Source organism: Actinoplanes sp. DH11, assembly GCF_020873875.1.
Taxonomy (GTDB): Bacteria; Actinomycetota; Actinomycetes; order Mycobacteriales; family Micromonosporaceae; genus Actinoplanes.
Genome location: NZ_JAHWGU010000013.1, coordinates 169,767 through 226,984 on the forward strand (window position 1 = coordinate 169,767; position 57,218 = coordinate 226,984).

The 57,218-nt window shown below is 71.3% G+C and carries 51 protein-coding genes, 1 tRNA gene and 1 other RNA gene (2 of these 53 cut by a window edge); 31 read left to right on the forward strand and 22 right to left on the reverse strand.

The window, feature by feature from the left end; genetic code table 11:
- Together LPA41_RS20610 and LPA41_RS20615 are read left to right on the forward strand one after the other, a co-directional pair.
- A protein-coding gene (locus LPA41_RS20610) for a DUF3145 domain-containing protein (RefSeq protein ID WP_229072281.1) crosses the window boundary here: on the forward strand, positions 1-146 show its final stretch. The gene continues 346 nt to the left of window position 1, outside the view; only the last 146 of its 492 coding nucleotides appear in the window; the start codon falls outside the window, past its left edge; it ends in the stop codon at positions 144-146.
- 193 nt (positions 147-339) lie between these two features.
- On the forward strand, positions 340-2,085 hold the full coding sequence (locus LPA41_RS20615) for a glycoside hydrolase family 3 protein (protein ID WP_229072282.1): 1,746 nt from the start codon (positions 340-342) through the stop codon (positions 2,083-2,085).
- A 93-nt stretch (positions 2,086-2,178) separates the two neighbouring features.
- Here the strand turns inward: LPA41_RS20615 and LPA41_RS20620 are convergent, their stop codons facing one another.
- The 6 genes from LPA41_RS20620 to LPA41_RS20645 all read right to left on the reverse strand — a co-directional run bounded on the left by LPA41_RS20620 (position 2,179) and on the right by LPA41_RS20645 (position 8,377).
- A complete protein-coding gene (locus LPA41_RS20620) occupies positions 2,179-3,582 on the reverse strand; it encodes a carboxyl transferase domain-containing protein (RefSeq protein WP_229072283.1) in 1,404 nt (467 codons plus the stop codon).
- Positions 3,583-3,598: 16 nt separating this feature from the next.
- Positions 3,599-4,825: a beta-ketoacyl-ACP synthase II gene (gene fabF / locus LPA41_RS20625; RefSeq protein ID WP_229072284.1), complete on the reverse strand. Its 1,227-nt coding sequence runs from the start codon at positions 4,823-4,825 to the stop codon at positions 3,599-3,601.
- Between the two features lies 1 nt (position 4,826).
- A complete protein-coding gene (locus tag LPA41_RS20630) occupies positions 4,827-5,069 on the reverse strand; it encodes an acyl carrier protein (protein ID WP_184953034.1) in 243 nt (80 codons plus the stop codon).
- Positions 5,070-5,116: 47 nt separating this feature from the next.
- A complete protein-coding gene (locus tag LPA41_RS20635; RefSeq protein ID WP_229072285.1) occupies positions 5,117-6,067 on the reverse strand; it encodes a beta-ketoacyl-ACP synthase III in 951 nt (316 codons plus the stop codon).
- Positions 6,064-7,002 carry an ACP S-malonyltransferase gene (locus LPA41_RS20640; protein WP_229072286.1) on the reverse strand — a complete coding sequence of 313 codons (939 nt, stop codon included), beginning with the start codon at positions 7,000-7,002 and terminating at the stop codon, positions 6,064-6,066. The genes LPA41_RS20635 and LPA41_RS20640 overlap by 4 nt, the downstream gene beginning before the upstream one ends.
- Before the next feature lie 199 nt (positions 7,003-7,201).
- Positions 7,202-8,377 carry a CdaR family transcriptional regulator gene (locus LPA41_RS20645; protein ID WP_229072287.1) on the reverse strand — a complete coding sequence of 392 codons (1,176 nt, stop codon included), beginning with the start codon at positions 8,375-8,377 and terminating at the stop codon, positions 7,202-7,204.
- Positions 8,378-8,612: 235 nt separating this feature from the next.
- Between LPA41_RS20645 and LPA41_RS20650 the strand changes: the two genes are divergently transcribed.
- Both LPA41_RS20650 and LPA41_RS20655 read left to right on the forward strand, forming a co-directional pair.
- Entirely contained in the window at positions 8,613-8,837 is a 225-nt protein-coding gene (locus LPA41_RS20650) for a hypothetical protein (protein ID WP_229072288.1), read from the forward strand.
- 81 nt (positions 8,838-8,918) lie between these two features.
- Positions 8,919-9,581, forward strand: coding sequence for a TetR/AcrR family transcriptional regulator (locus LPA41_RS20655; protein ID WP_229072289.1), 663 nt, complete (start codon positions 8,919-8,921; stop codon positions 9,579-9,581).
- On the opposite strand, the gene LPA41_RS20660 is transcribed toward LPA41_RS20655, so the two are convergent.
- From LPA41_RS20660 to aceE, 4 genes are all read right to left on the reverse strand, one after another.
- On the reverse strand, positions 9,508-10,155 hold the full coding sequence (locus LPA41_RS20660) for a hypothetical protein (RefSeq protein WP_229072290.1): 648 nt from the start codon (positions 10,153-10,155) through the stop codon (positions 9,508-9,510). The genes LPA41_RS20655 and LPA41_RS20660 overlap by 74 nt on opposite strands.
- A gap of 293 nt (positions 10,156-10,448) precedes the next feature.
- Complete coding sequence (gene gltX, locus LPA41_RS20665) at positions 10,449-11,855, reverse strand: glutamate--tRNA ligase (protein ID WP_229072291.1); 1,407 nt, start codon at positions 11,853-11,855, stop codon at positions 10,449-10,451.
- 102 nt (positions 11,856-11,957) lie between these two features.
- Positions 11,958-14,078: a methyl-accepting chemotaxis protein gene (locus LPA41_RS20670; protein WP_229072292.1), complete on the reverse strand. Its 2,121-nt coding sequence runs from the start codon at positions 14,076-14,078 to the stop codon at positions 11,958-11,960.
- An 86-nt stretch (positions 14,079-14,164) separates the two neighbouring features.
- On the reverse strand, positions 14,165-16,903 hold the full coding sequence (gene aceE, locus LPA41_RS20675; protein ID WP_229072293.1) for a pyruvate dehydrogenase (acetyl-transferring), homodimeric type: 2,739 nt from the start codon (positions 16,901-16,903) through the stop codon (positions 14,165-14,167).
- A gap of 228 nt (positions 16,904-17,131) precedes the next feature.
- Here aceE and LPA41_RS20680 point away from each other — a divergent pair, with 228 nt between their 5' ends.
- On the forward strand, positions 17,132-17,734 hold the full coding sequence (locus LPA41_RS20680; RefSeq protein WP_229072294.1) for a TetR/AcrR family transcriptional regulator: 603 nt from the start codon (positions 17,132-17,134) through the stop codon (positions 17,732-17,734).
- A gap of 60 nt (positions 17,735-17,794) precedes the next feature.
- Here LPA41_RS20680 and LPA41_RS20685 read toward each other — a convergent pair whose 3' ends face one another.
- A complete protein-coding gene (locus LPA41_RS20685; protein WP_229072295.1) occupies positions 17,795-18,199 on the reverse strand; it encodes a YjbQ family protein in 405 nt (134 codons plus the stop codon).
- Positions 18,200-18,391: 192 nt separating this feature from the next.
- On the opposite strand from LPA41_RS20685, the gene LPA41_RS20690 reads away from it, so the two are divergent.
- The 4 genes from LPA41_RS20690 to LPA41_RS20705 all read left to right on the forward strand — a co-directional run bounded on the left by LPA41_RS20690 (position 18,392) and on the right by LPA41_RS20705 (position 21,813).
- Positions 18,392-20,635, forward strand: coding sequence for a transketolase C-terminal domain-containing protein (locus LPA41_RS20690; protein WP_229072296.1), 2,244 nt, complete (start codon positions 18,392-18,394; stop codon positions 20,633-20,635).
- A gap of 99 nt (positions 20,636-20,734) precedes the next feature.
- Positions 20,735-21,166, forward strand: coding sequence for a DUF3052 domain-containing protein (locus tag LPA41_RS20695; protein WP_229072297.1), 432 nt, complete (start codon positions 20,735-20,737; stop codon positions 21,164-21,166).
- 62 nt (positions 21,167-21,228) lie between these two features.
- Positions 21,229-21,714: a peroxiredoxin gene (locus tag LPA41_RS20700; RefSeq protein ID WP_229072298.1), complete on the forward strand. Its 486-nt coding sequence runs from the start codon at positions 21,229-21,231 to the stop codon at positions 21,712-21,714.
- A 27-nt stretch (positions 21,715-21,741) separates the two neighbouring features.
- Positions 21,742-21,813, forward strand: a tRNA-Val gene (locus LPA41_RS20705).
- Between the two features lie 736 nt (positions 21,814-22,549).
- Here LPA41_RS20705 and LPA41_RS20710 read toward each other — a convergent pair.
- Positions 22,550-23,059 carry a DUF402 domain-containing protein gene (locus tag LPA41_RS20710; protein WP_229072299.1) on the reverse strand — a complete coding sequence of 170 codons (510 nt, stop codon included), beginning with the start codon at positions 23,057-23,059 and terminating at the stop codon, positions 22,550-22,552.
- Positions 23,060-23,244: 185 nt separating this feature from the next.
- Between LPA41_RS20710 and LPA41_RS20715 the strand changes: the two genes are divergently transcribed.
- Positions 23,245-24,093: a hypothetical protein gene (locus LPA41_RS20715; RefSeq protein ID WP_229072300.1), complete on the forward strand. Its 849-nt coding sequence runs from the start codon at positions 23,245-23,247 to the stop codon at positions 24,091-24,093.
- A 131-nt stretch (positions 24,094-24,224) separates the two neighbouring features.
- Here the strand turns inward: LPA41_RS20715 and LPA41_RS20720 are convergent, their stop codons facing one another.
- Positions 24,225-24,863: a bifunctional DNA primase/polymerase gene (locus LPA41_RS20720; RefSeq protein ID WP_229072301.1), complete on the reverse strand. Its 639-nt coding sequence runs from the start codon at positions 24,861-24,863 to the stop codon at positions 24,225-24,227.
- A 245-nt stretch (positions 24,864-25,108) separates the two neighbouring features.
- Here LPA41_RS20720 and LPA41_RS20725 point away from each other — a divergent pair, with 245 nt between their 5' ends.
- The 9 genes from LPA41_RS20725 (at position 25,109) to LPA41_RS20765 (ending at position 33,903) form a co-directional block, all read left to right on the forward strand.
- Entirely contained in the window at positions 25,109-26,335 is a 1,227-nt protein-coding gene (locus LPA41_RS20725; protein WP_229072302.1) for a helix-turn-helix domain-containing protein, read from the forward strand.
- Between the two features lie 40 nt (positions 26,336-26,375).
- A complete protein-coding gene (locus tag LPA41_RS20730) occupies positions 26,376-26,960 on the forward strand; it encodes a flavoprotein (protein ID WP_229072303.1) in 585 nt (194 codons plus the stop codon).
- A gap of 19 nt (positions 26,961-26,979) precedes the next feature.
- Positions 26,980-27,864, forward strand: a complete 885-nt coding sequence (locus tag LPA41_RS20735; RefSeq protein ID WP_374238186.1) for a Nif3-like dinuclear metal center hexameric protein — start codon at positions 26,980-26,982, stop codon at positions 27,862-27,864.
- Complete coding sequence (locus tag LPA41_RS20740; protein ID WP_229072305.1) at positions 27,861-28,595, forward strand: zinc ribbon domain-containing protein; 735 nt, start codon at positions 27,861-27,863, stop codon at positions 28,593-28,595. The genes LPA41_RS20735 and LPA41_RS20740 overlap by 4 nt, the downstream gene beginning before the upstream one ends.
- The gene (locus LPA41_RS20745) at positions 28,592-29,719 is read left to right on the forward strand and encodes a bifunctional RNase H/acid phosphatase (protein WP_229072306.1); all 1,128 of its coding nucleotides are present in this window, start codon (positions 28,592-28,594) and stop codon (positions 29,717-29,719) included. The genes LPA41_RS20740 and LPA41_RS20745 overlap by 4 nt, the downstream gene beginning before the upstream one ends.
- 79 nt (positions 29,720-29,798) lie before the next feature.
- Positions 29,799-31,088: a glycoside hydrolase family 18 protein gene (locus tag LPA41_RS20750; protein WP_229072307.1), complete on the forward strand. Its 1,290-nt coding sequence runs from the start codon at positions 29,799-29,801 to the stop codon at positions 31,086-31,088.
- A 120-nt stretch (positions 31,089-31,208) separates the two neighbouring features.
- The gene (locus LPA41_RS20755) at positions 31,209-31,424 is read left to right on the forward strand and encodes a DUF3311 domain-containing protein (protein ID WP_229072308.1); all 216 of its coding nucleotides are present in this window, start codon (positions 31,209-31,211) and stop codon (positions 31,422-31,424) included.
- Positions 31,421-33,070 (forward strand): monocarboxylate uptake permease MctP, encoded by a 1,650-nt coding sequence (mctP, locus tag LPA41_RS20760; protein ID WP_229072309.1) that lies wholly within the window; start codon positions 31,421-31,423, stop codon positions 33,068-33,070. The genes LPA41_RS20755 and mctP overlap by 4 nt, the downstream gene beginning before the upstream one ends.
- Before the next feature lie 128 nt (positions 33,071-33,198).
- Positions 33,199-33,903 (forward strand): hypothetical protein, encoded by a 705-nt coding sequence (locus LPA41_RS20765; protein WP_229072310.1) that lies wholly within the window; start codon positions 33,199-33,201, stop codon positions 33,901-33,903.
- 31 nt (positions 33,904-33,934) lie between these two features.
- Here the strand turns inward: LPA41_RS20765 and rnpB are convergent.
- Positions 33,935-34,343: RNase P RNA component class A (gene rnpB, locus LPA41_RS20770), an RNA gene on the reverse strand.
- A 219-nt stretch (positions 34,344-34,562) separates the two neighbouring features.
- Positions 34,563-34,940 carry a toll/interleukin-1 receptor domain-containing protein gene (locus tag LPA41_RS20775; protein ID WP_229072311.1) on the reverse strand — a complete coding sequence of 126 codons (378 nt, stop codon included), beginning with the start codon at positions 34,938-34,940 and terminating at the stop codon, positions 34,563-34,565.
- A gap of 204 nt (positions 34,941-35,144) precedes the next feature.
- On the opposite strand from LPA41_RS20775, the gene LPA41_RS20780 reads away from it, so the two are divergent.
- The 5 genes from LPA41_RS20780 (at position 35,145) to LPA41_RS20800 (ending at position 39,624) form a co-directional block, all read left to right on the forward strand.
- Positions 35,145-36,203 (forward strand): type I glyceraldehyde-3-phosphate dehydrogenase, encoded by a 1,059-nt coding sequence (locus tag LPA41_RS20780; RefSeq protein WP_229072312.1) that lies wholly within the window; start codon positions 35,145-35,147, stop codon positions 36,201-36,203.
- A gap of 25 nt (positions 36,204-36,228) precedes the next feature.
- Complete coding sequence (locus LPA41_RS20785; protein ID WP_229072313.1) at positions 36,229-37,146, forward strand: serine/threonine dehydratase; 918 nt, start codon at positions 36,229-36,231, stop codon at positions 37,144-37,146.
- 30 nt (positions 37,147-37,176) lie between these two features.
- Entirely contained in the window at positions 37,177-38,274 is a 1,098-nt protein-coding gene (locus LPA41_RS20790; RefSeq protein ID WP_229072314.1) for a hypothetical protein, read from the forward strand.
- A 57-nt stretch (positions 38,275-38,331) separates the two neighbouring features.
- A complete protein-coding gene (gene ribA, locus LPA41_RS20795) occupies positions 38,332-38,940 on the forward strand; it encodes a GTP cyclohydrolase II (protein ID WP_229072315.1) in 609 nt (202 codons plus the stop codon).
- A gap of 66 nt (positions 38,941-39,006) precedes the next feature.
- Positions 39,007-39,624 (forward strand): D-alanyl-D-alanine carboxypeptidase family protein, encoded by a 618-nt coding sequence (locus tag LPA41_RS20800; RefSeq protein ID WP_229072316.1) that lies wholly within the window; start codon positions 39,007-39,009, stop codon positions 39,622-39,624.
- A gap of 64 nt (positions 39,625-39,688) precedes the next feature.
- Here the strand turns inward: LPA41_RS20800 and LPA41_RS20805 are convergent, their stop codons facing one another.
- Positions 39,689-40,486, reverse strand: a complete 798-nt coding sequence (locus LPA41_RS20805; protein ID WP_229072317.1) for a methyltransferase domain-containing protein — start codon at positions 40,484-40,486, stop codon at positions 39,689-39,691.
- A 102-nt stretch (positions 40,487-40,588) separates the two neighbouring features.
- On the opposite strand from LPA41_RS20805, the gene LPA41_RS20810 reads away from it, so the two are divergent.
- Positions 40,589-41,614, forward strand: coding sequence for an aspartate-semialdehyde dehydrogenase (locus LPA41_RS20810; RefSeq protein ID WP_229072318.1), 1,026 nt, complete (start codon positions 40,589-40,591; stop codon positions 41,612-41,614).
- A gap of 104 nt (positions 41,615-41,718) precedes the next feature.
- On the opposite strand, the gene LPA41_RS20815 is transcribed toward LPA41_RS20810, so the two are convergent.
- On the reverse strand, positions 41,719-42,765 hold the full coding sequence (locus tag LPA41_RS20815) for a hypothetical protein (RefSeq protein ID WP_229072319.1): 1,047 nt from the start codon (positions 42,763-42,765) through the stop codon (positions 41,719-41,721).
- Between the two features lie 394 nt (positions 42,766-43,159).
- Between LPA41_RS20815 and LPA41_RS20820 the strand changes: the two genes are divergently transcribed.
- The gene (locus tag LPA41_RS20820) at positions 43,160-46,552 is read left to right on the forward strand and encodes a hypothetical protein (RefSeq protein WP_229072348.1); all 3,393 of its coding nucleotides are present in this window, start codon (positions 43,160-43,162) and stop codon (positions 46,550-46,552) included.
- A 67-nt stretch (positions 46,553-46,619) separates the two neighbouring features.
- On the forward strand, positions 46,620-48,206 hold the full coding sequence (locus tag LPA41_RS20825; RefSeq protein WP_229072320.1) for a ribonuclease catalytic domain-containing protein: 1,587 nt from the start codon (positions 46,620-46,622) through the stop codon (positions 48,204-48,206).
- A 121-nt stretch (positions 48,207-48,327) separates the two neighbouring features.
- On the opposite strand, the gene panB is transcribed toward LPA41_RS20825, so the two are convergent.
- On the reverse strand, positions 48,328-49,158 hold the full coding sequence (gene panB / locus LPA41_RS20830) for a 3-methyl-2-oxobutanoate hydroxymethyltransferase (protein WP_229072321.1): 831 nt from the start codon (positions 49,156-49,158) through the stop codon (positions 48,328-48,330).
- A gap of 110 nt (positions 49,159-49,268) precedes the next feature.
- The gene (locus LPA41_RS20835; RefSeq protein ID WP_229072322.1) at positions 49,269-51,053 is read right to left on the reverse strand and encodes an NAD+ synthase; all 1,785 of its coding nucleotides are present in this window, start codon (positions 51,051-51,053) and stop codon (positions 49,269-49,271) included.
- Between the two features lie 112 nt (positions 51,054-51,165).
- Between LPA41_RS20835 and glnA the strand changes: the two genes are divergently transcribed.
- Positions 51,166-52,518, forward strand: coding sequence for a type I glutamate--ammonia ligase (gene glnA / locus LPA41_RS20840; RefSeq protein WP_229072323.1), 1,353 nt, complete (start codon positions 51,166-51,168; stop codon positions 52,516-52,518).
- An 89-nt stretch (positions 52,519-52,607) separates the two neighbouring features.
- Here glnA and LPA41_RS20845 read toward each other — a convergent pair whose 3' ends face one another.
- Both LPA41_RS20845 and LPA41_RS20850 read right to left on the reverse strand, forming a co-directional pair.
- Positions 52,608-53,363 (reverse strand): hypothetical protein, encoded by a 756-nt coding sequence (locus tag LPA41_RS20845; protein ID WP_229072324.1) that lies wholly within the window; start codon positions 53,361-53,363, stop codon positions 52,608-52,610.
- A gap of 23 nt (positions 53,364-53,386) precedes the next feature.
- Entirely contained in the window at positions 53,387-54,130 is a 744-nt protein-coding gene (locus tag LPA41_RS20850; protein ID WP_229072325.1) for an RNA polymerase sigma factor, read from the reverse strand.
- A 166-nt stretch (positions 54,131-54,296) separates the two neighbouring features.
- Here LPA41_RS20850 and LPA41_RS20855 point away from each other — a divergent pair, with 166 nt between their 5' ends.
- Positions 54,297-54,722 (forward strand): DUF350 domain-containing protein, encoded by a 426-nt coding sequence (locus LPA41_RS20855; RefSeq protein ID WP_229072326.1) that lies wholly within the window; start codon positions 54,297-54,299, stop codon positions 54,720-54,722.
- An 87-nt stretch (positions 54,723-54,809) separates the two neighbouring features.
- Here the strand turns inward: LPA41_RS20855 and LPA41_RS20860 are convergent, their stop codons facing one another.
- A complete protein-coding gene (locus tag LPA41_RS20860) occupies positions 54,810-55,754 on the reverse strand; it encodes a zinc-binding dehydrogenase (RefSeq protein WP_229072327.1) in 945 nt (314 codons plus the stop codon).
- 110 nt (positions 55,755-55,864) lie between these two features.
- On the opposite strand from LPA41_RS20860, the gene LPA41_RS20865 reads away from it, so the two are divergent.
- Positions 55,865-56,902: an acyltransferase family protein gene (locus LPA41_RS20865; RefSeq protein ID WP_229072328.1), complete on the forward strand. Its 1,038-nt coding sequence runs from the start codon at positions 55,865-55,867 to the stop codon at positions 56,900-56,902.
- On the forward strand, positions 56,874-57,218 hold the 5' end (the start) of the coding sequence (locus LPA41_RS20870) for a type 1 glutamine amidotransferase (RefSeq protein WP_229072329.1). The gene runs 483 nt beyond the window's last position; only the first 345 of its 828 coding nucleotides appear in the window; the start codon lies at positions 56,874-56,876; the stop codon falls past the right edge of the window. The genes LPA41_RS20865 and LPA41_RS20870 overlap by 29 nt, the downstream gene beginning before the upstream one ends.

The following is a 57,218-nucleotide window of genomic DNA, read 5'->3' on the forward strand; positions in this document are numbered from 1 at the left end:
GGGCCATCATGACCTCGGCGCGTGCGCCCGAGGCGCTGGCGCACGCCCTGGACAAGGCGCTCGGCACCGCGTGGGACGCCGAGCTCGAGCCGTACCGCTACGCCGGCGACGGCGCCCCGGTGACGCTCCTGACCCGGGTCGGCTGACGGCTGCCCCGGTGCGCTCCTGACCCGGGTCCGCTGACGGCTGCGGCGGTGAGGCCCGCGCGGGCGGCGCGCCGGATGTGGGCCGGTGCGGCGGTCGAGCACGGCCCTGAACTGGGTAACCGGGCGAATACCGCGACTCGTGACACACCGGTTCTCAGTGATGAAGTGGCAACTGTTGCCGTGAACTGGTTCGATGGCGTGCGTGAAAAACCTGTTCCGCGCCGCTCTCGCCGTACCTTTGCTCCTTTTGTCCGGGGCCTGTGGCAACGATGAGCCGGCGCCGACGGCAACCACCTCGCCGGCGCCTCCGGCGGCCCCCTCGATCGCCGCCGAGCCGTCCGCGAGCGCAGGCCTGGTGATCAACGCGGACCCCGCCGCACGGGCCGCCGAGGTGGTCACCCGGCTCAGTGACGAGGACCTGGCCGGTCAGGTGCTGATGCCGTACGCCTACGGCAGTTACGCCACCGACGTGGACCCGGCCGCGGCCGCCGGCAACCAGCAGCTGGCCGGGGTGGACACACCCGCCGAGATGATCACCAAGTTCAAGCTCGGCGGCCTGATCCTGGTCGGCTTCACACCGGACGACCCCACCGGTGACACCAACCCCACCACGAACGTGGAGAACCCCAAGCAGGTCCGCGAGCTGACCCGGGGCCTGCAGCAGGCGGCCCTGAAACTGCCCGCCGCGGCGCCGCTGATGATCGGCACGGACCAGGAGTACGGGGTGGTCACCCGGATCACCGAGGGCGTCACCATGCTGCCGTCCGCGATGGCCGCCGGAGCCGCCGCCCAGCCCAGTCTCACCGAGCTCGCCTGGCGGGCGGCCGGCGCGGAACTGGCCGCGATGGGCATCACCGTCGACTTCGCCCCGGTCGCCGACACGCTGGCGACCCGCGGCGGCGGGGTGATCGGCTCGCGAGCGTTCGGCTCGGACGCCAAGGCGAACGCAGCGCAGGTCACCGCGGCCGTGCGGGGGTTGCAGGGCGCCGGGGTGACGGCCACCCTGAAGCACTTCCCGGGGCACGGGCACACCGCCGCGGACAGCCACGACGAGCTGCCGGTGATCAAGCAGAGCCGCAAGGACTGGGAGGCGCAGGACATGCCGCCGTTCCGGGCCGGCATCGACGCCGGCGTCGGCGTGGTGATGTCCGGGCACCTGGACCTGCAGGCCGTCGACAAGGGTGTGGCCGCCACGTTCTCGCACAAGGTGATGACCGATCTGCTGCGCAAGCAGCTCAAGTTCACCGGCGTCGCGATCAGCGACGCGATGAACATGACGCCGGCCAAGAAGTGGCCGGCGGGGGAAGCCGCGGTGCGCGCGCTCAACGCAGGCAACGACATGCTGCTGATGCCGCCGGACATCGCGGGCGCCCGGGACGGCATCGTGGCCGGGCTCAAGAGCGGCAGCCTCAAGCGGGAGCGCCTGGTCGAGGCGGTCACCCGGATCCTCACCCTCAAGTTCCGTACCGAGATCAGGAACCAGCCGCCCCTCGACGTGATCGGTTCGGCGGCGCACGAGCGGTCGGTCGGCGCCCTGGACGCCGCGTCCATCACGGTGCTCCGCGGCAAGTGTTCCGGCCCGCTCGTGGACGGCGCGGTCACCGTCACCGCGCCGGCCTCGCGCGAGCTGGCCCGGGTGAACCTGGTCCGCGCGCTCCAGTCGGCGGGCGTCAAGGTCCAGGCTGACGGCGGCAAGATCATCAGGCTGGTCGGGTACGGGGACCAGCACGTCGACCTGGACGACGCGGCGGCGGTCACCGTGATGATGGACAGCCCGTCGCTGCTCGGCCTCTCGCGGTCGCCGGCGCTTGTGGCCACGTACTCGTCGAGCAAGCTCTCGCTGACCGCCCTCGCCGCCGTGATCGCGGGCAAGGCGAAGGCGCCGGGGCGCTCGCCGGTCGAGGTGCCCGGCCTGCCGCGGAGCGCGTGCGTGAAGTGACCCGGAGGCCGGGCCCGGGCCGCGGAGCGCATGCGGCCGGGCGCGTGCGTCAAGTGACCTCGCCAGGCCGGCAGCCAGGCCCGGCTGCCGGGTTCAGAGGGGGATGTTGCCGTGCTCGCCGCGACCGGCGGGTGCGGCAGCGATCGCCTCGGCGATCCGGCGACGAGTCTCCGCCGGCCGGATGACGGCGTCCACCACGCCGATCTCCAGGGCCCGGTGCACGCCACCGCCGAGCATGTCCTGCTCGGCGATCAGCTCCTCCCGCAGCGCCGCCCGTTCCGCCGGTGGCGTCCCGGCCAGCCGCCGGCCGTGCAGGACCTCCACCGCCGCGCCGGCGCCGGTCACGGCGATCTCGGCGTCCGGCCAGGCGAAGACCGCGGTGGCGCCGAGTGCCCGGGAGTTCATCGCGAGGAAGGCGCCTCCGTAGGCCCGCCGGGTCACCACTGTCACCCGGGGCACCACCGCCTCGGCGAAGGCGTGCACAAGCTTGGCGCCGCGGCGGACCAGGCCGTCCCACTCCTGGTCCACGCCGGGCAGATATCCGGGCGCGTCGACCAGCACGATCAGCGGGACGCCCAGCGCGTCGCACATCCGCACGAACCGGGCGGCCTTCTCGGCTCCGGCGGCGTCCAGGCAGCCACCGAGGCGTATCGGGTTGTTCGCGACCACGCCGACGGTCCGGCCGCCGAACCGGCCCAGCGTGGTGACGACGTTCGGCGCCCACCTGTCGTGCAACTCCACACCGGGCTCGTCGAGCAGAGCCCGGACGACGGGCACGGCGTCGTAGACGCGGTCGGTGGAGGCCGGTATCAGGGTGTCCAGCCGGCCCGGTGGCACGTCGTCCGGTGAGATCCGGCCCTGCCGGCCGAGGAGGCGTACCAACCGGCGGGCCTCGGCCAGCGCGGTGTGATCGTCGGCGGTGGTGACGTGGGCGACGCCGGAGCGGCTGCCGTGCGGCTCCGGGCCGCCGAGCCGTTCCTGGTCGACCCGTTCGCCGGTGGCACCGTGCAGCATGGTGGGACCGGTCGCGAAGATCCGGCCGGCCGCGCTCATGATCACGATGTCGGTGAGTGCCGGCCCGTAGGCGGCGCCGCCGGCGGCCGGGCCGAGCACCACGGAGAGCTGTGGCACCCGGCCGGACGCGCGGACCATGGCGGCGAAGACCTGCCCGACACCGTCGAGCGCGACGACGCCCTCGGCGAGACGGGCGCCGCCGGAATGCCAGAGACCGACGACCGGCACGCGGTCACGGACCGCCCGGTCGGTCGCCTCGACGATGCGCAGGCAGCCGCCGGTTCCCAGTGCGCCACCCATCCGGGTGGCGTCGGTGGCGAAGGCGATCACCGGCGTGCCGTCGGCCTCACCCCGTGCGTGCAGCACACCCGAGTCGTCCCGGGGTGCCAGCAGGCGCAGCGTGCCGCGGTCGAAGAACGTCCGCAGCCGCTGCTCGGGGTCGTGCGGGCCGACGGCAGCCGGATCGGTTTCCGGCGTGGTCACTGTCTGTGCACGAGCTCTACGCGCGGGCGAAGATCAATGCCACGTTGTGACCGCCGAAGCCGAACGAGTTGTTCATCGCGGCCTGGATCTCGAGCGGCCGCGCCTTGTGCGCCGCCACGTCAAGGTCGAGCCGTTCGTCCGGGTCGTCGAGGTTGATGGTCGGGGGGATCACGCTTTCGCGCAGCGCGAGGACGGTGGCGATCGACTCGACCGCGCCGGCCGCACCGAGCAGGTGCCCGCTCATCGACTTGGTCGAGGTGAGGACCGGGTGGTTGCCGAGGGCGGTCTTGATGCCCTTGACCTCCCCCATGTCACCGACCGGGGTCGACGTGGCGTGCGCGTTGACGTGCTGGATGTCGGCGCCGGTCAGGCCGGCGTCGCGCAGCGCCATCCGCATCGCGCGGATGCCACCGCGGCACTCCGGGTCCGGCTGGACGATGTCGTATCCGTCCGAGGTGACCCCGGCGCCCAGGAGGCGGGCGTAGACCTTGGCGCCGCGGGCTGCGGCGTGGTCGGCGCGCTCCAGGACGATCGTGCCGGCACCTTCACCGAGGACGAAGCCGTCCCGGTTCTTGTCCCACGGCCGCGAGGCCTTCTGCGGGTCGTCGTTGCGGGTCGACATGGCCCGCATCGAGGCGAACCCGGCCAGCGGCAGCGGATGCACCACGGCCTCGACACCACCGGCCACCACCACGTCGGCACGGCCGGCGCGGATCAGGTCGAGGCCCAGGGCCACGGCTTCGGCGCCGGTGGCGCAGGCGCTGGCCATGGCCCGGACGCCGCCCTGCGCGCCGAGCTCCAGGCCGACCCAGGCGGCCGGTCCGTTCGGCATCAGCATCGGCACGGTGTGCGGGCTGACCCGGCGCGGGCCGGAGCGCTCCAGGATGTCGTCCTGCTCCAGCAGCGTGGTGGCGCCGCCGATGCCGCTGCCGATGCTGACCGCGAGACGTTCCGGGTCGAGACCGGAGTCGGCCAGGCCGGAATCGGCCCAGGCCTCACCGGCCGCGATCAGGGCCATCGCCTCGGACCGGTCGAGCCGGCGCATCTTGACCCGCTCGATGAGCGTGGACGGGTCGACGGCGAGTTGTGCGGCGATCCGCACCGGGAGCTGACCCGCCCACTCCTGAGTGAGCGGGCCGACCCCGGAGCGGCCCGCGAGCATGGCGTCCCAGGTGGACGCGACGTCCCCGCCCAGCGGGGTCGTCGCGCCGAGCCCGGTGACGACGACGTCTACGTTGCTCATGTCAGTGGTTGGCCTCGATGTAGGAAACGGCATCGCCGACGGTCTTGAGGTTCTGCACCTCGTTGTCCGGGATCTTGACGCCGAACTTCTCCTCGGCGGCCACGACGACCTCGACCATGGACAGCGAGTCGACGTCCAGGTCGTCGGTGAAGGACTTACCCTCGGCGACGTCGTCCGGGTTCACCCCGGCGACCTCCTCGAGGATCTCGGCGAGGCCAGAGGTGATCTCTTCGCGAGTTGCCATTCTCGTTCTTTCTCTAGGTGGGTGGTGAAGCGACCGGCCGGTGCTGCTCAGGGGCAGCGGACGACCTGGCCGGCGTAGGTGAGGCCGCCGCCGAAGCCGAAGAGCAGGACGGGTGCCCCGGAGGGGACCTCGCGCCGCTCGATGAGCTTCGACAGTGCCAACGGCACACTTGCCGCTGAGGTGTTGCCGGATTGCACCAGATCCTTGGCGACGATCGCGTCCGGGCTGAGCCCGAGCCGCTTCACGATGCCGTCGATGATCCGGGTGTTCGCCTGGTGCGGCACGAAGGCCGCCAGTTCGGACGGGTCGACGCCGGCGCGGCGGCAGGCCTCGATCGCGAACGGGGCGAGCTCGGTGGTGGCCCAGCGGAAGACCACCTGGCCTTCCTGCTCGATGTACGGCCGCCAGCCCTCGATCCGCAGCACGCCACCCTTGTCCGGGGCGGAACCCCAGAGCACCGGGCCGACGCCGGCTTCCTCGCCCTCGGGGGCGGCCGAGACGACCGCGGCGCCGGCGGCGTCACCGAAGAGCACGGCGGTGGTGCGGTTGGACCAGTCGACGACGTCGGAAAGCTTCTCCGCGCCGATCACCAGGGCGTTGCGGGACGCGCCGGCGCGGATCGCGTGGTCCGCGGTGCCGAGGGCGTACGAGAATCCGGAGCACGCGGTGTTCAGGTCGTAGGCGGCCGGCGCCGTGATGCCGAGCCGGCTCGCGACGCGGGACGCCACGTTCGGGCAGCGGTCGATCGACGTGCAGGTCGCAACGGTCACCAGGTCGATGTCGGCCGCACTGAGGCCGGAGCTCGCCAGCGCCTTCTCGGCGGCGTAGGTCGCCATGTCCGCGACGCTCTCGCTGTCCGCGATGCGGCGCTCGGCGATGCCGACCCGGTCCCGGATCCACGCGTCGTTGGTGTCCAGGTTCATGGCCAGGTCGTCGTTGGTGACCACGCGCGAGGGCTGGTAGTGGCCCATCGCGACGATGCGGGAACCCGCGGTCATCGTGCTCCTCCTTGGTGTCCGCCGTGGCGGGCGATCAGATCCCGGGCGGCGGGCAGGTCATCCGGCGTGTTCAACGTGACGATCTCGGGCGCGCCGTCGCCCTTGAGCTCGCGCTTGACCAGCCCGGCCAGGGTGCCGGCGGGCGGCAGCTCGATGACACCTGTGACACCGAGTGCGCGCAGCCGCGCCATGCAGAGGTCCCAGCGGACTGGCACGGTCACCTGGTGAACGAGGCGGCGGAGCACCTCGGGGCCGTCGCTGACGGCCTCGCCGTCGCGGTTGGACAGCAGCACCCGGGCCGGGTCCTGGACGGGCACCTCCGCCGCGTACGCGGCGAGCGCGGTCTCGGCCGTTGCCATGTAGGGCGTGTGGAACGCGCCGGCCACGGCCAGCGCGATCACCCGCGCCTTGGCCGGCGGTTCCGCCGCGAGATCGGCGAGAGCCGGCAGGCTGCCGGCGGCCACGATCTGGCCGGCGCCGTTGCTGTTCGCCGGGTGGAGGCCGTGCTTCTCGATCGCCGCGACCACCTCGTCCGGGTCGCCGCCGAGGACGGCGCTCATGCCGGTGGCCTCGAGGGCGCAGGCGGCGGCCATCTCCCGGCCGCGCACGCCGGCCAGGGTGACGGCGGCCTCGGCGGTCAGCGCGCCGGCCAGCGCGGCGGCGCCCAGCTCGCCGACGCTGTGCCCGGCCACCACGTCGACCTCGCCCAGGGGCAGCTGCTCGCCGGCGAGCAGGGCGGCCGCGACCAGCAGCGGCTGGGTGCGGGCGGTGTCCTTGATCTCGTCGGCGTCGGCCCGGGTGCCGAGGTGGACGAGGTCCACGCCGACGGCCTCGGACCAGCCGCGCAGGCGGTCCGTGGCACCGGGGAGTTCGAGCCAGGAGTTGAGGAAGCCGGGCTTCTGGGAGCCTTGGCCGGGGGAGAGTACGGCGAGCACGTCTTGACTCTTCCGGATAGGGAGTGGTTGAGGGGTTGCTGGGCGCGACGAAACCCTACGACGAGGTTTGTAGGAAACCTACAAAGGGGCCGCAGGCTTGCGCTACTTTAGCCCCATTTGCCCCAGAAGTTGGAATTTCCGAGCGCGACACGTCATCGGCGGACAGGACCGTCATCCTGAGGTAACGAGGGTGCGGCCGTCAGGCGGCGGGATCCAGCCGTCCGATCGTCAGAGCCATACGCAGAGCGAACGCGTCCCGGCCGTCGAACGGCGAGAGCGCCGTGACCTCGGCCACCCGGCGCAGGCGGTACCGCACGGTGTTGGGGTGCACATACAGCTCGCGTGCCGCACTCTCCAGCACCCCGCCGGCCGCGAAGAAGGCGTCGAGCGTCTCGATCAGGGCGCCGCCCGCGCGGGTCAGGCCACCGAAGACCTCGTGGCGCAGCTTGCGGCGGGCGTCCGCGTCGCCGGCCAGGGCGCGTTCCGGCAACAGGTCGTCGGCGGCGACCGGGCTCGGCGCGCCCGGCCAGGCCGGCGCGGCCCGGAACCCGTTGAGTGCGGCCCGGGCCGACTCGGTGGCCTGGTCCAGGGACGGGACCGCCGGACCGACCACGACCGGGCCCTCGCCGAAGCTGCTGCCCAGCGCCGCCGCGGTGGCGACCGGATCGGTCGCGCCGCCCACCACCACGACCAGACGGTCGCCGTGCACGCCGCCGATCACCTCGAGGCGGGCCCGCCGGGCGGCCCGGTAGACCGCGTGCAGCACGGCGGTGATGTCGCCGCCCGGTGAGCGGCCCACCACCACGGTGACCGGTGGCGCGTCGGTCCAGCCCAGGGCGGCCGCTCGGCTGGCCAGGATGTCCGAGGAGTCGCCACGCAGGAGCGCGTCGACCAGCAGTGCCTGCAGCCGGGCGTCCCAGGCCCCGCGGGACTCGGCGGCGCGGGCGTAGACCCGGGCGGCGGAGAAGGCGATCTCCCGGGAGAAGCGGAGGATCGCCTGGAGCAGCTCGTCGGTCTCGCCCTCGTCGGCGAAGCCCGGCACCTCCGCCTCGGCGACGTCGATCGTCACCTTGATCAACTGGACGGTCTGGGTCAGCGTGATGATCCGGGCCAGCGCCCGCGGCGCGGCGGCGAAGACCTCGTCGGAGATCTCACTGGTGCTGACGGCCACCGTGGCGCCGGAGCGCAACCACTCCACCAGGGAGCGGACGCCGGCCTGTGCGACGAGCATCACCCAGGAACGCTGGTCGGCCGGGAGCGCCCGGAACCACGGCAGCGTCTCATCCATGCGCGCGACCGCCGAACTGGCGAGCGCTCCGGCGTGCCGTTCGATCCGGCGCAGGGTCCCGGCTCGCAGGGGATTGCTGTCTGCCACGTCGTCCAGCGTGTCACGGGGCGGAAGGCGAGCAACGGGTACCCGGTTTAGGCACTTTTATTACATTTGACCGGTGTAGCGGTGCGCCTCTACCGCGATTTCGGTCGGTGACCTGGCATCGTGTCGGACGAGTGCGGTCCGGGCCGGGGTTAACACCGTGCGCCACGGTGCCGATGAAGAGACGGTGCCGAGGAAAGCTGGTGTTGGTGTCGGGGACACGGATCGAGGAGGCGAGATGATGGAACGGGACGACGCGATCACGCGTACCGATGGCGATCCCGTCCTCGACGAGATGCCGGTGCCCGCACCGGTCGACGAGGAGCCGATCCTGGATGCGGGATCGGGACGGGTCGGATGCCGGACCGAGCTGCGTGGGTGGGCCGGTGCCCACCTGCACGGCGCCGTGCGCCCCAGGCGACGCGCGGCGGGCCGAGGGCGGCCACCCGGCCGCTGGTGCTGACCGAACCCGTACGGGTGAGTGGTGAACCGGCCCGGGCGAGTTTCGCCCGGGCCGGACCGCTGTGCTGGTCAGCTAGGTGCGGTGGATGACAAGAGACGGCTGATTCTCGACCAGGCGCTCGCCCTGGTGGACGAGCGCGGCCTCGCGGCGATGTCGATGCGGGCCGTCGCCGAACGGGTCGGGCTGACCTCGATGGCCCTCTACCCGTACGTCGGTGGCAAGGACGCCCTGCTGGACGGGCTGGTCGACCTGCTGCACCTGGAACTGGACGCGTCCGTCGGCGACGACCTGGCCGACATCGACTGGCGCCGCCGGCTGCGTGCCCTGGGCCGGGCGGTCCGCGCGCTGGCCCACGCGCACCCGAGCGCCTTCCCCCTGATGCTGAACCGGTCGGCGGCGGGTGCCTCGGCCTCCTGGCTGACCGCGGCGTTGCGCGGCATCCTGCACGACGCCGGGGTGCCGGCCGCCGAGGTGCCCCGGCTGGCCCGGATGATCTGCGCGTTCCTGCTCGGGCACACCACCGGCGAGGTGACCGGCGGGCTGCCGGCGGCCGAGCACGACGAGCACGACGAGCACGACGAGCACGACGAGCACGACGAGCACGACGAGAACGGCCAGGCGGACGTCGAGTTCGACGCCGACCTGGCCGATTTGATCACGCTGGTGGAGGTCAGATCCGGCGGCGGATCAGGAACGCCATCCCGGCCAGACCCACCAGGATCACCAGCAGAACCGCCCCGTTGAGCAGGAACAGCCGGCGGACCTCGCCGAACACCTCGGACATGCTCTCCACCGGGTTGACCTCGCTGGCGCCCAGGTCCTCGCCGATGCCCCCGCCGATGCCGCCGTGCACCACGTCGGGCTTCGCCTCGAGCGGCGCACCGGACAGGCGCAGCGACTCGGACATGGAGAGCCGGCCGTAGAACCAGCCCGCGGTCTTCTTGCCGGACGGCTGCTTGGCCGGGCGGTAGGCCCGGGGACCGCCCGCGGCGAGCGGGTAGAGGTCGTAGACCAGGCTCGGCGCGTCCTTGACCAGAACGGTCACGGTGTACTTGTCACCGAGCTTGCCGGATTTCGGTGCCGAGGTCTGCGGCCGGGCCGAGGCCAGCCAGTCGACCTCGATGAACAGTTTCTCGAAGAGCCGCGGCTCGTCGGTCTGCCGGACCACGATGGGCTTCTCGATGCCCTTGCCCTTGATCTCCAGAGCACTCGGCTTGTTGTCCTTCGGCGCGGCGTGAGCCGCGGGGGTGACAGCGAACGTCAGTGCGCCGGCCACCGCCATCGCCACTACCGCCGACACCAACCTGGTGAGCACCATCCGACCTCCCCGCCCGTGGATGGACATGAACCAGTAACCCGCTGTCGCACCGATGGCACCGGCACGGCGGCCCAGACCTACAGCCTTCCCGGACACCGGCCCGGCCGCATCTTGAGGCAGGGTGAATTGGAGCCATGTGGGTACGGCTGACTCAGTGACGTGACCGTTGATCAGCGGCCGAACAGTACCAAGCCCACGCGAACGGTGGGGGTGGTGGCCACCCTGGCAGCGGAGAGCATCACCGCATGCGGCGAACGGTGCTGGCGCGCCGCCCGCCGCATGCGGTAAAAGCGTCAGAGACGCCCGCGAGCAGCGGTAAGACGCGCCAGCGTGCGCTCCCGGCCGAGCACCTCGAGCGACTCGAAGAGAGGCAGGCCGATGGTCCGGCCGGTCGCGGCGACCCGGATCGGTGCCTGAGTCTTGCCCAATTTGAGACCTCGGGCCTCGCCGACCTGCTCCAGCGCGGCCTTGAGCGACTCGGCCGACCAGTCGGTCAGTGCGCCGAAGGCGGTCACCGTCGCGTCCAGGATGTCCGCCGCGCCCTCCTTCATCGCCTTCGCCCAGGACGCCTCGTCGTGGACGGGTTCGTCCAGGAAGAGGAAGTCGACGTAGTCGACGATCTCGGAGAGGACCGCGATCCGGGTCTGCGCGAGCGGGGCGATCCCCGCGAACACCTGGATGTCGAACGCGTCCGGCGACCACGGCGGCGCGGCGATCGTGTCGGTGCCGGTCAGCCACGGTGCGCAGACCTGGGTGAACTCGTCCGGCGTCAGCGCGCGGATGTACTCCCCGTTGAAGGCGCGCAGCTTTTTGATGTCGAAGAAGGCCGGGGCGTGGCTCACGTCCTCGATCCGGTACTCCTCCTCGACCACCGACCACGGGACGATCTCCCGGTCGCCGGTGGGTGCCCAGCCGAGCAGCATCAGGTAGTTGCGCATCGCGGCGGCAAGGTAGCCCTCGTCCCGGTACGACTCCAGCGCGACCTTGTCCCGCCGCTTCGACAGCTTCTGCCGCTTCTCGTTGACGATCACCGGAACGTGACCCCAGATCGGCGGCGTGGCGCCCAGCGCCTCCCAGAGCATCTGCTGCTTCGGCGTGTTGGGCAGGTGCTCCTCGGCCCGGAACACGTGCGTGATGCCCATGCTCATGTCGTCGACCACGTTGGCCAGTAGGAAGACCGCCGAGCCGTCGCTGCGGGCGATGACGAAGTCCTCGATCAGCTTGTTCTCGAAGGTCGGCTTGCCGCGGACCAGGTCGACGACCACGGTCTCGCCCTCGTCCGGCGTGCGGAACCGCAGCGCGCGGCCCTCGCCGGGTCCGAGCGCCCGGTCCCGGCAGAAGCCGTCGTAGCCGGTGTGCGTGTTACCGGTCCGGGCGACGACGTCCTCACGCTTGCAGTCGCAGTAGTAGGCCTTGGCCTCGCCGTAGAGCCGGGTCGCCGCGGCGGTGTGGTCGGCCGCGTAGGACGACTGGTAGTAGGGGCCCTCGTACGTCCCGCGCTCGATGCCGATCCAGTCCAGTGCCGAGATGATGCCCTCGGTCCACTCGGGCCGGTTGCGGGCCGCGTCGGTGTCCTCGATCCGGAGCACGAAGACGCCGTCGTGCTGCTTGGCGTAGATCCAGTTCTGGAGCGCCGAGCGGGCACCGCCGACGTGGAACATGCCTGTGGGAGAGGGGGCGAAACGTACGCGAACAGTCACCACCCCAGCCTACCGAGACCTGCGATCGCCGTGCCGACCCAGTCCGGGCTGCACCCGGAACGGTGTCACCACCGGGCCCGGGCCACCCCGGCGCCCGCCCCCTCAGACGGTGAACCGCCCGACCAGCCCGGTCAGGCGCTGCGCCGTGGCCGTCAGCTCGTCCGCGGCCCGGTGCGCCTCGGCGACCGAGCGGCGGGTGCCCTCCATGGCACCGCTGACGGTTCCGATGCCCTCCGCGATGTCCCGGCTCCCGTGCGCCGCCTCGGAGATGTTTCGGGCCATCTCGGCGGTCGTGGCGGCCTGTTCCTCGACGGCCGCGGCGATCGCCGTCTGGAAGTCGTTGACCTGGGCGATCCGGGACGAGATCGCGTCGATGGCGGTGACCGCGCGGGCGGTGTCCGCCTCGATCGCGGCGACCCGGGCGGTGACGTCCTCGGTGGCCCGGGCGGTCTCCTGGGCGAGTTCCTTGACCTCGCCGGCGACGACCGCGAAGCCCTTGCCGGTCTCGCCGGCCCGGGCCGCCTCGATCGTCGCGTTCAGGGCGAGCAGGTTGGTCTGCTCGGCGATGTTGGCGATCAGCTTGACCACCTCGGCGATCGCCGAGGTGGAGGCGCGCAGCTCGGTGATCACGCCGGCCGCCGCGGCGGTCAGGCCGACACCGTCCCGGCCGGCCTGCGCGGCCTCCTGGGCGTTGTGCGAGATCTCGGTGATCGAGGCGCCCATCTGCTCGGCGCCGGCGGCCACCGTCTGCACCACGTGCGACACCGTGTCGGCCGAGACGCTCACCGTGCCGGCCCGGTCGGCGGCCGTGTCGGAGGCGCTGGAGAGTTCACCACCTGTCGCCGCGACCCGCCGGGCGGTGCCGGCGACCTCGTCGGACACCCCGGTCACCTCGAGGATCACCGATCGCAGCTCGGTGGCCGCGGTGTTCAGCGCGGTCGCCGCCTCGCCGATCTCGTCGTGGCCCCGGTCCTCGGCCGAGACGGTCAGATCCCGGGAGGCCAGCCTGGTCAGTGCGCCGGTGACCCGGCCCAGCCGGCGGGAGAGCCGGGCCGCCTGGTACCACGCGACCACCGCACCGACCAGCGCCAGCAGGACGGCGGCGATCACGAACGCGGTGAGCATGGTGCTGCGCCCGTCCCGGACGGCTTCGACGGTGCGCTCGGCGTCCGCGTCGTACCCGCCGACCGCGACCGCCCACTGGTACGGCCCGTAGTAGGCCACCGTCGTGGTGGTGGGGCCGGCCTGCGCCCCGGCCGAGCCGGGCAGCTGATATCTGGTCCGCCAGGTGGCGCCGTCCTCGAGCTGCGGCGCCTGGGTGACGATCTCCTCGACGTACCGGGTGCCGGCGGCGTCGGTGGCTTCCAGGCCGTTGGTCCCGGCAGCGCCGGACAGGCTGGAGGCGATCACCCGGCCCCGGTCGGCCGGCAGGGTGCTGTAGACGCTCACCCAGCCGTTCTGCCCGACCTGCTGACCGGAGATGGCCGACACCAGGTTCTTCAGCGCCTCGGCCTGCGGGACGCCGACGAAGTACGCGCCGATCACGTCGCCGTCGGCGTCCTTCACCGGGTCGTACGCGGTGATGTACCAGGTGTCGACCACCTGCGCCACACCTCGGTACGACTTTCCGGCCTTGATCGCGGCCGCCACCGCGTTGGGCTTGCCGTCCGCGCCGACCGCCGGGATGTACGTGCCGATCGCCCGGGTGCCGGCCTTGCTGCGCACCGTGGTGGCGACCCGCAGCAGGTCCCCGGCGGCGTTCATCCGCTGGAACAGGGTGATCTCGCCGCCGACCAGGTCCTTCGTGTCGTCGACGAGCGGCGTGGACCGGTCCGGGTCGGTGTTCTGCCCGAGCCAGGTGCCGGCGACGGTCACCCGGGGCAGCGTCACCCGGGTCTTCTCCTGGTTGACCTGGTTCGTCGCGGTCCAGGTGGCGGTGCGCTTCGCCAGGCGTACGCCGCCGCGCTGCTCGAGAAGACCGGAGGCGCTGTTCATGCCGACGTCGACGCCGTTCTGCACCTCGTCACCGACGGTCTGCACCAGCGTGGTGACGGCCGAGGCGGTGCGGTCCAGTTCGGCCTGGTTCTGCTGGAGCACCTCGCGCTGGGTGCTGTCCGCGAACCTGGCGCTCTGCCAGGCGCCGACCAGCACCAGGACCAGCGCGGTGACGAGGACGCTGCCCAGACCGAGGATGAGCAGCTGATGAAGGATGCGAAGCCGCATATCTCCCAGATCGGCACGACTTGCCGAGATGCTGAGGCGGCCCGCCGCATCGCGCGACGGGCCGCCTCATCGGCTGCTTCAGCGGATCAGCTGTCGCCGCCGGTCTCGCCCACGGGCGCGGCGTTGACGTCGTCGATCGCGTACTTCCGGGCCGCCTCGGCGGGCACGTGCTTCGCCACCTTGCCGCGCAGCGCGAGCTCGCGCAGCGTCGCCACGGTGACCGACTCGCCGTCCACGTGGAAGTGGCGGCGCAGCGCGTGCCGGGTGTCGCTCATGCCGAAGCCGTCGGTGCCGAGCGAGGTGTACCCGTTCGGTACCCACCGGCTGATCAGGTCGGGCACCGCGCGCATCCAGTCGCTGACCGCGACCGACGGGCCCTCGGTGTTCTCCAGCTTCTGCTGGATGTACGGCTTGCGGGGCTCGTCGCCCGCGTGCAGCAGGTTGTGCTCCTCCGCCTCGATGGCGTCGCGGCGCAGCTCGGTCCAGGAGGTGACCGACCAGACGTCGGCGCTCACGCCCCAGTCCTGGGCGAGCAGTTCCTGTGCCTTGAGCGCCCAGCGCATGCCGGTGCCGGAGGCGAGCAGCTGCGCCTTCGGGCCGTCCGTCGCCTGGCCCTCGCTGAACCGGTAGATGCCCTTGAGCAGGCCCTCGACGTCCACGTTCGCCGGCTCGGCGGGCTGGATGGCCGGCTCGTTGTAGATGGTGAGGTAGTAGAAGATGTTCTCCTGCTTCTCGCCGTACATCCGGTGCAGGCCGTTCTCGACGATGTGCGCGATCTCGAACGCGAACGCCGGGTCGTACGCCACCACGGCCGGGTTGGTCGCCGCGATCAGCAGCGAGTGCCCGTCCTCGTGCTGCAGGCCCTCACCGTTGAGCGTGGTCCGCCCCGCGGTGGCACCCAGCAGGAAGCCGCGGGTCATCTGGTCGGCGGCCGCCCAGAGCTCGTCGGCGGTGCGCTGGAAGCCGAACATCGAGTAGAAGATGTACAGCGGGATCATCGGCTCGTCGTGCGTCGCGTACGACGTGCCGGCGGCGATGAAGCTCGCGGTCGATCCGGCCTCGTTGATGCCCTCGTGCAGGATCTGGCCGTTCGTCGCCTCCTTGTAGGACAGGAACAGCTCCCGGTCCACGGAGGTGTAGGTCTGGCCGTGCGGCGAGTAGATCTTCTTGGTCGGGAAGAGCGAGTCCATGCCGAAGGTGCGGGCCTCGTCCGGGATGATCGGCACCCACCGGGCGCCGAACTCCTTGTCCTTCATGAGGTCCTTGAGCAGCCGGACGAACGCCATCGTGGTGGCGACCTTCTGCTTGCCGCTGCCCCGCTTGATGTCGCCGAACACCTTGGAGTCCGGGATCGCCAGCGACTTCGCCTTGGTCCGCCGGCTCGGGATCGAGCCGCCCAGGTCACGCCGGCGCTGCATCATGTACTGGTACTCGTCGGACTTCTCGCCCGGGTGGTAGTACGGCGGGAGGTACGGGTTCTCCTCGAGCTGCTTGTCGCTGATGTCGAGGTAGAGCCGGTCGCGGAAACCCTTGAGGTCGTCGAGGGTCAGCTTCTTCATCTGGTGCGTGGCGTTGCGGGCCTCGAAGTGCGAGCCGAGCGTCCAGCCCTTGATGGTCTTGGCGAGGATCACCGTCGGCTGCCCGGTGTGCTCGCTGGCCGCCTTGTACGCCGCGTAGAGCTTGCGGTAGTCGTGACCGCCGCGCTTGAGGTTCCACACCTCGTCGTCGGTCATGTTCTCGACCAGCTTGCGGGTCCGCGGGTCACGGCCGAAGAAGTGCTCGCGGACGTACGCCCCGGACTCGCCCTTGTAGGTCTGGTAGTCGCCGTCGGGCGTCGCGTTCATCAGGTTGACCAGCGCGCCGTCGGTGTCGGCGGCGAGCAGCGAGTCCCACTCGCGACCCCAGACGACCTTGATGACGTTCCAGCCGGCGCCCCGGAAGAACGCCTCCAGCTCCTGGATGACCTTGCCGTTGCCGCGGACCGGGCCGTCGAGACGCTGCAGGTTGCAGTTGATCACGAAGGTGAGGTTGTCCAGCTCCTCGCGGGCGGCCAGGCCGATCGCGCCGAGCGACTCGACCTCGTCCATCTCGCCGTCGCCGAGGAACGCCCAGACGTGCTGCTGGCTGGTGTCCTTGATGCCGCGGTTGTGCAGGTACCGGTTGTAGCGCGCCTGGTAGATCGCGTTCAGCGGGCCGAGGCCCATGCTGACCGTCGGGAATTCCCAGAAGTTCGGCATCAGGCGCGGGTGCGGGTACGACGGCAGGCCGCCACCCGGGTGCGACAGCTCCTGCCGGAAACCGTCGAGCTGGTCGGTGCTGAGCCGGCCCTCGAGGTAGGCCCGCGCGTACATGCCGGGGGAGGCGTGCCCCTGGAAGAAGATGTGGTCGCCGCCGCCCGGGTGGTCCTTGCCCCGGAAGAAGTGGTTCATGCCGACCTCGTAGAGGCTGGCGGACGACGCGTAGGTGGAGATGTGGCCGCCGACGCCGATCTCGGGGCGCTGCGCGCGGTGCACCAGCATCGCGGCGTTCCACCGGATGTAGGCCCGGATCCGGCGCTCGACGAACTCGTCACCGGGGAACCAGGGCTCGCGCTCCGGCGGAATGGTGTTGATGTAGTCGGTGGACGTCAGTGGCGGAACGCCGACCTGTCGCTCCCGGGCCTTCTCCAGGAGGCGCAACATCACATAACGGGCTCTCTTGGCGCCGCGTTCGTCGATGACTCCGTTGAGCGACTCGACCCACTCGTTGGTTTCCTCGGGGTCGATGTCGGGAAGCTGGCTCGGCAGGCCATCGCTGATCACCGGGCGCTTGCGCTCCGTGGCCACAGGCAATCCTCTTGGTTGAGTGTCGGTAAACCCGGGCGACCTAGGTGGCGAATCGCTCGGACAGGACCTCCATCCTGCCCCCTTTCGGTGGGCGTCGTCACGTCTACCCGAGGTGTCAGCGACGCTCGACACATGTACTGACCAGTAACTTTCGGCCGGTTCCCGCCGCCACCTGGACACTTCTCGCCATACTTGAGCAGGCGTTCCAGAATCGATAGGGTGCCCGGCGTGGCGCGTACCCGGGAATTCGATGTCGGCGAGGCCGTGACGCGCGCCACCCATCTGTTCTGGCACCAGGGGTACGAAGCGACCTCGATGCGCGAGCTCGCCGAGCGACTCGGGGTCGGCCAGGGTTCGCTCTACGCCGCGTTCGGCAGCAAGGACGGCCTCTACCGGGCCGCGCTGGAGCACTACCGGGACACCGTGGCCGCCGTGCCGGCTCACGCTGCCGGCAGCGGCGGCAGTGACGGCGGCGGCGACGTGCGTGCGATGGTCCGGGCCGTGCTGCTGGACCGGGTCCGGGTCGCCGCCGAGGGCGGGCAGGGCTGCCTGCTCGTCGACGCCGCGGCCGAGCGGCTGCCCGGTGACCCCGCCACCGGCGCGCTCGTCCGGGACGCGACGGCGGCGATCCGGGAGGCGCTCACCCGGATCCTGACCGCCGCCGCCCGGCGCGGCGAGATCCCGGCGGGACGCGACCCGGCCGCGCTCGCCGGCTTCCTCGTCACGTTCCTCAACGGACTGCTGATCTCCAGCAAGGTGACGCCGGACCCCGAAGCACTGGCCGCCGACATCGAGGTCGCGCTGGCGGTCCTGAGTCACCCCGGCCCCTGAGCCGCCGCCCACGTCCGGCCCGCCTGCGGTGGGGTGGGATCAGCCGGCCAGAAACGAGGATCAGCCGGCCAGGAACGAGAACCGGACCTGACGGATCGGGTTGTCGCCGTTCGGGTCGACCAGGCAGATCGACTGCCAGGTGCCGAGGGCGATCTTCCCGCCGATCACCGGCAGGGTGGCGTAGGGCGGGATCCAGGCCGGCAGCACATGGTCGCGGCCGTGTCCCCGCGAGCCGTGCCGGTGCTGCCACTTGTCCTCCGCCGGCAACAGGTCGTCGATCGCGGTGAGCAGGTCGTCGTCCGAGCCGGCCCCGGTCTCGATGATCGCCACGCCGGCGGTGGCGTGCGGCACGAAGACGTGCAGCAGGCCGTCCTGCTCGGAGGCGACGAACCGCTCGGCCTCCCGGGTGATGTCGTGCACCACGGGATGGCTGCCGGTCCGTACGGTGATCAATTCGGTACGCATGGTCTATGTATATAGATCCAGCAGCAGGAAGAGCCCGGCGGTACCGGCCAGCCAGCACAGGCAGACCACCAGCCGGCCGGCCGCGTACCTGAAGATCATGTCCTGAGTACACCACCGGGTGACCGGCGTCCACGCAGAGATCGACACGCTTGATCGGCTGCTGTGCACTGGCAGGCTCACCACTGTTCGGCAATGCTGAATCGCGTGACCACCCCGCAAAACCTCGACGAGCGGTTCCGCGATGCGGTCTCCGCCCTGCGGTCACCGGAACACCGGCAGGACAGCGGTGACCCGGTCCGTGCGGGCAGCACCCTGACCGGCGACCGCACCCGGGAACTCTTCGACGCCCAGCTGACCGCCCGACACCTCGACCTCGCGGCCCGCTGGCTGCGCAGCTTCAACGAGGGCTTCGCCACCACCGGATCGGCCGGCCACGAGGGCAATGCGGCGGTCGCCGCGGCGCTGCGCGGCGACGACCCGGCACTGCTGCACCAGCGTTCGGCGGCGTTCTATTGCGTACGGGCGGCGGACCGCGAGCAGGCCGCCGGCAACGACCCGGCCCGCCGCCTCGAGGAAGCCGCCCGGGAGGTGCTGCGCGGGGTCGTCGCCTCGGTCCGCGACCCGATCACCGGCGGCCGGGACAAACTCTTCGGCAACCCGGCCCTGCACCTGCTCCCGGCGGTGTCCACACCGGGCGGGCACCTGCCCCGGGCGGCCGGGCTGGCGCGGGCGCTGGCCCGGGCCGGCACGGCGCCCTGGCCGGACGACGCGATAGTGGTGGCCTCGTTCGGCGACGCCGGTGCGAGCGCGCCCGCGGCGGCCGCGGCGTTCGAGGCGGCCGGGCGGCTCGGCGCCGCCGGCACCCCGATGCCGTTGCTGCTGGTCTGCGAGGACAACGGGGTGGACGCGGGCGACCCGGACGGCTGGGTCGCGACACTGCTGCGCGGCCGGCCGGGGGTGCGCTACAGCTTCGCCGACGGATTCGACCTGGCCGCGACGTACGACGCGGCGGTCGAGGCCGCCGCATACGTTCGCCGCGAGCGGCGGCCCGCGGTGCTCCGCCTCGCCGCCGTCCACCTGCTCGGCCAGGCCGGCGACCCGGACACCGGGCACGACCTGAGCCGGGACCCGCTGGTCGGCACGGCCCGGCTGCTCGTCGAGTCCGGTCTGCTCGGCCCGGACGACGTGATCACGCGGTACGACGAGGTGGGCTGGCAGGTCCGCAAGGCCGCCGAGGAGGTGCTCGGCGAACCCAAACTGGCCTCGATCGGCGAAATCGTCGCGTCCCTGGCGCCGCGCCGGCCGCTGCGGGTGTCGCATGCCGTCACCGAGGCCGCCGACCGCGCGGCCGGGCCCGGCGCGAAGGCACGGGCCCAGGTCTTCGGCGGGCGGCTCCCCGAGCACGCCGGCCCGATGACGCTGGCCCAGATCCTCAACGCGGCACTCACCGACGCGCTCGCCGCCGACCCGGCGCTGCTGCTGCTCGGCCCCGGCACCACCGGCGGCGGGGCGTACGGGGTGACCACCGGGCTGCTCGAACGCGGTGGCGCGGACCGGGTGCTGGACACCCCGCCGGACGCCACCGCGATCCTCGGGCTGGCCCTCGGCGCCGGCACGGCCGGGCTGGTCCCGGTCGCCGAACTGACCGGCCTGGCGGCACTGCACACCGCCGCCGAGCAGTTGCGCGCCGAGGCCGCCACGATGTCGCTGCTCTCCTCCGGGGCCTACCGCAACCCGCTGGTGCTGCGGGTGCCCGGTCTGGCCCAGCCGTTCGGCCTCGGCGGGCACCTGACCAACGACAACTCGGTAGCGGTCCTGCGTGACATCCCCGGCATCGTGGTGGCGGTGCCGGCCCGGGCCGCCGACGCCGCCCCGATGCTGCGTTCCTGCCTGGCCGCGGCGGCCGTGGACGGCACGGTGAGCGTGTTCCTCGAACCGGCCGCCCTCTACCAGACGAGGGACCTCTATCAACAAGGCGACAGCGAGTGGCTGGCCGCCTATCCGGAGCCCGCCACCTGGTCCGGCGAGCACATCCCGATCGGCCGGGCCCGGGTCTACGGGCTCGGCACCGCCCAGGACCTGACCGTCGTGACATACGGCAACGGGGTGCGGATGTCGCTCCGCGTCGCTGCCCGGCTCGCCGCGGACGGGTACGGTTCCCGGGTGGTCGATCTTCGCTGGCTGAATCCGCTGCCCGTCGCTGACCTGGTCCGGGAGGCAACCGCCACCGGCCGGGTGCTCATCGTCGACGAGACGCGGCGTTCGGGCGGCGTCGGCGAAGGAGTGCTGGCCGCACTTGTCGACGGAGCTTTCGTCGGCGCCGTACGCCGGGTTGCCGCCGCGGACTCCCCGGTCCCGCTCGGTCCGGCCGCCCAACAGGTGCTGGTGGGAGAGGATGCGATCACACAGGGTGCCCACGCCCTGCTGGCGCGGTAAATTGCCACACACTCGGTGCGCCACTTGCGCATGGAGCCCGGAGTGTGTGGACTACCCCAAAGGTTCCGGGGAATTCTGACGGCTAGGAGGATTTGGACAGTGAGCGCGACCGCGGGTCAGGCCGACGGCGTACGCAGCCTGGCGGACCGGTTCGGCTTCGAGCCGAGCATGGTGGTCATGGAGATGGGTTACGACGACGATGTCGACGAGGATCTCCGTGAAGCCCTGACCGAACGCGTCGGAGAGCTGGTCGACGAGGACACCGACGAGGTGGTCGACGCGGTGCTGTTGTGGTACCGCGACGGCGACGGTGACCTTTTCGAACTGCTCACCGACGCTCTTGGCCCTCTCGCCGACAACGGCGTGGTGTGGCTGCTTACCCCCAAGGCCGGCCGCGACGGACACGTCGAACCGAGCGAGATCAGCGAGTCGGCGCCCACCGCCGGCCTGCAGCAGACCTCGACGGTCAACGCCGGCAAGGACTGGACGGGCGCACGGCTCGTCTCCCCGCGGGGTGCCAAGAAGAAGTAGCTCGCTGCCCCCTCACTACAGGTCGGCGCCGATCGGGCGCCGGCCCTGGTTAGGCTGAGCCCATGCCGATCGAGGTGGGCCAGCCAGCACCGGACTTCACCCTCAAGGACCAGAACAACCAGGACGTACGGCTCGCCGACTTCCGCGACCGCAAAGCCGTCCTGCTGGTCTTCTACCCGCTGGCGTTCAGCCGCCGCTGCCACGGCGAGCTCACCGAGGTGCAGAAAAACCTGGGAGAGTACGCCAACGACACCGTCCAGGTCCTCACCATCAGCGTGGACTCGATCTACAGCCACAAGGTCTGGGCCGAGCAGGAAGGCTTCGACTTCCCCCTGCTCGCCGACTTCTGGCCGCACGGCGCGGTGGCCGAGGCCTACGGCGTCCTCGACCCCGACCGAGGCTTCGCCAACCGCGGAACCTTCCTGGTCGACACCACCGGCACCATCCGCTTCGCCGAGATGAACACCCCCGGCGAAGCCCGCGACCAGGCCACCTGGCGAGCCGCCGTGGCCGCCCTGGGCGCGGGCGGCACGGCGCAGGCAGGGTAGGATGACGGCTCCGGTGAAACGGGTGCCGGGCGCGTAGCTCAGTGGGAGAGCACTCGCCTTACAAGCGAGGGGTCGCAGGTTCGAAACCTGCCGCGCCCACGAACCGGAGGCTCACCGTGTCCGCGGAACGCGCGGACCTGGCCGGCTCGTCATGCTGACTCCGGGGGCCGAGCCCCCGGAAACCCCACGGCGCGGCTCGCCGTCGGCTTCGGGGGCCGTTGCTCTGGACGCCTCACGGCGTGGCTCGCCGTCGGCTTCGCGGGCGTGGCTTGCCGTTGGCTTCGGGGGCCGTTGTTTTGGACGTCTCACGGCGTGGCTTGTGGCCGATTTCGGGGAGCCGTTTTCCCTTGGACTTCCTGCTGTGGCTTGCTGCCGGGTTCGGGGCCGTTTCTCTCCTCTTTCGCCATGGGCGGCGTACCCCGATCGTTGCCCAGTAGATGCCGCCCGCGCATCAACCCTGGGTCCCCCCAGCCTGGTGCGGTGGCGTTGGACGGGCTGTCTCTGTCGAGATGTTGATCTGCTAGCGATGCGAAATCGCGGTTTCAGGCCCATGATCACCGCGACTTCGTAGCGCTAGCAGATCAACATTGCCGTCCGGACGCGACGCGGCCGATTGCGGCTGTCTGTCCTCGGTGCTTCACCTTCCTCTGTGGCTGCACGTCTCTTGGTGGTTACGCCCCTTGGCGGCCCTGCTTCTTCGGCGGTGTCACTTCTGCTGGAGTGCGGGTGCTGGCCGGCGTCAGCGGCGCCGGACTTGGGCTCTTGCCGGCATCGGCCTTTGTGCTTCGACCTTCGGCTTTGCCTGCGACCTACCCGCCGCCCGCCGCCCGATTTGTCAGGTTTTGGGGGATAGCCAGGTTTGGTAGTGGGTGGCGAAAGGCTCGGTGTTCGTGGCCAGGCCGGAGCTCAGCTCGGCGGTTGCTGCCAGGGCCTGCTCGACCACGTCGGGTGGGTAGGCGAAGCGGGTGCGATTGTGGGTGAACTCGTCCTCGTCGTCGATCAGGACTCGGCCGTCGGGGCGCATGCGCAGGACGTCGATGTCCAGGTCTATGACGGTGAACTGGGCTGGGCCGGTTTGTTCGGCGGGGGTGGTCACGTCGCAGTAGATCTCGGCTCGGGCCGGGGCGGCGGAGAACATGGCCATCCACCAGCCGGTTGCCGGGATCAGGCGGACCGAGTCCTCGCGAGTGCGTTCGCGGCGGCGCCAGCCGTAGCTGTATGTGACGAGTGTGCCTCGCGGTGTGCCGATCCAGGTGCCGAACTTGTCGGTACCTAGCAGGTGGCCGGTGACCCGGCGGTGCGGGCGGCCGTCGTATTTGCGCAGCACCAGCTCCACAGCGTCCATCCGGGCGAGCGTAGCCAGGCCCCGAACGGCAACCCGCATGCACCGGGGCGTGTCTCAAGGCGTCGGGTGGGCGACCGATCCCTCTGGTGTCCGCGGGGAGTGCCCGTGGGCGGGCGGGTCCCGGCCGGTTTCCCCTTGGCGGCCGGGGCCCGCCCGGGTAACGGGTCACCGACGAGAGGGTTGCCGTGGGCACGGAACTGCACGTCGGCGTCGACGCTGAGAAGACCGTCGTGTCCCCGTACACCTTGAAGAGCCGCAGCGGGCGCCTTCGCCGCAACCGTGTCGGGTCTGTTGTCGAGACCGTGCCGTGCGCGCCCAGCGGGCGCACCGCCGAGCAGCGGACCGTCTTCGCGGCCCGGCTGGCGATGCCGCTGATCCTGCTGGCCGCAGCGCTCGGTGCGGCCGGGTTGAGCTGGTGGCTGGGCGCGGCGGGATGTGCCGGGATCATCGGGTACGTCTGGCGTCGCCAGGCCCGGGCCGCACAGGTGGCCGCGTTCGCCGTGCCCCGGGACCCGGAGTCGCGGGTGCTGTGGACCGCCGCCGAGCGTGCCGCCTTCGACGAGGCCCTGGTCGTCGCGGAGCGTGTCCGTGCCACCTGGCCGGTGCTCGCCGGCATGGTCGACCCGGTTGCCGCCGACCGGTCGCTGACCCGTGCCCTGGACGAGCTCGCCGGTGTGCTGGCCCGGCGACAGGATCTGCGTCGGCTGCGTACCGACCTGAACGGTGTACGCGTCGCGGATCTCCCGGCGGACAGCCCGGCCCGTGCCGCGATCGCCGAGCAGGCCGGCCGTGCCGAGGAGCTGTGGCAGGAGACGGGTGCGGCCGCCGACCGGATCGTGCGCGGCATCGAGACCGCGGCCCGGGCGGGGGAGGGCTTCCTGCGGGAGCGTCAGGTGGCGGCGACCGCGCGGCACGCCGAGCGCACCCTGGCCCGGGTCACCGGCGCGGCGTCCGTCGACGGCAGCGGCGCGGAACTGGCCGACCGGACCGAGGCCGTGATCGCCGCCTACCGCTCACTCATGACCGTCGCCTGATCCTGGTGTGAGGAAATAAGAGCCGTCACCTGGTCGAGTGCTCGCGCCACACGTCAGGGCGTACTACCTTGACGAATGACATGTGTTCGCGTGCTCGCGCCCGGCAGACCGTCCGCTTCCGGCGACGACGGTCACGCCGCGCGGCGCGATGTGGACAGTTGCCGGGGGATGAGCGGCCGGCCCGGCGCCGGGCCGGCGGCCACGACGAGCAGCTCCTGCACGCGTTCCGCATCCGGCATCCGCCAGTCCACCTGTTCCGGCGCCACGGTCCACCGGATCGGGCCGTCGAGCAGGCGGTTCGGTGGTGCGGGGATCCACGAGCCGATGCCGTGCCGGACCACGTCGATCCGGTTCTCCAGTTCGGGGCGCAGCGGGCGGCCGGGGCCGACCAGGAGCATCCAGCGTCCGGCGGCGGTGACCGCGACGGGCCCGAGGGCGGGCAGTTGCCGGCCCAGGGCCGCGGGCACCTCGAGGACGTCGAACCGGGAACCGGTGGGCAGCAGCACGGTGTGTGCCTGGCGGCGCCACCAGCGGGCGATCCGGCCCGGGTCGACGGTGGCCGCTGCGGCCCACGCGTCGAGGGCCGGGTGGCAGGCCGTGATCGGGCAGCCGGGACGGCCGCAGTGGAATCGATGGCCGGCGAGGTACGCGCCGGGTGTCACCTGCCAGCCCTGCGCGGCATAGCGCAGGGCAGCGCGGCGCAGGCGGCCGCGGTCGAGACGATCGAGGAGCGCGGGTGGGACGAACGGCTGACGGCTGGTCCACTGCATGGCTCGATTACCCCCGGATCCGGGTCTGCGGCAGTTCTCCGGTGCGGCCCGGCCGTATCCCGCGACGACGCACGTCGTTGGGACCGGCAGATCCACCCTTTGCAACTTGCATCAAAAACTACGAGCATCGGTGAGCAGGCGATCACACACGCTGTGCGATCTGTGCGCACGTGAGCGGTCCACACTGCGAGTGACACCGGATGGCTCATCGGCGGAGAGGCCGCCGGTTGAGTGGGGGAGGCACCGTGGACGAGCTGCCGATCGGCCGCCGCGTCGCCTATTGGCGAGGCCGACGCAAGATGTCCCAGCAGGTGTTCGCGGACAGGCTGGGCAAATCCAAGAGCTGGGTCGACAAGGTGGAGCGGGGAGTCCGCCGACTCGACAAGTTCTCCGTGGTATACGACATCGCCGATGTGCTCCAGGTCGATGTCCAGCTGTTGCTGGGCAAGGAGGTGGAGCGCAAACCGGAGACGCAGAACTGCATCGACCAGGTAGAGGTTGAGGAGATTCGTGCTGCTCTGGAGCGATATGACCAGATGAGTGCGTTCTTCCAAGCGGTGCCGAACTCGCCACCGCTCCCGGAGATGCGCAAAGCGGTCAGTCATGCGTGGCTGACCTACCAGCACGCGAAGTACGGCGTGCTGGCCCGGGCCCTGCCCAAGCTGCTGCGCGACGCGCAGGCGGCGGACAGCGCCTACGCCACCAGCGACGACGCTCCGGCGGCTGCCCATCTGCTCGGGCAGGTCTACCAGATCGCCTCGTCGGCGTTGCGCAAGGTCGGCGAGCACGAGCTCTCCTGGCTCGCCGCGGACCGCTCGATCGCGGTCTCCCAGCGGGCCGGCGACCAGTTGCTCGCCGGGCTGGCAAGTTACCGGGTGGGCAGCGCGCTGCTGGCCCTGGGCCGGGTCCGACCGTCGCTCGAGGTGAACGTCAACATCGCCAACCGGCTCGCACCGGGACCGGACCGGCCCCGCGCCGAGCAGCTGTCCGTCTACGGCATGCTGCTGCTCAACGGCGCGATGTCGGCCTCCCGGATCGGGGACGCCGCGACCGTGCGGGACTTGCTCTGCGGCGCCGAGCAGGCCTCGAAGGAGCTGGGCGGCGACTTCAACCACTACTGGACCAGTTTCGGGCCGACGAACGTGCAGCTGCACCGCTGTGCGACAGCTGTCGAACTTGGTGACGGGCGTCTGGCGGTGGAGGCGCACGAGCGCATGGACAAGAACGGCTTCAACGCCATGCTCCCGGAGCGCCGCGCGCACCACTACCTGGACATCGCCCGCGGCTACACGCAGATCGGCGATGTCGAGAAGGCCGGCGAGATGCTGCTCGAGGGCGACCGGCTCGCCCCGTCCGAGATCCGCTGCCGGCCACTTGCCCACGAAGTCCTTTCCGACGTGCTCCGGCGTACCCGGGGAACGCCACCGGCTCCCATCGCGGAGCTCGCAGAACAGATGGGAGTCGGCGTATGAGAGGTCCATTCGTGGGTGGCAGGTGGGGTGTCCGCGCGTGATGACGGGTAACCCCTCACCCGGTGTGCTGTACGTGCTCGTGTGCGGTTCACCGATGGCCCGGGACGTCGGCATCCTGGTCAGCCTCGCGCAGAGCGAGGGCTGGGAGGTCTGCGTGATCACCACCCCGGACGGCCGCAAGTTCGTGGACGTGGCGGCCCTGCAGGCACAGACCGGGCATCCGGTCCGTTCCGACTACAAGAGTCCCGGCGACCCGGACGTGCTGCCCCAGGCCGACGCGATGATCGTCGCGCCGGCCACGGTCAACACGGTCAACAAGTGGGCCGCCGGGATCACCGACACCCTGGTGCTCGGCCTGCTGATCGAGGGGTACGGGTACGGCGTGCCGACCGCCGTCGTCCCGTACACCAACCGGGTCATGGCATTGCACCCGGCGCTGCACGAGAGCCTGGCGAAGCTGCGGGACTGGGGCGTGCACGTCCTCTACGGCGAGGACGTCTGCCGTCTCGGCGGGCCGGGGCAGACCGACCGGTTCCGCGGCCAGTTCCCGTGGCGGCGTGCCCTGCAGGCGGTGAGCGGTCCGGTGACCGCGGGCAGCCGAGTCGAGCCTGGGGCGGTTTCCTAGCCAAGTAGAGTTGGCAGTCGTGGCCGACTGCACCCTGCGTTCCCTGGTTGACGCTCTCGATGCGCGGTACCCGCGTGCCTGGGCGGAGTCGTGGGACCGGGTGGGACTGGTGCTGGGCGAGTTCGACTCCGTCATCTCCCGTGTGCTCTGCGTCGTCGACTGCGTGCCCGAGACCGTCGACCAGGCCCTCGCCGTCGGCGCCGACCTGATCGTGGCGCATCATCCGCTGCTGCTCAAACCGGTGTCCTCGATCGCCCCGGACACCTACAAGGGCCGGATCATCCATCGGCTGATCCGGGCCGGCGTGGCGCTGCACACCGCGCACACCAACGCCGACGTGGCGAACCCCGGTGTTTCCGACGCGCTCGCCGCCCGCCTCGACCTGACCGGCCTGCGCCCGCTGGTGCCCGCCGAGGGCGCCGCCGCGGGTGACGGGCGCGGCCTGGGCCGGATCGGTGAGCTTCCGGAGCCGCTTCCGCTGAGCGGGCTGGCCCGCCTGACGGCGGAGCGCCTGCCCCGGACCGCGGCGGGGGTACGGGCTGCCGGCGACCCGGAGCGCATGATCCGCACGGTCGCGGTCTGCGGTGGTGCCGGTGACTCCTTCCTGTCCGTCGCGGCCCGCGCCGGCGTCGACGCCTACCTCTGCGCGGATCTGCGCCACCACCCGGTCAGCGAGCACCTCGCCGAGGACGGCCCGGCTCTGCTCGACGTCGCGCACTGGGCCAGCGAACGGCCCTGGCTCGACGACGTGGCCGCCTGGTTGCGCGCGAGCTTCCCCGTCGACGTGATCGTCTCCGACCTGGACACCGACCCCTGGACCGTCCACCTCGCTTCGGAGCCGACCGCTCCGGAGCCCACTGCCTCTGTGCCACCCGCCGCTTCTGAGAAGGAGAACCATCCGTGAAGGCCGCCCCGGAAGCCCAGCGTCGCCTGCTCGACCTGCAAGCCGTCGACACCACCCTGGCCCAGCTCGCGCACCGCCGTAAGTCCCTGCCCGAGTTGGCCGAGATCGACGCGGTCGCCCGGGAACTCTCCGCGCTCGAGGACGAGCGGGTCCGCGCCCAGGTCGCGGTCGACGACCTGGACCGGGACATCAGCCGGTTCGAGAAGGACATCGAGCAGGTGCGGGCCCGCAAGGACAAGGACCAGAAGCGGCTGGACGCCGGTGGCGCGCTCCGCGAGATCGAGGGCCTTCAGCACGAGCTGGCCACGCTGAACCGGCGCCAGTCCGAGCTGGAGGACGCCGAGCTGGAGCTGATGGAGCAGCGGGAGACCGCGGCGGCCACGCTGGCCGACGTCGAGGGCCGGATCGCGGCGGCGGCCGGGCGGCGTGCCGACGCCGAGCGGCGGCGCGACGAGGCCTACCAGGAGATCACCAAGGAGCAGGAGTTCAAGACGGCGGCGCGGGTGCCGCTCTCCGCGGACCTGCCGGCCGACCTGGTCACCCTCTACGACAAGATTCGTACGGAGACCGGCCTGGGCGCCGCCCTGGTCCGTGCCGGTCGCTGCGGCGGCTGCCGGATCGAGCTCTATGGCGCCGACCTGAACCGGGTGAAGTCGGCGCCGGCCGACGAGGTGGTCCGCTGCGAGGAGTGCCGCCGGATCATGGTGCGCACCACGGAGTCGGGGCTATGAGTCTGCACGTGATCGTCGAGGCGGACGGCGGGTCGCGGGGGAACCCGGGGCCGGCCGGTTTCGGCGCGGTCGTCAAGGAGGCGGCGACCGGTGAGATCCTGCTGGAGCGGTGGGACTCGGCCGGTGTCACCACGAACAACGTGGCCGAGTACTCCGGTCTGATCGCCGGCCTGCGCGCCGCCGCCGAGCTGAACGCCAGCCAGGTCGACGTGCTGATGGACTCGAAGCTGGTCATCGAGCAGATGTCCGGCCGCTGGCAGATCAAGAACGCCGGTCTGCGCCCGCTCGCCGCCGAGGCGGCCACGCTCGTCGCCAAGTTCGACCGGGTGACTTTCGACTGGATCCCCCGGGAGCGCAACAAGGACGCCGACGCGCTCGCCAACCGGGCGATGGACGAGGCCGCCGGCAAGACACCCCGGACACCGCAGCCGGCCGCGGTCGCGACCGCGGGGACGACCGTGGGGACGACCGCGGCACCGAAGTCCTGGGCGCCGCCCGCGCTGGAGAACGCGACCCGGATCGCCCTGGTCCGGCACGGTTCGACCCCGCTCACCTCGCAGGGTCGCTACTCGGGTCGCGGTGACGTGCCGCTCACCGATGAGGGCGAGGCGCAGGCGATGGCGGCGGCCGGTCGGGTGGCCGGCATCTTCCGGGACGTCGCGGCGGTGCTGAGTTCGCCGCTTGCCCGCTGCACGCGTACCGCGGAGCTGATCGCCGCCGAGGTGGGTGGCGTGCCGGTGACGGTGATGAACGACCTGATCGAGTGCGACTTCGGTGAGTGGGAGGGACGCACCTTCGCCGAGGTGCAGGAGCGGTGGCCCGCGGAGATGTCGGCCTGGCTGGCGTCGACGAGTGTCGCCCCGCCGGGTGGGGAGTCGTTCCAGGCGGTCGCGAAACGGGTGCGTGGGGCCATGTCCACGGTCCTTTCCGCGTACCCCGGGAAGGCTGTCGTCATCGTCTCGCACGTCTCACCCATCAAGCTGATCCTGCGCGACGCGCTCGCCGCCGGCGACGCGTTCCTGCACCGGCTCTTCCTGGACGCGGCCGGGGTGTCCACGATGGATGTGTGGCCGGACGGGAACATCGCGGTGCGCACGGTGAACGAGACCGCGCATCTGCGGTAGCGGATATTGACCCGGCAGGGCGGGACGTTTAGCTTCCTCAATTAGGAAACTTTCTTCAACGTTTCGCCCTGGAGGGCTCATGCGCGGTTTCACCCGTCGCCTCGTCGCCGTCGCGGCAGCCGCCGCGTCCGTCGTGGCAGCGGCACCGGCTCCTGCACAGGCTCATGGGAACACCGACCGGCACGTCAAGGTCGCCTACTTCACCCAGTGGGGGATCTACGGCCGTGACTTCCAGCTCGCTGATGTACAGACTTCCGGCGCCGCGGCGCGGCTGACCCATATCAACTACGCGTTCGGCCCGGTCACCGCGGACGGCGTCTGCGCCTCGGCCGACCCGTGGGCGGACTGGCAGACACCGTTCTCCGCGGAGAACAGCGTCGACGGCGTCGCCGACGTGGCCGGTCAGCCGGTCGCCGGCAACCTGAACCAGCTCGCCGAGATCAAGAAGAAGAACCCGAAGCTGCGGGCGCTGATCTCGCTGGGCGGCTGGAGCGGTTCGGCGTACTTCTCCGACGCGGTCCTGACCGACGCCTCCCGCAAGAAGCTGGTCAGCTCCTGCATCGACCTCTGGATCAAGGGCAACCTGCCGGGCCTGGCCCCGGGCGCGGCCGCCGGCATCATCGACGGCATCGACCTGGACTGGGAGTGGCCGGGCTCGTCCGGCAACACCGGCAACATCATCCGGCCCGAGGACAAGCAGAACTTCACGCTGCTGCTCGCCGAGTTCCGGTCGCAGCTCGACCGGCTGGGCCGCGCGAACCGCAAGCACTACGAGCTGACCGCGTTCGTGCCGGCGGCGCCTGCCAAGATCGATGCCGGGTTCGAGGTCAAGAAGGTCTTCAAGTACCTGGACTTCGCGACCGTGCAGGGCTACGACTTCCACGGCACCTGGGAACCGGTCACCAACCAGCAGTCGGCGCTGCGGGTGCCGGCGGGTGCGCCGGACAACCCGGACTTCTCGGTGGAGAACACGATCAACGCGTGGCTCTCCGGTGGGGCGCCGAAGAAGAAGCTGGTGCTCGGTGTGCCCTACTACGGCCAGGGCTGGACCGGGGTCAGCGGCGGCGGGGACGGCCTGTTCCAGCCGGCCACCGGGCCGGCGCCGAGCATCTTCGGCGGCGGGACCGAGGACTACAAGACGCTGAAGAACCTGCCGAAGCAGGGCTACACCGTGCACCGCGACCTGCGCAACGGGCACGCCTGGCTCTTCGACGGGACGACCTTCTGGACGTACGACGACCCGGCCGTGCTGCTGCAGAAGTCGCTCTACATCCGGGCGAAGGGGCTCGGCGGCGCGATGATGTGGTCGCTCGACGGTGACGACGCGAAGGCGTCGCTGACCAAGGCCATCACGGCCGCGCTGCGTTGATCGTTTGAGGCGGTGCGTCCACTTGGCGCACCGCCTCGCTCATTCGGCGCATACGGGATCGACCGATCGACCGATGTCTCGTTAACGTGATCGAGGACACATCGTTGATGGGAGTCGCGCATGGCCGAGCCGGATCGTCCTCGTACCGATAAAAGTCCCTGGAACTGGCTGCTCCTGATCCCGATCGTGGTGCCGCTGCTGACGTTCCTCTACAACCACGACGAGCCGCGGATCGCCGGTTTCCCGACGTTCTACTGGCTTCAGTTCGCCTTCATCCTGCTCGGCGTCGGCACCACGACGCTCGTCTACCAGATGACCCGGCGGAGCCGGCGATGAGCGATCACATCACCGAGATCATCATCTTCACGTTCCTGTTCCTGCTGGTCAGTGGCATGGGGTTCGTGGCGTCCCGGTGGCGCCGGCCCAAGGACATGGCACACCTCGACGAGTGGGGCCTGGGCGGGCGCAGCTTCGGCGGGTGGATCACCTGGTTCCTGGTGGGTGGTGACCTCTATACCGCGTACACCTTCGTCGCCGTGCCTGCCCTGATCTTCGGCGCCGGTGCCGCCGGGTTCTTCGCGGTGCCCTACACGGTGATCATCTACCCGCTGTTCTTCCTGATCCTGATCCGCCTCTGGTCGGTGTCGCACCGGCACGGCTTCGTCACGCCTGCCGACTTCGTCCGCAGCCGGTTCGACTCGCCGACGCTCGCCCTGGTCATCGCGATCACCGGAATCGTGGCGACGATGCCGTACATCGCGCTCCAGCTGATCGGCATCGAGGCGGTGCTCAAGACGATGGGCGTGACCGGGGAGAGCGCGTTCGCCCGGCATCTGCCGATCATCATCGCGTTCGCGATCCTGGCGGCCTACACCTATCAGTCCGGGCTGCGGGCCCCGGCGCTCATCGCCTTCGTCAAGGACACGCTGATCTACATCGTGATCCTGGTGGCGGTGCTGTGGCTGCCCTACAAGCTGGGCGGCTGGGGTGCGATCTTCGACGCCGCGGATGCCAAGTTCCAGGCCTCGCCGTCACCGAACGACGGGATCCTGCTGAACGCCAACAACCAGGTGCAGTACTTCACCCTGGCCCTCGGTTCGGCGCTCGCGCTCTTCCTCTACCCGCACAGCATCACCGGCGTGCTGGCCAGCAAGAACCGGGACGTGATCAAGCGGAACATGTCGGCACTGCCGGCGTACAGCTTCCTGCTCGGCCTGATCGCGCTGCTCGGCTACATGGCCATCGCCGCCGGCGTGAAACCGCTGCCCGGCGCCTCTCCCGGCAGCGTGGACAACAACACGGTGGTGCCGCTGCTCTTCGATCAGCAGTTCCCGGCCTGGTTCACCGGCGTCGCGTTCGCCGCGATCGGCATCGGCGCCCTGGTGCCCGCCGCGATCATGTCGATCGCCGCCGCGAACCTGTTCACCCGCAACATCTACAAGGAGTACCTGCGCAAGGACGCCACCCACGCGCAGGAGGCGAACGTCGCCAAGATCACCTCGCTGGTCGTGAAGGTCGGTGCGGTGGCCTGCATCGTCTTCCTGGACCCGCAGTTCTCGATCGACCTCCAGCTCATCGGCGGCGTGATCATCCTGCAGACCGCGCCCGCCGTGGTGATCGGCCTCTACACCCGCTGGCTGCACCGGGGCGCCCTGATGGCCGGCTGGGCCGCCGGCATGGGGCTCGGGTTCTGGATGCTGTGGCAGATCCCGAACGCCGCGACCGGCCGGAAACACTTCGGCGGCTCGGCGTTCCCGCTCTCCGAGTTCGGGTTCGACACCCAGAAGACGATCTACGTCGGGTTCGTGACAGTGCTGGTGAACCTGCTGGTGGCGGCGCTCGTCACGCTGGTGCTGCGGGCCGCCAAGACACCCGAGGGCACCGACCACACGGCGCCCGACGACTACCTGGCCGACGAGGGTGACCCGCGCATCGAGCGGCACCGGGACGAGACGGCGGTGGAGACGCCCTCGTCGACCTGATCGTCCCCGGGCCCCGCCACGGCTATTCGCGTGGCGGGGCCTTTACTCCTGAATCGGAACGCGGCTCACGTCCGCTCCGGTAGCGTCTGTCCCAAGAGTCTCGTTTGTTTGTTTTGAGGTCTTGGCTGATGACGACCCTGACACAGCAGTTCGCCGAGGAATACGCAAAAGGCGCCGTTCCCGGCATGCTCCGGGCCATCCGCACCATCAAACGGGCCAACAACCTGATCCTCGTGGGCGCGCTCGCCGCCAGTTACCTGCACCAGGCGCACTTCCTGGTCAGCCTCGGCGCCGGCATGTTCGCCTGGATCGTCCCCGCGGTCTTCGACCTGGCCATGCTCTCCATGCTCACGGTCAGCCAGACACCCGGCATGGCCGCCGACGCCAAACGCGCCGCCATGAAAATCCTCGCCGTGGTCGTCATCATCTCCGCGGCCGTCAACTTCGCCGCCCCCGGCCCGCTCGGCCTGCGCGTCATCTTCGCGCTCGTCGTGGGCCTGGTGGCCGGCGTCGAATGGGTGGCCGCCAAGATCCGCCCCGACTTCGCCGCCATCGAGGCCCGCGAGGTCGAAGCCGTCGCCGACATCCGCCCCGGCCGCCGGCTCGACCCCGAGGTGGCCAAGGCCCGGGCGGCGAAGGCGGCGGCCACCCGGCGCGCCAACCAGCAGGCCGCGGCCAAGGCGGCGCGGACGGCCGAGGAGGCGGCGCGGACCAGGGCGGCCAAGGCGGCGGAGCGCGCAAGGGTACGGGCGGAGCAGGCGGAACTGGACCAGATGCTCAACCAGACCCGCGTCATGTACACCGACGAGGTGGGCGCCCACCGAGCCTCCTGAGCAGCCCGCAGAGGCCATGGCCGGAGGGCGGCGGACGAGCCGGCCTGTACGCCGGATTCTGTGGCCGGGACTTTCGTCGCCGGTGGCGGCCATCCATCTAGGCCTGCCGTTGCCGGCAGGCTCGAGCAGCCTACCCGCAGGCTCGGGCGAGCAGCCCTCGAACGCCTGCGCCGGCCGCTGCCTCGCGGCGGCGGCCTTGCTTGGCCTTGCTCCGGGTGGGGTTTACCGAGCCACCCCGGTCACCCGGGGTGCTGGTGAGCTCTTACCTCACCGTTTCACCCTTACCGGCGCCACGCCGAAGCGTGTGCCGGCGGTCTGTTTTCTGTGGCACTTTCCCGCGGGTCGCCCCGGGTTGCCGTTAACAACCACCCTGCTCTGCGGAGTCCGGACGTTCCTCGGCGGTGCCGTGATGGCACCGACGCGGCCGCCCAGCCGACTCGTCCGTCGCGCTGCAATCGTACGTGTTGCCTGGTTGCACCCTGCCGGACGGGTGGCGCGATGGGGAAGTCCGGTTTTGCCGGGCCGTTCTCGGGTAGTGCGGCCGGAAGCCCGGCGGCGGGGGTGCGGTCCGCCGCCGGGCCCCCGGTCGGCCGGTCGCCAGCCGGCTGAGGAAAGTCTTCGAGTGCCCGTCCGGGCGGCATTCCAGGGTGGACGCGGTTTCAAACCTGCGGGTTGCGGCGAACTTCCGGGAACAGGTCGAGCAGCAGTTCCCGTACCCCTTCCGCGTCCAGATCGTGCAGACTCCGGCACGGCATGCCGCGCAGCGCCCGGGGCGGGCCGGCGGCGTCGACGCAGAGCAGGACGAGGCGGTCACCGGTCGCGGCGAGGAGTCGCTGCCAGTCACTCTCGGTTGCCGGGTGTTCAGCGGAGAACAGGGCCAGCACGGGGTCCGATCCGGAGGACGCGGTGAGTAGCCGATGTGCGAAGTCGGAACGTGCGATGTGTACGTCGACAGCATGACCGGCGGCCCGTAGTTCCTGGGCGATCCAGTTCGCCCATGGCCCGTCAGGGACGGCGTGGGAGACGAGTATGGGCACGTCTGCAGCATGACGTAACGCAGTCCACATTGCTCGCCACACTTCGAAGGTCGTCGCTGAGGGGATGTGAGAATGTCATCCGTTGACGTGCAACTTGCACAACTCTTAGTGTCGGAGTCGTGACGGCGGGTGGACCCTTAGGGAAATGGGCGGCCGGGTCACGGGGAAAATGCTGACAAAGCATCCGGAGTCGAGGAGCGCTCGATGACTGTGGCGATCGGGATCAACGGGCTCGGGCGGATCGGTCGCAGCTTGACCCGGATCGTGGCCGCCATGCCACAACCCGGCGTGGAGATCGCCGCGGTGAACGACATCGCGTCCACCGAGAAGATGGCGTACGGCCTGCGCCGCGACAGCCTGCGCGGCGCGTTCCCGGGGACGGTGACCGCCCGCGGGGAGTACCTGGTGGTGAACGACCACGCCATCCGGACGTACCACCATGAGCGCCCCGACCGGATCCCCTGGGCCGAGGAGGGCGTGGACGTCGTCATCGAGGCGACCGGCCTGTTCCGGGCCGGGACCGCGGCGCGTTCGCACATCACCTACGGTGGTGCCCGCAAGGTGGTGATCAGTGCGTCCGCCGACGACCCGGACGCCTTCCTCGTCTTCGGGGCCAACCACGACAGCTACGACCCCGCGCTGCATGACGTGGTCTCGCCGGCGTCCTGCGGGGTGAACGCGCTCACCGTGATGGCGAAGGTGCTGCTCGACCGATTCGGACTGCGGTCCGTGCACACCTCGGTGATGCTCGCGACCCAGGGCTGGCAGCGGGTGCAGGACGCGGTGGTCGGCACCTCCCGGGACGACCCGCGACTGGGCCGGGCCACCGCGGAGAGCATCATCCCGCACAACCACGTGGTCGGTGACCTGGTCCGGATCGCGCTGCCGGAGATCGGCGAGATGCGGTACAGCTACTACTGCGTGCCGACCCCGATCGGCTCGCTCGCCGAGATCTCCGGTCAGACCGATCGGCCGGTGACCGCCGAGGAGATCAACCGGGCGATGGCGGAGGCGGCTGCCGGTCCGCTGCGGGGCATCCTGGCGTACGACCCGGACCCCACCGTGTCGATCGATGTGAAGAACAACCCGGCCTCGTGCCTGTTCGACCCGTCCGGCACGCAGACCACCGCGGACGGCGGGGTCAAGGTGCGCGGCTGGTTCGACAACGAGTGGGGTTTCTCGAACCGATTACTCGATCTCGCGCGCCTGGTCGGTGAACGCTTACCCGTCTCGTCGAGCCAGGTGAGCTGGAGCGCGGTCTAGGCCGGACACGGCCTAGGCTCCAAACATGATCAACGACGAGGATGTACGGGCGGCCGCGCGTCGCGTCGACGGCCGGATCCGGCGTACCCCGGTGGCCGAGGCCGGCCCGGACCGCTGGTTCAAGCTCGAATATCTGCAGCACGCGGGGTCGTTCAAGACCCGGGGGATGGTCAACCAGATCCTCGCCGGCGCCGAGCGCGGTGCCCTGCCGGGCGCCGGGGTGGTGGCGGCGTCCGGTGGCAACGCCGGCCTGGCAGCCGCCTACGCGGCCCGCGAACTCGGTGTCGCGGCCGAGGTGTTCGTGCCGGTCACGGCCCCGGCGGTCAAGGTGGCGAAGCTCGGCAAGCTGGGCGCGCGGGTAGTGCAGAGCGGGACCGAGTATGCCGAGGCGTACGCCGCCGCAGTCGTCCGGGCCGCGGAGACCGGTGCCCTGTTCTGCCACGCCTACGACGACCCGGACATGGTCGCCGGTAACGGGACCATCGGCCTGGAACTGCTGGAGCAGGTGCCGGACCTGGACACGGTGCTCGTGGCGGTCGGCGGCGGCGGCCTCGTCGCCGGGGTCGTCGCGGCGCTGCGGGACCACGTGCGGATCGTCGCCGTCGAACCGGTGAACTCGGCCGCACTGCATGCCGCGCTGCGCGCCGGCGAACCCGTGGACGTGCCGGTCTCCGGCGTGGCCGCCGACTCCCTCGGCGCCCGGCGGGCCGGCGCCATCGCCGTTCAGCTCGCCCAGGACGCGAAGATCACGTCGGTGCTGGTCGAGGACGAGGCGATCGTCGAGGCTCGGAGCCGGCTCTGGGACGAGTACCGGATCGTGGTCGAGCACGGCACCGCGGCGGCCCAGGCGGCCCTGCTGTCCCGGGCCTACGTGCCGGAACCCGGCGAGAAGGTGGCCGTCCTGCTCTGCGGCGCCAACACGAATCCGTCCGATCTGGCCTGAATCGGCGCGAGGGCTGCGAAGCTCGTTGACGTGACCAGTTTTCGCCGCTTCGCGCTCGCGGTCTGCGTGACCGGGGTGCTCGTCCAGCTCCTGCTCACCGCGTACTACCTGGGCATGGGCCACAAGGCGGCGCCGCACCACCTGCCGGTCGGCCTGATCGCCACCGGTCAGCAGGCCGAGCAGGTCACCGCCATGCTGGAGGACGGCGACAAGTTCCGGGTCACCGACTTCGGCTCGGCGGACGCGCTGACCACGGCGATCCGGGAACGGGACGTCTACGGCGGCGTCGACCTGACCGCGGGGTCGCCGATGCTCTACGTGGCGAGCGCGGCCGGCGCCTCCGCGGCCTCCCTGCTGCGCTCCACCTACACCGCCGTGATGCAGCAGCAGACCGCGAACCAGCTGACCGCGCTCGCCGCCGACTCCGACGCGGTGACCGTCGCGCAGGCGCAGGCCCTGATCACCCCGCCGCAGGTCACCGACGTGGTGCCACTGCCGGCCGACGACGTCAACGGCGTCTCGCTCGGCTTCCTCACCCAGGCGCTCTCGCTCGGCGGCTCGATCGCCTCGATGGGCCTGGGCCGGCTCATCCCGCGCGCCCGCCGGTCCTGGAAGCGCGGCGTCACGCACCTGTCGCTGCTGATCCTCTACGCCGTCGGGTCGGCCGCCGCGGTGCTCTGGTCGATGAGCTGGTTCGGGGTCGGTGAGGGCGCGAACCGGACCGAGATGCTGCTCATCTTCTCGCTGATCTCGCTCGCCATCACCGGGTCCACGGCCGGTGCGGTGGCGCTGATCGGCCCGGCCGGCGCGCTGGTCGGCATCTTCTACTTCACCATCGGCACGGTCATCTCCGGTGCCAGCATCCTGCCCGAGTTCCTGCCCGACTTCGGGCGGCTCCTCGGCGAGAACCTGCCGACCGGCGCCGGCGTCCAGGCGGTCCGCGACAACCTGTACTTCCCGGACGCGCCGATCGGCAGTCACCTGCTGGTCCTCGCCCTGTACGCGGTGATCGGATGCCTCGTCGTGCTCATCACGAACATCCTGCCGAACCGGAAGAACAGCGTCTCCGAGATCGACCTGGGGCTGTCCGACCGAAACTCCGAATCGGCAACCGTGCCCACCTCATGAACCGGAGCATGCGGTCGATCCGTACTTGACTTGAAGTATCAAGTACAGGGAGAAAGCATGCCGGTCCGTACGCGCGTCACCGTTCCGCTCGAGTTCGCCGATGGCTTCCGCACCACCGCCGAAGTGATCACCTTCACCGGCCTGGTGGACGGCAAGGAGCACCTGGCCCTGGCGCTCGGCGACGTGGACGGCGCCGAGGTCCCCCTGGTCCGGATGCACTCCGAATGCATGACCGGCGACGTCTTCGGCTCCCAGCGCTGCGACTGCGGCCCGCAGCTGCGCGAGGCGGTCGAGCAGATCGCGGAGACCGGTGGCTACCTGCTCTACCTGCGCCAGGAGGGCCGGGGCATCGGCCTCTACGCGAAGCTCGACGCGTACGCGCTCCAGGACCTCGGCATGGACACCTATGAGGCGAACCGGGCACTCGGGCACGCCGACGACGAGCGGGACTACAGCGCCGCCGCCCAGATGCTCACCGCGCTCGGCGCCGGCGCCGTCGACCTGCTGACCAACAACCCGGACAAGTCCCGCCAGCTGCGCGACCTCGGCATCCAGGTCCGCTCGGTCCGGCCCACCGGCGTGCACGCGTCCGCCGCCAACGTCAGCTACCTCCAGGCCAAGGTGGCGCACACCCAGCACACGATCGACCTGGCGTCCGCTTCCTGACCGTACTTTTCCGGGTTTTCTCGCGGGAGGCCTCAGGTTTCGGCCCGGGAGCCGAACGGTTCTGACATGGGTATCGAAGGAGTGAACCAGCGCATCGCGAACATCCAGAGCCGGATCATCTCTATGCAGACCCAGCAGGCCACCGCGACGCAGACGCGGACGGCCACCTCCGGCTCGTCCGCGTCCACCGCCGCGAGTGGCGCCAACTTCGCCAGCCAGCTCCAGTCGGCGATGACGTCCGCCGCGGGGCCGGCTGCGGCGGACAAGACGTACAAGCTGAACAGCAAGGGCGTGCCGGAGGACCTGGTCGCCTACGGCAACGGCAAGATCCCGGAGGAGGCGCTCGGCCGGGTGGGCAACACCAACCACAAGCTGTGGGCGCCCGCCGCCGAGAACCTCAACCGCATGATCGATGATGCCAAGCGGGACGGCGTGAAGATCGGCATCACCGACTCGTACCGGCCCTACACCGAACAGGTCGACCTCGCCCGGCGCAAGGGCCTCTACTCGCAGGGCGGGCTCGCTGCCAAGCCCGGCACCAGCGAGCACGGCTGGGGCATGGCCACCGACCTGGACCTCAACGCCAAGGCACTGACCTGGATGCGGCAGAACGCCAAGGAGTACGGCTTCGTCGAGAACGTGCCTCGCGAGAGCTGGCACTGGGCCTTCCGCCCGAAGACGTAGCCGCGCGCCCAGGTGCGGTCTCGCCGCGCCCGGCCCCGCGTCCTGCCGCTTCCTCGGCGGGCGCTCAGGCGCGGCAGATGATTTCGCCGTGCGGGATGGTGAACCAGCCGTCCGGGGCGTCCGACCAGCGGCGCCAGCCGTCGGAGATCCGCCGCAGGTCCGCCTCGGTTGCCGCGCCCGTCGCCAGGGCCGTCGTCGCCATGTCCGAGTTGCGGATGCGGTCCGCCCACATGCCGCCCCACCAGTGCCGGTCCTCGTCGGTGGCGAAACACCAGACGCTCGCGGTGGCCGTCACGTCGGTGAAGCCGGCGGCGCGGGCCCAGGAGAGCATCCGGCGGCCGGCGTCGGGTTCGCCGCCGTTGCCGCGGGCCACCCGTTGGTAGAGGGCCATCCACTCGTCCAGTTCCGGGAGCAGCGGGAACCAGGTGAAACCGGCGTAGTCACTGTCCCGGGCGGCGACCACCCCACCCGGCCGGGTCACCCGGCGCATCTCGCGCAGGGCGGCCACCGGGTCGGCGACGTGCTGGAGGACCTGGTGGGCGTGCACCACGTCGTACGCGTCGCCGGGCATGTCGAGGGCGTGCACGTCACCGACGGCGAAGTCCACGTTCGGCAGCGACTGCCGGCCCACTTCGGCGCGGGCCAGGTCGAGGGCGTCGGCGGTGCGCTCCAGGGCGGTGACGCGACCGGGTGTGATCCGTGTCGCGAGGTCGGCCGTGATGGTGCCGGGGCCGCATCCGACGTCCAGCAGGGAGATTCCGGAGGAAAGATGCGGCAGGAGGTAGGCCGCCGAATTCTCTGCGGTGCGCCAGCGGTGTGAGCGCAAGACCGACTCGTGGTGTCCGTGCGTGTACGTCGCCATGCCACTGACGCTAGGCCCGCTGTCCCCGAATATGGGACTACTATCCCACAATGTGAACAAGGTGATTTCTTCGCTCGCAGTTCAGGCCGTATTTTGGTGCTCATGAGGATCGGCATCGTCGGCGCGACGGGACAGGTCGGTGGCGTCATGCGCCGCATCCTGGCCGAGCGCGCCTTCCCGGTAGACCAGCTTCGTCTCTTCGCCTCCGCGCGCAGCGCAGGCCGCACCCTGCCGTGGGGCAACGGAGAAGTGACAGTCGAGGACGCCGCGACCGCGGACTACAGCGGCCTCGACATCGTGCTCTTCTCGGCGGGCAAGGGCGGCTCCAAGGAATACGGGCCCCGCGTCGCCGAGGCCGGCGCGGTCGTCGTCGACAACTCCTCGGCCTGGCGGATGGACCCGGAGGTGCCGCTGGTCGTCGCCGAGGTCAACCCGGACGCGGCCCGCAACCGCCCGAAGGGCATCATCGCCAACCCGAACTGCACCACCATGGCGGCCATGCCGGTGCTGCGGCCGCTGCACGACGAGGCCGGGCTGGTCTCGTTCGTCGCCACCACGTACCAGGCCGTCGGTGGCGCCGGGCTCGCCGGTGTGGCCGAGCTCGACGAGCAGGTCAAGAAGGTGGCGGACCGGGCGACCGAGCTGACCCACGACGGCTCCGCGGTCGAGTTCCCCGAGTCCCGGGTCTTCCCGAAGCCGATCGCGTTCAACGTGATCCCGCAGGCCGGGTCGTTCGTGGACGACGGCACCGGCGAGACGGACGAGGAGCAGAAGCTCCGCAACGAGAGCCGCAAGATCCTCGACCTGCCGGAGCTGCTGGTTTCCGGGACCTGCGTGCGCGTACCCGTCTTCACCGGGCACTCGATCCAGATCAACGCCCGCTTCGCCCGCGCGCTCACGCCGGACCGTGCCCGGGAGCTGCTCGCCACGGCGCCCGGCGTCGAACTCGCCGACGTGCCGACGCCGCTGCAGGCCGCCGGGCGCGATCCGTCCTACGTGGGCCGGTTCCGGGTGGACCCGACCGCGGAGAACGGGCTGGCGTTCTTCATCTCGAACGACAACCTGCGCAAGGGTGCGGCCCTCAACGCCGTGCAGATCGCCGAGCTGGTCGCCGCCGAGCTCCGCTGATCCAGTACACCGCGCTGATCCGGCACATCCGCTGACCCCGCACATTGTGCGGAACCGCCCCGGCCACCCGGCCGGGGCGGTTTTGTTTTCTTGCGTGGCACTTCTCAATGGAAATTTGGGACTTTTTGCCCGAATCGGTAGCGCATGGCCGGTTTTAGCGGCACAGTGATGGAATGAACGACAGTGGGCTCGGCGGTGCAGGGTACTTCTGGTGCCTCCGCGACCACCGGGTTGAGAGCGGAGACCAGGTGTGTCCCGCCCAATACCGGCTCGGTCCCTACGCCACGGCTGACGAAGCGACGCGGGCACTCGACACGGTCGAGAAGCGCAATGCCGAGTGGGATGCCGAGGATGCCCGCTGGACAGGGGAAGCCAGCTAACGCACGGTCCCGGCACGCGTTGTCCATGCCGTAGCCGCGCCGTCTCCAGGCGCAGACGTGCCCGCAGTCATTCGCAAGGAGGAACACCTCGATGCCCGCTGCCAAAAAAGAGGCAACTGCCAAAAAGGCAACGACCAGATCCGCTGCCACTCCCGCGCGCGCGACCGGCGGATCCCCCGCCCGGTCCGCTGCCGCGCCCACCCGCACCACCGCCACGCCGGCCCGGTCCGCTTCCGCGCCGGCCCGGTCCGCCTCCGCGCCCGCTCGCCCTGCTGCGGGACGGGCGCCCTCCACGGTGGCCGGTGCGAAAACGGGTGCGGCGCGAGGCAGGACGGCGGTGGCGGCTGGTCGGGCGGAGCAGCGGGGCAGGGTACGGGTCACCGCCGTCGTACCGGAGAAGAAGGCAGCCGCTTCCCCGGCCGCCAAGCGTGCCGCCGCCGCTGCTTCCCCCGCGAAGCCGGCCCGTGCCGCCGCTTCGACATCAGCCGGCGCCGCCGTTTCGAAGCCGGCCCGTGCCGCCGTTTCGAAGCCGGCTCGTGCCGCTGCTGCGAAGTCGGCCGGTGCCGTCGTTTCGAAGTCGGCTGGTGCTGCCAAGCGGGCCGCTTCTGCGAAGCCGGTTGTTGTCGCGAAGCCCGTCGTCGCTGCGAAGCGGGCCGCTGCTGCGCGTCCGGCCGCTGTGAAATCCGCTGCGTCGAAGCCGGCTGCTGTGAAGTCCGGGCGCGGGGCGGCGGCTGCGATTGCCCGGCCCGAACTCAAGTCGAGTGCGTCCAAGGGCGGCTCCGGCCGGACTACGGGGAGCCGGGCTGTTGCTGCGAAACCGGCGACTGCGAAGGCGGTTTCCGGGCGTTCGGTGGTTACCGCCAAGATTCCGGCCGGTAAGGCGGGAGCCGGGCGGGGTGTGGCTACGGGTCCGGTTTCCGGGGCGGGTCCCAAATCTTCGACCGCTGGCAAATCCGCTGCCGGTAAGCCTGCGGTGGCGAAATCCGCTGTGGGTAAGTCTGTCGCCGGGAAATCCGCTGCCGGTAGGTCGGGGACCGCGAAATCCGTGGCCGCTAAATCGGTAGTCGGTAAGTCGGCGGCCGTGACACCGGCAGGGCGCAATTCGGCGAGCGGCAATGCGGTCGCAGGTAAGTCGACCGCTGGGAAGTCCGCGAAGGCTTCGGCGGTGAAGACCGTGTCGGCCAAGGCCGCGTCTGTCAAAGCGGCGCCTTCCGCAACGGCGTCCGTCAAAGCCGCTACTGCCAGGGCGGCGACCACTAAAACGGCTACCGCCAAGGCCGCGACCACTAAAACGGCTGCTGCCAAGGCCGCGACCGTCAAGCCTCCGGTGTCCAAGGCTGCGACAGCTGGAACTGCGACGGCCAAGACCTCGACGGCCAAGACCTCAACAGCCAAGGCCGGGGCGGTCAGGGCGGCCGGCCGCGCTGTGGTGGGGAAGGCGGCTGAGACCAAGGCCGGGTCCGCCGCCAAGACCGGTGCGAAGGCTGCGGCTGCCAAGGCCGGCGGGCGGGCGGTCGCTCCGAAGCAGGCCGTCCGGGGGATGGGGTCCGTGGGCGGCACTGCCGCTACGGCCGGTGCTCCGAAGACCGGCCGGCGGGTGCCGGCGCCCGCGCGGGCCTCCGACGACGTACCGGCCGTGAAGCGACAAGCGTCCCCCCGGAACGGTAAGACGGCTGTGGTGCCGGCGGCGCGGTCGGGTCGGGCGACTGCCAAGAACGTGTCCGGCAAACCGCGCCGGGTCGCGGCTGCGATGAGCGGCGGTTCGAAGGGGCAGGTCACCGCCTCCACCGAAGACCTCGGGAAACTCGACGAGGTGGATCCGAGCCAGGTGTCGGACGTCCCGTACGAGGGTGGCTGGTTCCCGCCGCACACCGGCCCCGCTACGCCGAGCGCGGGATCCGACAAATGGGGCGCGGACCGTCCGGATCTCGAAGCGCTCGGGTCCGGGGGAGGGCGCAACGGCAACGGCAACGGCAACGGCTCGGGCGCGGGCAGCGGTCGCGGTTCCGGTTCAGGTGGCGGCCCCGATGCGGGCAGCGGCCCGGACGCCGGCGGGGACGCGACAGTCGGTAGCGGCCGTGACGACGACGGCGACCCGGTTCGCGACAGGGCCCTCGATTCCGACAGCGCCGCCGACTCCGACAGCGATCTGGATGCCGACAGCGATCTGGATGCCGTGAGCGGCCGGGATGCCGCCGGCGACTCGGATGCCGCCAGCGGTCCGGGTGCTGGTAGCGGACTGGATTCCGGTAACGAACTGGACGTGCGCGCCTCCCGGGACGCCGGCAGCTCGACGGAAACCGTCGGCGGGGAGTCCCCGGAGGAGGGCGCCGACGAAGACTCGGAGCAGACGTCGGCCGACGGCATGGCGCCGGTCACCGTGTCCGCCCAGGACGACGCGGTCGCCGCCGGAACTCGCGGTGCGGTCCCCGGAGATCACGCGGTCACTGACGGCAACGAGCCGCGGCGGGCCGGTGCTGCGCCGGGCGGTGCGGCGGCAGGGGTCCGGCCGGGCGGCGCTCGGCTGGCGAAAGCCGGGCCGGGGCGCACCAACGGGGCCAAGGTGGCTCGCGGCCGTGCTGACGCGGCAGTCACCGTCGGTGAAGCGGCGAAGAGGGCTGGGCGGGGTCGGGGCGGCGCAGCCCGTACCACTGCGTCCGAAACCGGCCCGGATGCTTCCGCCGCGCCGGTCGAAGCCGGCGGCAAAGGGTCGCGGGCCAGGACGAACGGCCGTGCCGCCGGGGGAGAAGCGTCGGGAACCGCCGCGTCGGCCGGCAAGGCCGCTGCGTCCGCAGGCAAGAGAGCCGCGTCGCCCGGTAAGAGCGCTGCGTCCGCAGGCACGGCAGCCGGGAAGGTTGGCGCCGCCAAGACGGCCGGCGCCGCCGCGGTGAAGGCGGCCGGTAGTGGGGTCGCCGCCACGAAAGCGATGGCCACGAAGGCGGCTGGTGGCGGGAGTGCGGCCACGAGGGCGACTGGTGGTGGGAGTGCGGCCACCAAGGCGGCGGGTGCCAGGGCGACTGGTGGCGGTACTGCGGCGGCGAAATCGGCGGGCCGGAAAGCGACCGGTGGGGCTGGCGCGAAGGTCGCTGGTGGGGGTACCGGGATGAAAGCCGCGAAAGCTTCTTCGGGTAGGGCTGCCGCGGGTGCGGGGAACGTCGTTGGGGCGACCGGGACCAAGGCTGGGAAGGCGACGGCCGTCAAGGCGACTGCTGGGAGTGCCAAGGCGGCTGGTGCGCGGGCGGGTAAGGCGACGGCTGCGACAGTTGCGGGCACCAAGGCGGCCGGGGCGAAGGCGGCGGGCACCAAGGCGACGGGGACCAAGGCGACGGTTGCCAAGGCGGCGGGGACCAAGGCGGCAGCGACCAAGGCGACCGGAGCTAAGGCGACAGCTGCGAAGGCGACGGCTGCGAAGACGACGGGAACCAGGGCTACTGGCATCAAGGCGACGGCTGCCAAGGTGAGTGGGGTCAGGGCGACGCCCAGCAAGGCGACTGGCGCCAAGGGGGCCGCGGCGAAGGCTGGCGCTGCGAAGGCTGGGGGCGTTCGCGCCGGTGGGGCTGCGGCGAAGGCGGCTGCTACGGGTAGCCGGGCTGGGGTGAAGGCGGCCGCCACCAAGGCGGTTCCGGTCAAGGCGGCCAAGGGGACTGCGGCTAAGGCCGGCGGTGCCAAGGTGGCCGGCGTCAAGGCGGCTGCGACCAAGTCGACCGGCGCCAAGGCTGCGGCTGCCAAGGTGACGGCGAGCAAGGGTGCCGCTGGTAGGGCTACGGCTGCTAAGGCTGTGGCGGGACAGTCTGCGGCCACACGGGCGACGGCGGCCAAGGGTGCGGCGGCGAAGGTGACAGCTGCCAAGGCTGCGGGCGTCAAAGTGGCCGGGGCGAAGGCAACCGGGGCAAAGCCCACCAAGGCGACGGCCACCAAGGCGACGGCCACCAAGGCGACGGCCACCAAGGCGACGGCCACCAAGGCGACGGGGGTCAAGGCGACAGCTGCCAAGGCGGTGGGTGTTAAGGCGACGGCGGGCAGGGCGACGGCTGCCAAGGCTGCGGTGGGTAGGAAAGCGCCGGCTACAGCGTCCGGTGGGGCTGCGAAGGCGACGCCGGGCAAGGTTGCTGCTACGAAGGCGGCTGGGACCAGGGCCGCGGCGAGCAAGGCCGCTGGGACCAAGGCGACGGTGGGCAAAGCAACCGTGAGCAAGGCGGCTGGGACCAAGGCTGCGCCGGGCAGGGCTGCTAGTGCCAAGGCGACCGGTGGCAAGGCTGCGTCGGCGGCGGTGACCGGAAGCAAGGCCACCGCGTCCAAGGCTGCCGCGTCCAAGGCCACCGCCTCGAAGGTCACCGCGTCCAAGGCTGCCGGGAGCAAGGCGGGCAATGCCAAAGCTCCTGCGCCCAAGGCCACCGCCAAGGCGGCCGGGCGGACTGCGGCCAACCGATCCGCTGCGGCTGGGGCGGGGAGTCCGGCGGGGAATGCGGCGAAAGGTACGCGGGTGGGGCGTACGTCTGGGGTCAATGCGGGTGGGTCTGCTCGCGCCTCGGGGAGCAAGGCGGTGCGCAAGCGGTAGTGCGCGGTGCGGGCCACGCCGGTCGGCGTGGCCCGCGCTGGTGTGCCGGGCCTGATAGGAATGTCGGGTGCCGATCAAGATGGTGATAGCGCCGCAGATCGACTTCTCGGCGTTGCGGCGGGAGCTGCGGCTGCCCGAGGAGTTCCCGGCCGAGGTGCTGGCGGAGGCCGAACGGGCGGCGCGGGACACCGCGCTGCCCGAAAAGGATCAGACGGACGTGCCGTTCGTGACGATCGACCCGGCCACGTCGCAGGACCTTGACCAGGCGATGCATCTGAGCCGGCGGGAGGGCGGCGGCTACCGGGTGCGTTATGCGATCGCCGACGTCGCGACCTTCGTCCGGGCGGGTGGTGCGATCGAGGCGGAGAGCCGGGTACGCGGGCAGACCGTCTACCTCCCCGACGGCCGCATCCCGCTGCACCCGCCGGTCCTCAGCGAAGACGCGGTGAGCCTGTTCCCGGATGTGGAGCGGGCCGCGGTGGTCTGGACCATCGACCTGGACGCCGACGGCGCTACGGTCGCTGTCGCGCTGGAGCGGGCGCGGGTGCGCAGCCGGGCGAAACTGGACTACGAGAGTGTGCAGCGCCAGCTCGACGCGGGGACCGCCCCGGAGTCGCTGGCGCTGCTGCCGGAGATCGGCACCCGGCTGGCGCGGCGGGCCGCCGAACGGGGCGCGGTGAACCTTCCGCTGCCGTCGCAGGAGGTCGAACGCGACGGCGACGGCTGGCGTCTGGTGCTGCGGGCGCCGCTGCCGGTCGAGGAGCACAACGCACAGATCTCGCTGCTCACCGGCATGGCGGCGGCGGCTCTCATGCTGGATGGCGGTGTCGGCCTGTTGCGTACCATGCCCGCCCCGAAGCCGGAGGCGGTCGCCAAGCTGCGTGCCGCCGCCGGGCCGCTGGGCATCGCCTGGCCGGAGGGCGCGTCGGTGGGCGCGGTGATCGCGGCGGTGGATCCGGCGACGGCGCGGGGTGCGGCGTTCCTGGACCAGGCGGCGGAATTGTTGCGCGGGGCCGGATATACGGCTTTCGACGCGAGTGCTCGGCCGGCCTCGGGCGCTCAGCTGGCCTCAAGCGCTCTGCCCGGCTCAGGCGCTCAGCCGGCTTCGGGTGCTCAGCTGGCCTCGCCGGGTCGCGCGGGGAAGGCGGAACGTGACGAGGCGGCCGGCGATGGAGCGGGACGCGGCACGGCGGCGGTGAGTGCGGAGATTCCGGCGGAGACCGGGCACGGCGGGGTGGGCGCGCCGTACGCGCATGTCACGGCGCCTCTGCGGCGGCTGGCCGACCGGTACGCCACGGAGATCTGCCTGGCCCTGCACGAGGGGCGGGCCGTCCCGGAGTGGGCGCGGGAGGCGCTGGAGTGGCTGCCGAAGACGATGTCCACGACCGACCGGATGGCGTCGGCCGCCGACCGGGGGGCGATCGACCTGGCCGAGGCGGTGCTGCTGGAGCATCGGGTGGGTGAGACGTTCGAGGCGGCGGTGCTGGACCGGGACGAGCCGTCCGGGAAGCGGCCGGCGGCGGGTTCGATCGCGATCGACGATCCGGCGGTCCGGGCCAAGTGCCTGGGGGACCTGCCGCTCGGGCAGCGGGTGCCGGTCCGCCTGATCACGGCGGACCCGGTCACCCGGACGGTCCGCTTCGAACGCGCCTGAGAAAGCGCGCCTGAGAAAGCGGGCCCGGGAACGGCGGGCCCGGGAACAGCGGGCCGGGAAAGCGGGCCGCGGAGGACCGGCCCGCAGCGGTGCGGGAAGCACCACCGCGGGCCGACCGGCGTCAGAAGGTGTGTTCGGCGCCCGGGAACTCGCCGCCCCGGACCTCGGCGGCGAACTGCCTGGTCGCCTCGGTGAGCGCGCCGGACAGGTCGGCGTAGCGCTTCACGAAGCGCGGCGCCTTGCCGGTGCGCAGGCCGGCCATGTCCTGCCAGACCAGGACCTGGGCGTCGGTCTCCGGGCCGGCGCCGATGCCGACCGTGGGGATCGCCAGTTCCTTGGTGATCTGCTTGGCGACGTCGCCGGGAACCATTTCCAGGACCACGGCGAAGGCACCCGCGTCGGCGACCGCGCGGGCGTCGGAGATGACTTCGGCGCCCTCGTTCTCGCGGCCCTGCACGCGGTAGCCGCCGATCGTGTGCTCCCGCTGCGGCGTGAAGCCGATGTGCGCCATGACCGGGATGCCGGCGCCGGTGATCGCCTCGATCTGCGGTGCCATCCGGCGGCCGCCTTCGAGTTTGACGGCGTGGCAGCCGCCCTCCTTCATGAACCGGACGGCGGTGCGCAGGGCCTGGGCCGGGCCCTCCTCGTAGCTGCCGAACGGCAGGTCGCCGACGATCAGCGCGGTCTTCGTGGCGCGCACGACGGCGCGGACCAGGGGGAGCAGTTCGTCGACGGTGACCGGGACCGTGGTCTCGTAGCCGTAGACGTTGTTGGCGGCCGAGTCACCGACGAGCAGGACCGGTACGCCGTTCTGGTCGAAGATCGACGCGGTGTACTGGTCGTAGGAGGTGAGCATCGGCCAGCGGTCGCCGCGGGCCTTCGCGTTGATCAGGTCGCGGGTGCGGACGCGGCGGGTCGGCGGGCCGCCGTACAGCGTGGGAATCTCCGACATGTCGTACGTCTCCTTCCCTCGAGGCCGCTCGGATGCGGTCCCCGGGTGCGTTCATCGTCGCACCCGGAAACCGGCGGCGGTCAGGGGCCAGTGGAGGTTTTCACAGCGGTCTAAGCCTGCGGGATGGAGCCTTCGCGGTACGCGTTCGTGATGGGCAGGCGCCGGTCCCGCCCGAACGCCTTGCCCGAGATCTTCGTCCCCGGCGCGGATTGCCGCCGCTTGTACTCGGCCATGTCGATCATTCGCAGCACCCGGTCCACCAGGGCGGGGTCGTTGCCGGCCTCGATCAGGTCGGCCCGGCCCAGGTCGTGGTCGACGTAGCCCTTGATGATCGGATCGAGCAGTTCGTAGTCCGGCAGCGAGTCCGAGTCCTTCTGGTCCGGGCGCAGTTCGGCGCTCGGCGGCTTGGAGATCGAGTTCTCCGGGATCGGCGCGTCGGCCTGGGTGTTCCGCCAGCGGGCCAGCTTCCACACCATGGTCTTCGGCACGTCCTTGAGCGGATTGAACCCGCCGACCGAGTCGCCGTAGAGCGTGGAGTAGCCGACCGCCAGCTCGCTCTTGTTGCCGGTGGTCAGAACGAGGTGGCCCTCCTGGTTCGAGAGGGCCATCAGGATCACGCCGCGGACCCGGGCCTGGAGGTTCTCCACGGTGACGCCGGAGAGCGACATGTTCGACAGGAACGCGTCGACCATCGCCTGGATCGGCTCGGTGCGGTAGTCGAGGCCGGTGCGCTTGGCCAGGTCGGCGGCGTCGTCCTTGGAGTGGCCGGAGGAGTAGCCGCTGGGCATGGAGACGCCGAAGACGCGGTCCGGGCCGAGGGCGTCGACGGCGATGGCGGCGACCACGGCGGAGTCGATGCCGCCGGAGAGGCCGAGGATCACCGAGCGGAAACGGTTCTTGCCGACGTAGTCGCGCAGGCCCAGCACCAGGGCGGCCCAGATCTCCGCCTCGTCGGTGATCCGCTCGGCGATGCCACCGTCGCGGGTGCCGGTGAGGGCGAGGTCCAGGGCGACCTCGTGCCGGGAGATCGGCATCTCGTCCGGGATCGACTCCTCGACCTGCGGCTTCGCCGCGTCGGTCGCACGTTCCCGGTTCGGCGCGGCGTCCGCGGCGGGCAGATCCAGGTCGTGTACGAGCAACTCCTCGCTGAACTGGCTCGCCCGGGTGAGCAGTTCCCCGTCCGGCGAAACGATCATCGAGTCGCCGTCGAAGACGAGTTCGTCCTGCCCGCCGACCGCGTTCACGTAGGCGACCGTCGCACCGGCCTCGGCCGCCCGCCGGCGCACGAGGGGCAGCCGGACGTCGTCCTTGTTCAGCTCGTACGGCGAGGCGTTGATGTTGACGACCAGGCCGGCGCCGGCCCGCCGGGCCGCGGTGAACGGCCCGCCCGCCTGCCAGATGTCCTCGCAGACGGTCAGCGCGACGTCGATCCCGCCGAGCCGCACCACCGTCAGCGACCGGCCGGGCTCGAAGTACCGGTCCTCGTCGAAGACCCCGTAGTTGGGCAGGTGGTGCTTGAAGTAGGTGGCGACCACCGCACCGCCGTGCAGCACCGCCGACGCGTCCCGCCGCCCGTTGCCGGCCGCGGCGTCGGAGCTGGTGTGTGCCGGCCCGTCGGCGTCCACATATCCGACGACGACTGCCACGTCGCCGAGCCCGTCGGCGGCCAGGTCCGCGGCGAGCTGATCGAGGGCCTGCCGGGAGGCGGCGACGAACGAGTTGCGGAAGACCAGGTCCTCGATGGGGTACCCGGTCAGCATCATCTCCGGGAACGCCACCAGGTGCGCGCCGGCGCCGGCCGCCTCGCGGGTCCAGCGGCGCACCGCCTCCGCGTTGCCGTGGAGGTCGCCGACGGTCGAGTTCACTTGAGCAAGGGCGATGCGCAGCGTGGGCATGGCCCTTATTGTTCCCCGGAGTGAGCCCTGCCGATCGTGACCCGGGACGACGTCACAAGGCGTGCTCAGCGTAGTCTCGGCGGAAGAATCGACAACGGCACGAGGGGTGGAAGTGGACCGACAGCAGGAGTTCGTGCTTCGCACGCTCGAGGAGCGCGACATCCGTTTTGTCCGGCTCTGGTTCACCGACGTGCTGGGCACCCTGAAGAGCGTCTCGGTCGCGCCGGCGGAGCTGGAGTCGGCGTTCGAGGAGGGCATCGGCATCGACGGCTCGGCGATCGAGGGCTTCGCCCGGGTCTACGAGTCGGACATGGTCGCCATGCCGGACCCGACAACCTTCCAGGTCTTCCCGTTCGAGGGCGGCGCCAGCGGCGAGAGCGCCCGGATGTTCTGCGACATCCTGATGCCGGACGGCAGCGCCGCCTGGGCCGACCCGCGCCACGTGCTGCGCCGGGCCCTGGCCAAGGCAGCCGAGAAGGGCTTCACCTTCTACACCCACCCCGAGGTCGAGTTCTTCCTGGTGCAGGACGGCGAGAACGACGGCTCGGTGCCGATCCCGGTGGACAGCGGCGGCTACTTCGACCACACCACGCACGCGGTGGCCCGTGACTTCCGCCGCCAGGCCGTGCTCGCGCTGGAGCGGATCGGCATCTCGGTGGAGTTCAGCCACCACGAGGTCGCGCCCGGCCAGCAGGAGATCGACCTGCGGTACGCGGACGCCCTCACCACCGCGGACAACATCATGACGTTCCGGCACGTGGTCAAGGAGGTGGCGCTCTCCCAGGGCGTGAAGGCCACCTTCATGCCGAAGCCGTACACCGACCAGCCCGGCAGCGGCATGCACACCCACCTGTCGCTGATGGAGGGCGAGCGCAACGCGTTCTTCGACAGCGAGGACCCGCACCGCCTCTCCAAGACGGCGCGCGCGTTCATCGCGGGTCTGCTGGTGCACGCCCGGGAGTACACGGCGATCACCAACCAGTGGGTCAACTCGTACAAGCGGCTCTTCCCGCTCCAGCTCCCGGACCGGATCACCGAGTCGCCGGCGTTCGTCAGCTGGGGCCACCTGAACCGGTCGGCGCTGGTCCGGGTGCCCGCGTTCGGCAAGCCGAGCTCGGCCCGGGTCGAGGTGCGGTCGATCGACTCCGCCGCCAACCCCTACCTGGCCTTCGCCGTCATGCTCGGCGCCGGCCTGAAGGGCATCGAGGAGGGGTACGAGTTGCCCCCCGGCGCCGAGGACGACGTCTGGTCGCTGTCGCCGGCCGAGCGCAAGGCCGCCGGTTACGAGGCGTTGCCGGAGAACCTCTCCGAGGCGATCGACGTGATGGCCGGCTCCGAGCTGGTCGCCGAGGTGCTCGGCGAGCACGTCTTCGACTTCTTCCTGCGCAACAAGCGGGCCGAGTGGGAGCAGTTCCGCCGCGAGGTCACGCCGTACGAGCGCCAGCGGTACCTGGGCGCCCTCTGACGCACCGGCTCGGGTGCCTCGTGGCCGGCCGGCCTGCGGGGCACCCGATGGACCGCCCGTTCCCCTGATCCGGTCCACCGGGTGCCGTTCTACCAGCCTCTACCGTCCGCGTCGTCGTGGTAGGGCGAATCCGTGCGGCCGGGCCGGCTCCCGCGGTGATCACCGCAGAACCGGTCGATCCGCTCCCGTGCGCCGGCCCGTTCGACCAGCTCGCGGAAGTGTTCGTCGTCGATCGTGCGCCGGTAGTGGTCGCGGCACAGTTCAGCCAGCCGCCGCGACGACCAGCTCCGGTCGGTGCGCCACGGCGGCTCATGCCCCGATGCCGATGCCGATGCCGAGGTCGCGGGTGCGCCGGCGCCGGACGAGCGGGTGCGCGCCGGGTTCGCCGGGGCGGCGATCGCCGGTCGCGGTGCCGTGCCCCGGGTGGCCGCTCCCGATGCGGACGGTGACGTCGGCACGGATGGGGAGACCGGCGCGGACGGGGGGACCGGCGCGGACGGCGACGCCGAGCCGGACGGCGCGGGGGACGGTGACCAGGACGGCGACGCGGACGGGTCGGCGACGGCCGCCGGGCCCGGCCGGCTCGCGGTGGAGGCGGCGATCGCCACGCCGCCCACGGTCGCCGTGGTGGCGAACGCGGCCGCCGCCACCTTGAGGGTCATCATCGTGAGCAGCGGGCTGCGCCGGGCCGGTCGCCGCCCGGCGGCCCGGAACGCGGCCACGGCCGCGGCCTCACCGGCCAGTTCGCGGTGCGTGGCGGGCGCCGACGCCGCGGCGAGGACCTCACCGAGCGGGTGCCCGCCGGTGTCGCCGCGCAGCAGTGCCGCAGCGGTGTTCCGGTCCATCGGGCCTCCCTTCGCGGTGCCGGTCATCTCCACTCCCTCAGCGCCGGCTCGGGCAGATGTGTCACCGAGGCTTGGCCCGCGGCCGGATCCGAGGCCCGGCCCGCGGCGTGATTCAGCGTCGGGCCCGCGGCCTGATTCACCGTCGGGCCCGCGGCTTGATTCAACGTCGGGCCTGCGGCTGGATCTGGAGGAGCCGGCTCCCCGGCCGGGTCCGGGGTGGGCGGACGGCCGGGGAGGCGCTGGGCGAGCAAACGGAGCCCGCGGTACGCGGCCGTCCGCACCGCCCCGGCGCGGCGGCCCAGGATCCGACCGGTGCTTCCGGCGTCCAAGCCGACGACCACGCGCAGCATCACCGCCTCGGCCATCTCCTGGGGCAGGGTGGCGATCAGGGCGATCGCCTCGTCGGTGGTGACGAGTTCGAGGGCCCGGTCGGCGGTGTCGTCGTCCGCGCGTACCTCGGTCAGGTGATCCAGCGGCGCCGCCGCCTGTGGTCGCCGCCGCTGGGCGCGGAGCAGGTCCATGGCGCGGTGCCGGGCGATCGTCGCGGTCCAGCCGCGGAAGCCGTCCCCGTCGCCCCGGAACGAGCGCAGGTCCCGGGCGATCTGCAGCCAGGCCTCGGAGGCGACGTCCTCGGCGTCCTCGCCGACGAGCACCCGCAGGTAGCGCAGCAGAGCCGGCTGTTGCAGGCGGTAGAGCTGCCGGAACGCGTCCTCGTCGCCGGACTGCGCGGCGCGCACCACGGCGTCGAGGTCCTCCGGTGCCAGCATGCGTCCTCCGCGCCTCTCGCCCACAGCGGGCTGTCCGGCCCTGCCGGCAAGGTAGCCCCTCGAGGTATCAGCGCCGCGGGGCGGAAAAATGTCACCGCGCCTGAAGACGTGGTAGATCGACTCCGCTACGGTCGGGTGCTGACATCGTGAGGACAAGGGAGAGGCTGTGCTGGAAGACCTGCTTGAGGGCGCCGGGCGGAGCATCGTTTTCGGGCTGGTCGGTATCGGCCTGATGGCGATCGGCTACCTGCTGATCGACGTGCTCACCCCGGGCAAACTACGTGACCTGATCTTCGTGGAGCGCAACCCGAACGCGTCGTTGCTGCTGGCCGCGAACCAGCTGGGCATCTCGGCGATCGTCTTCACCGCGATCTTCACGAGTTACGACTCGTTCGGCGAGGGCCTGGCGTCGACGGTGCTGTTCGGCCTCGTCGGCATCGGCATCATGGGCCTGGCCTTCCTGGTCCTGGACTGGATGACCCCGGGCAAGCTGGGCGAGGTCATCTGCACGCCGGAGCGCCACGGCGGCGCCCTGGTCAGTGCCGCCTCGCACTTCGGCGCCGCCCTGATCGTCTGCGCCTGCATCGCCTGACGACGGTTGCGGCAGGCGCTCCCGGCGCCTGCCGCCCCGATCAGCCCGGCCGCCGGCCGGCCGACAACTCGGCCGCCGGCTGCCCGGTCAGCTCAGCCGCCGGACGTCGATGACCAGTTTCCCGGCGGTGTAGCGGCTCTCCAGGTCCGCGTGCGCGGCGGCGACCGACGGCAGCGGGTAACGGCCGCCGATCCAGGCCCGCAGAACGCCCCGGCCGGCCAGGTGGAGCAGCCGGACCGCACTGGAACGGTAGAGCTCCTCGTCGTCCAGGACCCGGTGCAGCCAGAACCCGAGCACCCCGGTGGAGGACGTCATCAGGTCGTCCACCGTGACGGTGTCGCGGACGTCGTCGCCGGCCCGCCCGTACGCCACGATCCGCCCGAACGGCGCCAGCGACGCCCGCAGCTGTTCGAAGGTCCGCCCGCCGACACCGTCCAGCACCAGCGTGGGCGCTTCGCCGAGGGCCGCCCGCACGGCCGCCGCCAGGTCCGGGTGCCGGGAGTCGACGGCGGCGTGCGCGCCGAGTTCGAGGGTGGCCGCCCGTTTCGACGGCGTGGACGCGAGCGCCACCACCCGGGCGCCGGCCCAGCGCGCCAGCTGGACCGCGAGGTGACCGACACCGCCGGCGCCCGCGGTCACCACGACCACGTCGCCGTCGCCGACCCGGCCCAGCGTGTGCAGGCTGTGCCAGGCCGTCAGACCCTGTTCCAGGACGGCCAGGGCCTGCTCGTCGGTGACCTGGTCGGGCACCTCCACGGTGTGCCGGCGCAGCGGGGCGGCGACCTGCGCGTACCCGCCACCGGCGGTGAGCAGCGCGGCCACCCGGCGGCCGTCGGACCGGCGGTGGCCGACCACATCGGCGCCGAGGACGGCCGGCAGGGCGGGGCTGCCGTGTCCGCCCCGGCGCCGGCGCAGGTCGGCGTGGTTCACCCCGGCCAGGGTCACGTCGACGATCTCGGAGTCCGGGCCGGGCACCGGGTCGGCCATCTCGCCGAGGGCGAACACCTCCGGGCCGCCGAACCTCGTGAGCACTGCGGCGAGCATGTCCCATTCAACCAAGAACCGGGCATTCCGCCCGGGAACTCGCTCGGAGGTGGCGGCCGTTTGCGGATCGCCCCACCCGTGGAATTACCATGAGCCCGGTGAATGGCTCACCCCGGCCGCCCCGGTCCGCGGCCCTGGACGCGGTCCGCGTGCTCGCGATCCTCGCCGTCGTGGCAGGGCATCTGCCCTACCGGCCGGCGTGGCTCCCGCCCACCGTCTACGCGTGGCACGTCCCGATCTTCTTCCTGCTCACCGGGTACCTCTGGCGGTACGGCCGGCCGGTCAGCGACGAGATCAACAGGCGCTGGCTGAGCATCGGCCGGCCGTACGTCACGTGGCTGGTGCTGCTCGGCGTCCCGTTCCTGGTGATCGCCTGCCTGATCCTCGGCGAGTACGACCTGGGCGACCAGATCCGCCGGACGCTCACCCTGGTCGGGGCGAACCGGCTGTTCACCACGTTCTGGTTCCTCGCCGCCCTGTTCTTCGCCGCGGTGCTGGCCCGGTTGCTGGAGGCGGCCCCCCGCTCGGCCTCCTGGGCGGTCGGCGTCTTCGGGCTGCTGGCCGCGTACCTCACCGGGAAGTCGCTCTCCTCGCTGCCGCTCTGGATCGGCCTGGCCCTGCCGTCGCTCTTCTTCATCCTCGTCGGGCAGGAGTTCAAGAGGCTGCGCCCGCGGGTCCCGGCGCCGCTGGTCACCGGCCTGCTGGTGATCGCGGCCGGTGCCGCACTGGTGGCCACCGGGGTCGCCGAGACCGTCGACATGAAGTACGCCCGGCTCGGCACGCCGGTGCTCGGCGTGCTCGTCGCGGTGCTGATCGGCGCCGGTCTGGTGCTCGTCGCCGAGCAGCTGACGCCGGCGGTCCCGGCCGTGGTGCAGCGGTTCGTCATCGCGATCGCGCAGTCCGGCCTGGTCGTGGTCCTCATCCACCCGGCGATCATCTGGGCGCTGTCCACCTGGACCGACTGGCGGATGCCGCTGTACTACACCGTCCTGGTGCTCACCTCCTGGACGATCGCCTTCCTGCTGAGCCGCATCCCGGTGCTCGCCGGTTGGCTGGTCGGTGTGGACCGGCCCCGCGGCGGGACGGCCACGCCCGCACCGGCAGTTGATGCGGGCGCCGCACGGCCGACCGGTTAGCCTCGACGGCGTGGGGACTGCTGCGCTCGTCATCGAGAACGATCCGTCCGACGACCTCCGCCGGCTGGGCGACTGGCTGACCGAGGCCGGCCTCCCGCTGACCGTGCTGCGGCCGCACGCCGGTGACGACCTGCCGGAGACCCTCGACGGGTTCCTCGCGCTGATCGTGCTCGGTGGCGACCAGAACGCGTACCCCGACGAGGCCGGTGTGCCCGGCGCGCCCTGGTTCCCGGCTCTGGAGGGGTTGCTGCGCAAGGCGGTCCGGCACCGCGTGCCAACGCTCGGCATCTGCCTCGGCGGCCAGCTGCTCGCCGCC

Excerpts from the sequence above, each read along its gene's own strand:
- LPA41_RS20615 (WP_229072282.1), top strand. The coding sequence starts at position 340 with ATGGCGTGCGTGAAAAACCTGTTCCGCGCCGCTCTCGCCGTACCTTTG.
- fabF (WP_229072284.1), bottom strand. The coding sequence starts at position 4,825 with ATGAGCAACGTAGACGTCGTCGTCACCGGGCTCGGCGCGACGACCCCG.
- LPA41_RS20630 (WP_184953034.1), bottom strand. The coding sequence starts at position 5,069 with ATGGCAACTCGCGAAGAGATCACCTCTGGCCTCGCCGAGATCCTCGAG.
- LPA41_RS20635 (WP_229072285.1), bottom strand. The coding sequence starts at position 6,067 with ATGACCGCGGGTTCCCGCATCGTCGCGATGGGCCACTACCAGCCCTCG.
- LPA41_RS20650 (WP_229072288.1), top strand. The coding sequence starts at position 8,613 with ATGATGGAACGGGACGACGCGATCACGCGTACCGATGGCGATCCCGTC.
- LPA41_RS20660 (WP_229072290.1), bottom strand. The coding sequence starts at position 10,155 with ATGGTGCTCACCAGGTTGGTGTCGGCGGTAGTGGCGATGGCGGTGGCC.
- LPA41_RS20670 (WP_229072292.1), bottom strand. The coding sequence starts at position 14,078 with ATGCGGCTTCGCATCCTTCATCAGCTGCTCATCCTCGGTCTGGGCAGC.
- LPA41_RS20685 (WP_229072295.1), bottom strand. The coding sequence starts at position 18,199 with ATGCGTACCGAATTGATCACCGTACGGACCGGCAGCCATCCCGTGGTG.
- LPA41_RS20690 (WP_229072296.1), top strand. The coding sequence starts at position 18,392 with ATGCTGAATCGCGTGACCACCCCGCAAAACCTCGACGAGCGGTTCCGC.
- LPA41_RS20700 (WP_229072298.1), top strand. The coding sequence starts at position 21,229 with ATGCCGATCGAGGTGGGCCAGCCAGCACCGGACTTCACCCTCAAGGAC.
- LPA41_RS20710 (WP_229072299.1), bottom strand. The coding sequence starts at position 23,059 with ATGGACGCTGTGGAGCTGGTGCTGCGCAAATACGACGGCCGCCCGCAC.
- LPA41_RS20720 (WP_229072301.1), bottom strand. The coding sequence starts at position 24,863 with ATGCAGTGGACCAGCCGTCAGCCGTTCGTCCCACCCGCGCTCCTCGAT.
- LPA41_RS20730 (WP_229072303.1), top strand. The coding sequence starts at position 26,376 with ATGACGGGTAACCCCTCACCCGGTGTGCTGTACGTGCTCGTGTGCGGT.
- LPA41_RS20745 (WP_229072306.1), top strand. The coding sequence starts at position 28,592 with ATGAGTCTGCACGTGATCGTCGAGGCGGACGGCGGGTCGCGGGGGAAC.
- LPA41_RS20750 (WP_229072307.1), top strand. The coding sequence starts at position 29,799 with ATGCGCGGTTTCACCCGTCGCCTCGTCGCCGTCGCGGCAGCCGCCGCG.
- LPA41_RS20755 (WP_229072308.1), top strand. The coding sequence starts at position 31,209 with ATGGCCGAGCCGGATCGTCCTCGTACCGATAAAAGTCCCTGGAACTGG.
- mctP (WP_229072309.1), top strand. The coding sequence starts at position 31,421 with ATGAGCGATCACATCACCGAGATCATCATCTTCACGTTCCTGTTCCTG.
- LPA41_RS20765 (WP_229072310.1), top strand. The coding sequence starts at position 33,199 with ATGACGACCCTGACACAGCAGTTCGCCGAGGAATACGCAAAAGGCGCC.
- LPA41_RS20780 (WP_229072312.1), top strand. The coding sequence starts at position 35,145 with ATGACTGTGGCGATCGGGATCAACGGGCTCGGGCGGATCGGTCGCAGC.
- LPA41_RS20785 (WP_229072313.1), top strand. The coding sequence starts at position 36,229 with ATGATCAACGACGAGGATGTACGGGCGGCCGCGCGTCGCGTCGACGGC.
- ribA (WP_229072315.1), top strand. The coding sequence starts at position 38,332 with ATGCCGGTCCGTACGCGCGTCACCGTTCCGCTCGAGTTCGCCGATGGC.
- LPA41_RS20800 (WP_229072316.1), top strand. The coding sequence starts at position 39,007 with ATGGGTATCGAAGGAGTGAACCAGCGCATCGCGAACATCCAGAGCCGG.
- LPA41_RS20805 (WP_229072317.1), bottom strand. The coding sequence starts at position 40,486 with ATGGCGACGTACACGCACGGACACCACGAGTCGGTCTTGCGCTCACAC.
- LPA41_RS20810 (WP_229072318.1), top strand. The coding sequence starts at position 40,589 with ATGAGGATCGGCATCGTCGGCGCGACGGGACAGGTCGGTGGCGTCATG.
- panB (WP_229072321.1), bottom strand. The coding sequence starts at position 49,158 with ATGTCGGAGATTCCCACGCTGTACGGCGGCCCGCCGACCCGCCGCGTC.
- LPA41_RS20835 (WP_229072322.1), bottom strand. The coding sequence starts at position 51,053 with ATGCCCACGCTGCGCATCGCCCTTGCTCAAGTGAACTCGACCGTCGGC.
- LPA41_RS20845 (WP_229072324.1), bottom strand. The coding sequence starts at position 53,363 with ATGGACCGGAACACCGCTGCGGCACTGCTGCGCGGCGACACCGGCGGG.
- LPA41_RS20850 (WP_229072325.1), bottom strand. The coding sequence starts at position 54,130 with ATGCTGGCACCGGAGGACCTCGACGCCGTGGTGCGCGCCGCGCAGTCC.